This is a genomic window from Leeuwenhoekiella polynyae, assembly GCF_004104075.1.
Classification (GTDB): Bacteria; Bacteroidota; Bacteroidia; order Flavobacteriales; family Flavobacteriaceae; genus Leeuwenhoekiella; species Leeuwenhoekiella polynyae.
Genome location: NZ_QOVK01000028.1, coordinates 1 through 46,437 on the forward strand (window position 1 = coordinate 1; position 46,437 = coordinate 46,437).

The window sequence follows — 46,437 nt, forward strand, 5'->3', positions numbered from 1 at the left end:
CTAAGAAAAGGAGCTTTAAAGAACGAGTAACATTAATTTTATATATAATTGCAGTATCTTTTAAAGTGGCACTGTTTGACCGAAACAGCTGGCACCATTACTCCGAAATAGCCATAAGACGACTTAATGATGGATTTATAGTGATAAACCAACGTTTTTTGGATATAGATTTCGATAATAGTGAAACATTAGCATTTATAGGATTCATTAATCCGTCTCTTGAAGACTTCCTTAAGTACTATATAAATAAGAATTATTCGGAAATAGAACGGATTTTAATGAGCTCTAAACACATTAAGCAATGGTACTTTTTTTTTAAACCTTATGTTTCAAATAGGCAGAAAATAAGTATAAAATTGATTGATCATTTAAGAAAATTTGGTAACACACTTATTTCGAAAAAAGACTTTAATAATGATTACTATTTAACCTCAATATTTGATTTTTACTTTAATACTCAAAATGAAACCCCAATTGCCAATAGTTTTTTACTGAAAATTTCAAATTGGGAGTTCTTAAAAGGTAATGATAATTCTCATTTTTATTCTAAGAAATTTCTGAATGAAATTAAAAGTAATCAAAATCTAAACAAAATCATTTCTAATTTTAGCCCCGATTTTTTTATTTACTCACTGTTAAACGAAGGGAGTTTAGACGAGTTTTTAGATTTGTTCAAGCTATTTCTAAAACACTTCAATATCAACACGAAAATTTTAAAATCTAATAGTATTTTATTTGATCGCACAAAAAACCTATTTAATCAAAAAGTTAATGAAAGCTACTATTTTTTGGAAAAGGTTAATGTGGAAAAAGATTACCATATCGAATTAATACGACAATTAGAAGAAAGTAAGGAATATATTCAAAATTCCATTTACAGTTCTTTTAGTTTCGATATAGAGTATATTATAGATAAGAATTGGAATTACAATGCTTCAATAAATTTAATAGAACAAAGTAATCCATCAAAAACTACTCGAATTGAAGATTATGACTCATATGCTGATGAAATGATACCAACTTATGAGGATTTTTATTACCATGAAAATAGGAGTTTAGATGACATTATAAATGATGAACTTGAAAGAAGAAAAAAAACCTTAGATAACTTTAGTCACATTGAATCTGACGACGATGATGACCTTCCATTTTAATGGTCCACTGAGAAATCGCATCAGACAGTCAAGCATTATTTACAGGCGTATGTGACATCTCGACTGCACTTCGACAAAGCTCAGTGTGACACGCTCGATGCGACAAACTCGAAAAGATATTCTGAGCGATTCTAAAACCAGTTTAGGATGATCTAAGAACTAGTAATAGCTAATTTTTAGAATCTGCTGAGCTCTAAACTCATATTAACTTATTCACCATAGTATACGAAATCTCTTCATAAATCGTCGCAACACCCAACTTTTCAAAGAGTTTGTTACGGTGAAATTTCACCGTATTAGTACAATAATTAGTAGTACAGTTAAATAACCAACTTCCACCCCTTACTTAAGGAAGGAGTTCGGGAGATGGGCTGGGGTGAGGAGAATACTTCTAATGGCTCCCTTCTGACATACACAAAAGCCCTCATGCTACTTGAGGTACGGAACATTTTGTATTCAAAAAGCATAAATACTTGATAATCTAACGGTTATTCGGTTATTATTTTTTTATTACCGTCATTTTTTTTTCAAAAACGAATTGGATTATTATATATATTCGTCCGCAAATAGGACCTCCTAAACAGCGGTCACGTTTCTGTAAATCAATACCTTAACAACATCCTTTATGCGGTATGCTTTTCTATTTTTTAGTGTGGTAATTACATTCGGGATCACCGGGTGTAGTCCAAAACTGGCTTCCCACGTGTCTAATCCACTAACCTCTTTAACCCCTGATGAACCTGTAGCCTTTTTAGACGTGGAACACCAGCTGCCGGACGACCTTATTAAAGTCGGCAGCTTGCGCTTTCAGGATTCCGGTTTTTCTACAGATTGCAGTTTCAACAGCTTGTTGAACAAAGCACGGATCGAGGCTAGAAAAAACGGAGCCAACATCGTAAAAGTAACTGATACCAAAAAACCGGATCTATGGAGTTCGTGTTACCGACTCAAAATAGACCTCTACCGCTATAACGGCGATGTTGCTAAACTCAAACAGTACGAACTAAAACTAGATTGATTAAACCTTGAATACCCATTTAAAAACAGCAACCTTAGGCTTAGCCTTAGCGCTTAGCGGTTGCGCAACCATCATTTCCGGATCCAGACAGGATGTTCACATCAATTCGTATCCCAAAGAAGCCCGGGTAGCGATCAACGAGATTGATATGGGGCCCACACCCCTTCAACAAAAGCTGAAACGCAATCAGGAATACACGCTGCTTTTGGAGTTGGAAGGCTATGAGCCGTATATCACGACCCTAAAAAAGAAGTTCAACGCCTGGTATTTAGGAAACGTGTTGATCGGTGGTCTTATTGGTTTGGTGGTAGACCCGATTACCGGGGCAATGTATCAGCTAAAACCTGAAGAAATTGACGGACAATCTAAAGAAGGAACTTCCTATACGATGGATAACGGTACACTTTACCTTACCATCAGTATGGAAGTAGATCCCAACTGGGAACAGGTAGGGCAGCTGCAACGCAAACCTTAACCCGGGATCGTTTACTTGAAAAGGCTCCGCATCAAAACGGAGCCTTTTTGCTTAAAAAAAGTAAATAAAATAGAAGCCTATGTTCCCGCTTTGCCAGCTCCGTGAATATAGAATTTGCATCCGTTTGTGAATAAGAATTGGTACTCTTTTTGACGCGCGATTGTATCGCGTGTGCCAACAATAACATATACAACCAATACAGTATCAATAATTTAACCCAAGTATAAATCACATCTTCTCAAAAGTTTTGGCATTCCCATTGCTAAATTCCTAAAAATGCAGATAACGCATTTAATTTCAATGCATTACACTTGACTTTTGCCGTATTTGACTATATCTTAGTGCTTTAAAACAAAAGGTCATGGCAAAACCAATATCTAAATTAGGGGATTTTAAAGGAACGATTGACGGAATTACCTATTACACCCTCAATGGAAAATGGGTATGTAGAAAAGCGACGCCGCCCAACAAAGAACGTATCAACAACGACCCACGCTACAAGGCGGTTCGTAAAAACAATCAAGAATTCGGGGGGGCTTCTTCCTATGCCAAAGCCATCAGAAACGAACTGGCGCCGTACTTGGATAACTTTAAAGATGCGAGCTTTAACAACCGACTTACCAGCTGTTGCCTAAAAATGGCCAAAAAGGGCAGAGGAGTACCGGGACAACGCAGCATCAATGCCAGCAATCTTCCCGAAGCACTCATCGGCATCCAACTCCATAAAAAATATGAGTTTAACAAACAATTGAAGTATTCACCAAGATTACGACTGACCTCCAAAGGGATAGACATTGCTTTTTCAGGGATGCAATCCCATGACCTGGTGGGTACACCCAAATATGCGAATCAGTTTACGCTCATGGTTCTACAAATGACTCTCCCGGAATACATCTGGGATACAAACATGCAAAAATACACCCCGGTAAACCCAGGAGTTGCACCCGCAAATACCCACCTCACCACACCGCCCATAGCACTAACCGATATTCCCGAACCAATTGAGTTTTATATACCAATTCCCAAAAATAAACCCCATAAATCCTTACCATCCAACCCTGCGTCAGCTGCCCATGCTCCAAAAGCAACCCATATCCTCTGGCTGGGAATCCAGTATGGCAAACAGCATAACGGTCAATTTATAGCCCTAGAAACCGGCCGATCCATGCAATGCATCGCCGTATACTAAGACTTTCCTCAAAATCTTAACGCTTTCTAGAACCAGGTTGACCCATAGTTCACCCGAGGTTCACCCACGGTTCACCCGACCTTCACCCGGGGATACGCCCATGCAAAGCCCATGATACCTCCATGATACGTCCGGTATACCGCTCCCCAAATACACGAACCAAATGCTCCAAAACGCTATGTTTAGTTCGATAATACTCGATAATTCAATAGATATTAGTGTTTTGTATATATTTCAACCTTCTTTTTCTTCAGTATAGCAAAAAGGCCCCGTTAAAAATTTTCGAAGCCTTGGAGAAAATTTAGGGGACTTGTTGCGGTTTTGCCTTATCAGGCAAAAATACCTAAGAAAAAGGGTCTTTTCTTTTGGTTCGTTTTCTTTGGACAAGCAAAGAAAATGAACAGAACATGCTACTATAGATATAGGCACATTCAAGTAAACTTTATATCAGCTCCAAACTCATATCAACTTATTTCCCGTAGCATACGAAATCGCTTCATAAATGTTCGCCACGCCCAACTTTTCAAAGAGTTTTTTACGATGAAATTTAACCGTATTGGATGAAATATAAAGCTGTTCAGCAATCTCCGTAATCGCGTAACCTCTCATCGCGTAGTGCAGGATTTCCTGTTCCCGTTGAGTGAGTTTAATCTTTTGGACAGCCTTCCAGCAATCCGTCGCTAGATCATAGATTCGTTTTTCAGAACTGCCTTTTTGGGTAATCGTGATATTACCCGCCTCCTGTTGGGTAGACAGGGAGACAAAACAAATGGCTTTCCAGATTTTTCCGCTTTCGGTTAAAAAGAGGGGCGTGAGGTTTTGGTTGATCAATAGGGGTTTTCCGGCTTCCGTTTTTATATGAAAATCATACGAAATACTGTAGTCCTTCCGTTCTGCAACAGGCTTGGTTTCGTAAAAATCAAACCCAATGGTATTTATTTTTAAGAGCAGTTCGAGATCAACATCGGGCACATACTTAAAATAAAAATCATACCCCATTTTTTGGACTTCCGCAGCCGAATTTCCGCATAAAAACAACGGATTATCCGATACATACTCAAATCCTTTTTGTTCATAATCAATCACATAAACACTTTGATAGGTGGTTCTGGCAAAGGCCTCTACAACTTCGAGATAATTTTCGGTTTGCTGTTTATCGGTATCCGTTAGCGTGTTGATGCTGTTTTTAAGCGAGAAAAAAGAAGGAATGTCTGCCATACTAACAAATATACCTTTTCTACACACTACTCCTGAGGGTAGTTTTAACGATCTGAATATTTTTCTATGAAACCGGTTATTTTTAAAAACTACTCGTGCGGGTAGCATATTAACAAGTTGATAACCATAACTTTAACACATAATCGAGATTTAAATGCGGTCAGACTTGCTGAGGAATCAAAAGCGGTTTCCTTTTAATATCTTTTTGGGATTGCCCCTTGGCAATTTTATAACTCATTCATCAATCCAAATAACGATGGTTAAATTAATTCTTATACTACTCAATCTATTCCTGGCCCTTCAAGGGGTTGCACAAGAAAACGGAAATGCTACGCCGTGGCAGGAAGATCTTCGGTTTTTTCAAAATACCATTCACGAGGACTATCCCTTTCTGTTTGTAAAAACAAGCCCGGAGGCTTTTGACCGGGAAGAGGAAACACTCTACGCGGAAATCCCAAATTTAAAAAAACATAAAATTATTGTGGGAATTTTCCGATTGATTTCAGTATTCAATAGGGGGTACACACCTTAATTTTTGGAAAAAAGAAGTTCAATTTTCACAATTAACCTTCGATTTATATGCATTTAAGGGTGGACATTCTATTGAGTACCCATCAAAACTAACCGAAAACGTGGAGAGCCAAGGGACTGGCTGTAGCCCTCAAAATGCTTCGATTTAGATATGGTATATAAAGGGACTAAAACCCTATTTCAAAGCATATCAAGCATGTAAATTCAGATTCTTTTCGGGATTAAATAAATTAAAAATTTAAAAAAGGGTGTTTATCCCTGTTACACAAAATTTTTAAACACTTAATTTTAAGTGGGATAAAATATTTTAGTACTAATAATTAATTCTAAAAACTCATGACAGATCAAAATGTTGCAAATGGGAACTCTCTATTTACAGAAACCAATGCTAAATTTGGATTACAGGGTGATTTTAACAATTTTAGTTTAGACGGCTCCAGTAACGAATCTGTAGTTTTTTCTGGAGATCTAAGTATTTCATCTTTTTCTCCTTCGATACACAAGGTTAATCAAATCGGTGAACTAAAATATTTGATTGGTTCCGATCTAAGTTCAGACCAATTTGTTGTTTATCCTAAACCATTTACTAACACTTATCAAGAAATCCTTGATGCTATAAAGGAAGGGAAATCAATTACTGATTTATTGACTAAATCGGTTAAAGATAATTTAGACATAGCCTATGCGGCATATCTCAATGGAGATACAGCAAAGGTGAGTGACTATGTTGAACTTCTGGAAGCAATATATTTTCCTTTAAAACTAGCGTACTTTGCTACAAAAGATACTATGGTCGTTAGTCAAGATATCACGGTTTCTGGGGAAGACCCCGTTGTGCTTAACTGTAATGGAATTAAATTTTCTGGAACTAGCGGAATCTCCTCGGAGACTCAACTTACCGTGATTTCTGAAACCATGATAAAATAACTTAGCCCATTAACTAAAGACCAAATAAATGAACTTTAAAAAATTATCGTTAGAACGGCAAAAGAGATTTGCAGCAACAAACAAGAAGCTAGGATTGCCTGCAGAACAGGGTACACATACACCAGTAGATCATCCAAAAAACAAAACCATTATATATTCTTCAGATCCGGAGGAGTCAGATGTACCCCCTAAATTGGTTACGGTTAATTCTATAGCAGATTTAAGAAAAATGTTAGGTTTCGATGATGCTAGTCAAATGATTGCTAAAAAATCGGCAACTGTTTTAACAGCTAACTTGAAGGCATTAGAGAGCATTCATAAGATTAAAACAGCCAATTTATCTGATGGTAAGCCGCTTAAAGATCAATTATCTACTCAGCAGAAGGCAGAATTAAAAACTGCAAGTGTTCAACTCGTCACTACAGGCGCGCCAGAGTTAGAAAAATATGAATCTCTACTAAACGAAGTGCAATTCCCTATGAAGATGGCCGTGTTTTCTGATCCAGCACCAAAAGTGATAGATGGTACAGCGGTTATCAAATCTGGAAAAGATGGACTCCCCGTTACTTGGAACTATTCCGAGATAATTATGGGGCCAGAAGGTAAAATTCGCCAAGAAACCGATTTTATAATGGTAACGGATTCTTTAGAAAGTAGCAATGGGGCTACAGGAGATTTACCCATAAATAATACTCCCCCTGATTATTCTGAACATGCGCCGGAAGGAGGTACATCGGGACCCCCGGGGCAAGCAGGTGGAGGTACTGCAGGAGTAGCTAAAGCAAACAACAGTAAAAAAGGATGCCCAATTGAATGTTACACACCACCTGGAGATGGTAAGCCAGGAACACAAGGTGCAGATGGTGGCGATGGTTCACCAGGGCAAAAAGGTGGAGCTATGAGTAGTTTAACCATAACAATTAATGAAAAACTTACAGGTAAAATAATTATACAAGCCGGCGGAGGGAATGGCCAAGTGGGTGGAAAAGGTGGAAAAGGTGCAGATGGCGGCGAAGGTGGCCCTCCAGGATCTTGCCCTACACAATGTACTGCAGCAAATAAAGGACCTCAAGGTCCTGGAGGACAAGGAGGCATGGGCGGCAATGGTGGAGATGGCGGAGACGTTGGAGTGATCATTATAAAATTACCTTTTGATATGGCACAACCACCAGTAGATTTAACCCCAGTAGGTGGTAAAGGTGGTAATAATGGTAGCCCTGGTGAAGGAGGTTTACCTGGTGGTAAACCTGGAGATACTAATCCCCATACACCTAACCCAAGTCCTGCACCACAAGTGATTTTTCAACGTTTGCCACCAAATTAATATAAATAGTATGAAAGCTGATATAGAAATTTTAGGAATTTCTGGTGCTGACGGCATAAATCCGGGTAAAGCACCAAATGGAGAAAACACTAAAGAGAATAATATGGGTCAAGATGGGAGCAATACTAGCGACGATAGCCCTTCAATGTGGAGACGAGGGAATTGTAAGCAGGCTACAAATGGAGAAAATGGCGCTGCTGGATTACCTGGATTAGCCGGAGGTGATGGTCAAGACGGTGGCAAGTCCCCCTTGCTAATTTTAAAAATTGGATCCATTAATCCCAACTCCAATCAAATCATTGTTCAAAGTAATGGAGGAAAAGGGGGTAAAGGGGGTAAAGGCGGAGATGGTGGCGATGGTGCTAAAGGAGGCAATGCAGGAGTAAATAATTTAAAATGTATCTCCAAAAGATATACGCACTATTCAATGGGAGGAATAGGAGGAGACGGAGGCAAAGGAAATGATGGTGGTAAAGGCGGTGACGCTGGAAACGGTGGCGAAGTTTATGTGTATTCAGATCAGTCAAGTTTAAACACATTGCTAGTAACCTCTAGTAATGCTTCTACCCCAGGAGATGGTGGTGCCGGTGGAAACGGAGGGCAACCGGGTGAAGGAGGACTCGATGAGCCTCAAGATGGCCAACCGCCTAATCAACAAATAAAGGGTAACTTCTTAGGAGGAGGTTTGGGTAAATCATCTGGAGGACCTGGAGAACCAGGTACTGTAGCCTATAGAAGGTTAACAAACCCAGTAAGTTAAACTGGTTAATCAGAAATTTAAAAATATGGTTACCCAAACGGATTATCTTAAGATTCAGGACGCAAGTTTAATACTAAGCATAGCAGCTCAAGCCAATGAATATACAATTGCCAATTTAAGTCAAAATTTTCCGGCCAATTGGAATGTTATAAAAATTAGCGTATTGCCTGCAGGTGGTTCTGGTAATCCAATACCTGTACAATTATTATTGGCAAGGGAACCTATTGATCCCGCACAGCCAGACCAGAACACTAAACTTGTGTTAGCTTTTGGAATTAATTGGGGGAGGTATTTAGAAAAATATCAGGATATCAATAAGGCTAGGGTAACAATAGATGCTAGCTTATTATTAAATGCTTCTACGGCCAAACTAGATCCAGATTTTCAAACTACCTACTTAAGTGGTTTAAGAGATCAAGTCTGGAATCTTATTAAAAAACATTTAACGAATAAGGACACTCTCATTTTATGTGGTATGGGCTTAGCTACACCATTAGCACAGCTGGCCGCCTTAGACTTAATTCCTACTCATATTGTACATGGGTTAGATCGTTCTCCCTATTTAGACTATCAACCAGAATGTTTTGTTTTTTCGGCACTTAATTTTACAAATCAGGCTTTATCAGAATTATTTAATACTAAAGTTACAAATAAAGAAGGAAAAACGGCTTGCTACAGTTACAGCGTTAACAATAGAAATATGCCGTTATTAATTGATCATTTTCCCTTAAAACCGAACCAAGAAGAAGATTATTTTCCTTTAGGTAACGTAGAAGCAACTCCACAAGTAAAACTGCCAACAACCCCTTCTTGGCCTGGTCCATGGCTAGAACGTGGAAATGCCTATTATTTTGATATGTTTAATAGGACATTTATTACCGGGCCACGTATAGAAAATCAAGATATAAAGCGGGCCTCAGGATTTAGTCAAGTTTTTGCTCATAATTTAACCCAGCTTATTTCTTCTACCTATTTGTTTAGTCAGCATCCACAGGCGGGCCCTATACTACCAGGAGGTTATGAAGCACTGCCAACGGGAAAGATTGAATTTAATGGTACGCTTTGGGGCAGGATTTACACCAATGCTAATGGAGATGCTATTTTAACCTTACGGGGAACCACTACTTGGGAAGAGTTTAAATTGATAACCTCAAATTCGGAATTAGCTACTTATCAATTAGCTACAACAGAACATGTTCACAAAGGCCTCCAAAATTTATTTTATGGTACAGGCTCACTTTATCATGGAACTGGAGGTCTTAAGAATGCTATTATGAGCACCTTATCTAATAATAATATAACAAAGGTTACACTAACAGGTCACGACATTGGTGGAACGTTATTGAACTTTTTGGCTTTAGATTTAGCTTTTTCAGACGCTACGCTAAATGTACAATCTGTTTATACATTTGGGGCGATTCCAATAGGAGGAATGGGCTTTGCCGGTATATTTAATCACAAACTAAAAGATAAGGTATACTCCGTTCGCCGTATATATGATAGGATATCAATGAGTTTGATTTATGGTACCAATTACCATCCGGTTGGCAGCGCTATAATTTTTGAAGGCCAATTGGCACAAGAAGAGAACAGTTATCATGCAATTAATGGCTATGTACACTTGCTAGATCCTTCTTAACAACGGATTGAGAATAGACGAATTAAAATTAAACTACTAATCATTGAAGATCATGGCAGGCTCATTAAATACACCAAACACTAGTGCACTCATTGAGCGCAGATCTAATACTAATGAATTTGAGGTAGCGCAAGACAATAAAAACTATATTAAGTTCGAAGGTCTGGATCCTGTATTAGGTACCCTTGGTATTATGATTGGTTTGTTACTCAAGGAGGAATCTGCAGAAGACACCTATTTGCTAGACCCGGAATGGTTTACAGATCCCTATAATAAAACCAAAAAGGGGATCACTAAAAATGGACAGCAAATGGGCCCCTTAATTGGTCAATTATTGGGCAGTTTTGGTGGAAACGCATTAGGTATTCCTATAAAAGATCCTGCAATATTGGGAACTTGGTATCCTATACAATTAAAGAATAAAACCTCCGAAGCATTTGAACCTACTGGACTTTACGTGGTCAGTACAGATAATAAAGTTAAAGACGAAGTTGTTACTACAGCCATTGGGATTGGAGTATTAAAGAAATGGGAATTTAATAACGAAGATCAAGAAGTTACTGAAAGTAAAAAGGATACCAATAAAAAAGAAGACAAAAAAATAGATAAGGATGCCAATAGCGATAAGAAGGATCAAGGCATAAAAGTAGAGGTATGGGCTTCGTTACCTATTGTGGTTTTAGGAGCAGATGGAGTTAGCCTTACATTCATAGATGAAAATAATGTAAATCCAGTAACAATTGGGGTTGCCGCCGAAGGAGTAGATCCAGAGAATGCGCTAATAAAAATAAACGGGATTGAATTTAATGGGGTGAAATTTAGCTCTAATTTATTTATTGCTCCAGAACCTAAATTTGAAGTTAGTTTAGAAATTTTAGGCTTAAAACTCGCTAAAGATGATACCCCAAAAAACTATTCCTTAGCAGATTTAGAAGCAATTACTCCTTTAGAAATACTAGATACAGCAGTAAACTTATTTATTGGTGCTTTAAGCAAGCAATTCACAGATAAGGAAAAAGAACTTCAATATTTTGCTCCTTTATTCGGCTTTTCTAGTCACGTTCCAGACCACGATGAGATTCGTTTACCACTCATGCAGTGGATTGAGCTTACAGAAAATGCTATAAACCAAAAAGACGCTGCGATTCCTTTCTTCAATTGGTTTAACGCCTTGTGCAGCGATACAAATAATCTTAAAGCTTGGCTAAGTTGTTTCTCAGGTTTCTTAGGGATTACTGATCCATTAAAAGCTGTAATGGGAAAGGGTTCTAGATTGCAACCGTTCCAGTCCCCTTTGATTCAGGTTGACGGAATTGGACAGCTAAATTTTAACTTGGGAAGTGGCGTTACCGGAAATGGTGATAGATTCTTATATCCAGGATTGAGTTTTACAAGTAAGAGCCTGCAAATTGATACGTCTGATGCCTATTTTATGATGGAAGCCGACTTAGAGTTGGCGCATTTTAGGTTAAGCACAACGCCTAATACAACCACTAACAATGCTGCATTAGCATTAAACTTTATTACAAACTTTAATCTTACTGGGAAAGATGGTGATGTACTCTTAGATGATTATAAAGGTATAAGTCTAGGAAAGCTTTCGGGAGGGATCGCTATTGGAGCATTAACTGGAGCCGTAATTCCACACTTTGAACTTATTAATTTAACACTACCCGCACAGCGGGGTGGCAAAACACAAGACGATAACACTCCTAATAAATTTGGAGTAGTCAACTTACTGTCTCCAGACGAATTAGCCAATATAGGCGCAGTTGCACTTAGTGCTGCTCTACAAGAACTTATTTTAGGTAAAGAACCAGGTAGTTTTAGAAATGGAATCGCAGTATTATTAGGCCTAAAAGAACCTGTATCACCCATAGAGTGGCCAATCCCTCCGTTTTCCGAGGCTGGTATTTCCAATAGTATAAAAGACCCAATTCACGCGTGGGCTCAATATTACTTAACACTAATAGAAGATAAAACCCTTACCAATGGAGTGCGACCTTTTACCTATTTGTTAAAAGCCTTTGCACAAATGCTTGAAATAGGTGGAAGTTCATTAGATGTTACTGGTGGAGGTACACCAGATAATCCGTGGAAGGTAGGTTTAACAGTAAATGGGAGTGATATGCCTGTGCATTTAATTGCATACGAAGACACTTCAGATTCTAATGATACGGTAAGTTTAGTATTTGGCCTTAGTTTAATACCAGAACTACAACTGGATGGAATAAAAATTGTTCCTAACATTACCATTGAGACCATACAAATAGATCTTTTTAAAGATAAACCCGCTGCTGCAAGTTGGTTTCATAAAGCACAGGCCACAATATCACTCCCAGATGGATTTACTACTCCTAAGTTTGGCGACGCCACTATAGGGGTTACTAATGTTGCACTCTCTGGAGGATGGTATCAAACTACAGGCTGGTCTTGGTCTATGTTAATTGATAACCCCACGTTGAGTATAGGCTCCAATAAACCAATTGTAGGAGCATCTTTAAATTTTAGTGAACAAAGTAGTTGGAGTAATCTAGTTAAAGAAGGGGTAGAGGCGTTCGGCCCATTTTTTACAGGAGCATTAGGCTTGGCCATGATGCGCAGTAAAACACGTGTTGGATTATTAACAGCAGCATCTTTTGGGTTATTAACTGATTTTTCTGAGTATTCAATTTTTCAAGAAAGTGGATTAAAATGGGAAGGGTTTAAAGGATTAAAATTAGATGACTTTGGTGATCCTTTACAGCTTATTAGAAGTCAATTGGCCGGTAATTTAGAAACACCATCCCACGCACAGCGTTTTCTAAGTTTACTTTCATGGAGTTTAACCAATCAAGCTAAGGCACCTAAAATATTAGGTGTAGGTAGTTTCGCAGACCCTTACTTAACACCTTTACCTCTAGGGTTCGATCTGCCTATATCTTACAATGAAGCGACTCAAAGTATTGGATTAGGCTTGGCCAAAAACCTAACTTATGAGTACAATACCACCGATTTTAAGTTTAAGGTAGCGGTTTCTAACAGGTTAAATGGAATTGTTTATGGATTGGCAGATGGATCGTTTCCCAAAAACGATCAAACACCGTCTTTGGTAAATAGCGTACTCCTTACTAATGTAAATACAGCAGAACATTTAATAACCCTTCCAGACGATTTAGGTTATTTAGGCGCTTTGGAATTAGGCTTTAAAATAACACTTATAGATGACACACTAGATTTTGAACCTACGCTTGTATTAAAAAACACAAGATTGGAAGGTCAAAAAGCCGCTGCAGATATAGATTTAGCTACGTATTTAGCAGAATCAAAACACGTGCAATCGGCTTTTATGAGCATGCTCAATACCGGATTGCAAAAAGTGTTCAAAGTGGTATCAAATAAGGATCTTTTTAAAGATGTGTATTCGGTATTGTCCGAATTGGGCTTAACATTAGATTATAATTTCTCAGCAAAAAATAAGGTAGCTCCAGGAGTTCTAGGTATAAATATTGGAGGGTGGCAATCACTTTTAGCCAACCCAAAAACCTTTATGGAAACCCAGTTGATTGGGCTTATGGGAAAACCCGACTCCGGAAATCAATTGACAGAGTTAGTATCAACCTTAACAGGCTTTAAATTTCCAGATGTTCCTTTGCCAGCCTTGCAATTACTATCCGGTTTAGGTATTGTGGGTTCAGAAGAAGATAATTTCGTTTTTAACTTAAAAACACTCCTCAACATTGTAACCGATCCCGTTGAAGAATTAAAAAGAAGATTCGAGGAGCTATTTACAAATACAGCAAATAGACAGGCTCTTGCAAAGCAACTAACTAGAACTATACCGGAGACGGAAGTTGGATTTTTTGTATTCAGCGCGAATAATAACGGACTTGTAAGCTTTAAAATCCCCGAAGAAAAACCACTTAATTTTGGTGCAGTTACTGGAAGAGATGATAAAGAATATCCATTTGTCTCTTTATTTGGTGGTATTGACTTAAGTTTTGCTAACGATAGTTTAGAAGTTCAAATAAATTCAAGAGTTCCGCTGTTGAATCTCGCGCTCCAAAATAGCTTTACTATTTCCCTGCAGGGCAATCAAATTGTTTTGCCAACCCCGGCAATATCTATTAGTTGGGGAGATGGGAAAAAACCAGCTGCTCCTCCCTTTGTTATTTTGCCTATTGATAAAAATAAATCAACCTCAAGCTTTTATACAGATCAATTTACAACCTTAGCACCGGCGTACGCAATAAATACAATTTCTAATGCCGTGTTTGAATCCGCTCTGCTGGACAAATATCCACTAGTACAGCATATATTTAGCATGTTAGGTATTGCAAAACCAATATCAAATGATCCCCCCGAAGTCTTATTAGCTGAATCTGAAGCTACAGTGCCAATGACCATGCAATCTATTTTAGGTCTGCTTACAGACCCACTAGGTTGGTTGTTGTCTGACCAAGTATTGGGAACTAATGGTCGCTTTAATATTGCAAAATTAACTAATAAGTTAGCATTAATACCCGAAAAATCGTTTACTCCTGCAAGCGGAAATCCCATAACTATTGGACCTAATACGCATAAGACGGGAATGCTTCTTAAAGGGCTTCCCTATAACTTTAGTATTGAAATTTCCGGTTCAGTAACAGATATCAAGAAGGAGAACATACACAATACAGATTTAGCCTTATTTAAATTTGGATGTTCTGCCATAGACATTGCCGATTCGGCAAGTGTCAATGACTTGAGTTTTGCTGTACGGGTTACTCCAGATTTTCAAGCGGCCATAAGTGGAGGAGCTAAACTGGCAACTGGCGCAGCAGGCGGTTTATTTATTGATTTTGAGTACGATAATGATTTTAAATTTTCTTTTGCAGGCGGCACACCTAAAAACCCTAGCGGTGTAGTTCAACTTATACCTTTTACGGGCTGGGGAGCACTTGCCGGGCAAGCAGGGACTTTAGCTACTACAAAAGTGATAGAACAAGTAGTTCCTGTAATATTAGAAAAACTAAAACCAAAAGCACCAGATTTTGTAACTGCGCTTACTGATTTTGGAACAAATGTACCCGTTAAAAATTTAATTAATACCATAGCAAATTTGGTGTCTAACCCACCTGCTGAACAACTATTAGGTGAAGCGATAGAAGAGGCTGCCTTAAATTGGATAAAGGGTTTATTTATTGAGGATCAGTTAACTAAAACCATAGTGGCAATTCAAGGTATTTTCGCACAAGTACCTGAACAAATAGGTACTGTAACTGTAGATACTAAGGAGAAAGGGCTTTTGGTATTCTCTCCAGGAGTTAATTTACCTATTGAGTTGTTTTTTGGAGTAGATGGAGAGAATTTAGGGCTTTGGGTAGGACTAAATATTCCAAAAATCCCATATTTAAGTATGAATGTTCTACGAACTGGAATTGGAATAGACGTAGCCACATTATCTAAAGTAAGTATATCATTTGGTTCTCAAATTATTTTACCACTGGATCAGTCTTACGGACCAGGAATTAAATTAGAACGTAATAAGGACTCTGAATTTAGTCTTATTCTGGACCCTATGGCCAATAGTAAAGATCCAGATACCAATTCAGATATGGCTATCCAATTATTACCTGTATTCTTTGGTACAAAGGGAGAAGAGCCAGAAGACCTAGGAGAAACAATACAGGCATGGACGTTACAGGTCATTAAAAATGTACTTCCAAGATACGTATCTATTTTAGTACTAAACAACGAGTTTGTGAAAATGTGGTTGGAATACAATTTATTCACCAAAGTACCCCATACCGAAATAGAGCTTAGTGCTGCTCAAATTTTAGTAGCCACTACGTTAATATGCGATGGAGACAGTTGCAATTCAACTAAAAAAGAAGAAGAAATACGTTATGTCTTAAATACCATAGACAAAATTGCCGATATTACTCCACTTGGTTTTTTAAGTAATTTATTACAAGAATTACTATCTGAAACCGTAACGATTGTTAAAATTGGAGAACAGGGATCCATAAGTATTGGACCTAAGTCTGACCCTAATCCAGACAATCTCTATGGTATTAATATCCATATGCCAGATTTTAAAATTGAAAAAGCCCCAAATATGGTTCTACAATTCGGGGCTACTAATTCTGAATGGATAGACCAAACTTCCCAAATCACGATGGTGACGGGCTCAGAGAGTGGCAGTGCTACGGCAAAAGCAGAGTCTAAAACCAAGGGTAATATAGCCGTTAAAAAAGCAGATGATACTAAAAAATCACTTAAACCTGGTATTCAGTTTTATGTACCTATAACCATTAATAACAGTGTACCCGAAATTGATTTTGATCAGTTTAATATTGTATTGGGTAATATTGGTTTTGATGTGGTTGGAAAGAATGGCCAGCCTATAGTAGATTTATCTCGATTTAAGCTTGGAGGTGTACAACCTAGAGTACTTTTAGATTTTCAATTTAAAGGAAAAAATACCCCGGAGGTCACATTTGGAGGTAATTTAACCTTAGCAGATATGGGGCTTTCACTAGCACCCAATACCTTAAGTAGCGGGAACGATCAAGGCGAAAAGTCGAACACTAAGAATCCAATAGCCAGTAATTTATTAGGTTCAGGTAGTGAAGGAGATGATAGTAAAAATCAACCTTCAAATCCAACTTTTTCTATTCAGGCGGCTTACACCCAAAACTTTGCTTCAGATCAAGGCAATCTGTGGGTAAATCTGGCAAACCCAACAGGAGAAGGTAAACAAATAATTTTTCCAATACAACGTTCCTTTGGTCCATTATTTATAGACGATTTAGGAGTAGGTTGGAACGATAAAGAAAAAGACAGACCCCTTCTTGATGTATTGTTTTCAGGGAATGTAGATTTGGCTGGTTTAAAAATTGACCTAATTGGCTTAGATGTTGGAATTCCAGTAAAAACGCCAGCAGATTTTGGAGCCTACGAAATTTCTCTTCAAGGAATGGATGTAAGCTTTAACGGAGGAGCAGTTACAATTAACGGAGGGCTTTTAAAACAAGATTATGAAGACACTGTAATCTATAATGGAGCGGCAGTTATTAAAGCAGCTTCTTTCTCTCTCATGGCATTGGGTTCATACGCTCAAATAAAAAATACTAACAATAATAATGTGACTTCCCTATTTATTTTTGGGGCCATAGACATTCCGCTAGGAGGACCTCCAGCATTCTTTATAACGGGACTGGCAGCAGGTTTTGGTTTTAATCGTGACATTCAAATTCCACCTATTACCGAAGTGATGAACTTCCCACTTATAACAGGAATGTTGAATGGTGACTTGAGTAGCAGTGACAATCCAGAAAGTGCTTTGGCATATTTAGGAGATCTTGTAACTCCGCGAGTTGGTCAATATTGGTTAGCAGCGGGTATTAAGTTTAAATCTTTCGAATTAATAAATACCGCAGCATTATTATTTGTTCAGTTTGGGGTTAATTTTGAAATAAACATCCTAGGCTTAAGTTATGCTGCTTTACCTCCAGAAACAAAACAGGAGAACGCTCTGGCTTATTTTGAATTAGCCTTAAAGGTATCTATTAAACCAGATGCAGGTGTAATTAGTGTAGAAGCAATGCTAACACCAAATTCCTTTGTTCTTACCAAAGATTGTAAAGTTACTGGTGGATTTGCGTTTTATTTATGGTTTAAGAATACCACCCAGTTAGTAGATGGTAAAACTGTACTCGTGCCTAAAGGGCAGTTTGTAATTACTTTGGGGGGATATCATCCTAAATTTAAAGCACCCGTGTATTATCCCAAAGTACCAAGGCTTGGGTTAATGTGGAATATGGACTTTGACGTGGCAAGTTTAAGTATTAATGGAGGTGCTTATTTTACTATTTGTCCAACTGCTGTAATGGCTGGAGGGTATTTAGACGCCGTATTTAAAGCTGGTCCTTTAAAAGCTTGGTTTAGCGCTTATGCGAATTTCTTAATAGAATGGAAACCGTTCTATTTTGATGTGGGAATAGGGGTTACAGTAGGTGTCCTTTTTGGAGTTACCATTGCAGGTGTAGATATAACGCTATCTGTCCAAATGAGTGCTGTTTTAGAATTACAAGGACCGCCAGTAGGTGGTTTCATAAAAGTGGATTGGGTTGTAATTTCATTTACCATTCCATTTGGAGATAAAAAACCAGACACCAGTGATAATAACTTGGGCTCTTGGGACGCTTTTGCAGAAAGTTTCTTACCACAGTCCGAATCTGAAAAGGATATTAATAAACCGGTACAACCCTTGCTGAAAGCAGGAGCTAGGGATGCAAAAGCTGCTTATACAGATCCTAAGAAACAACAGGTGCTAAAGTGGAACTCTGGTGCAGGTTTATTAAACGCTAACGCCAAACAAATTCCAGATGATCAGACACCATGGACAGTAAACACTATGTTTTATTCGTTCAATATTAAGAGTGTAGTTCCTGTTAATGTTCTCAATGCACAACTAACAGAAGAACCTTCAGATCTATACAGTATAAACGGTGTTTCTAGCATAGGTGTGCGTCCAATGGGATTCACTAAAAATTTAAAATCTCCAGTATTAGTCACTGTAAAATATTTAGATGGAACTGTAGTTAACCTTAAGAAACGTCACTTATTGCCAGAGGCAAGTTTAGATGGTTCTCCAGCAGCATTGTGGTCTCAAATGAAATTGTCTAAAAGCGCACCACCTGGTGGTGATAATATGATTATCGTAGACACGTTAGTTGGAGCGACCATAACGGCCAATACGTTTATTATAAAGGATACCATCCCAGCGTTTGACTTAATTAATTTGAAATACACAAAAAACAGTCCTAGACTCTTACCTTTTGCCAAAACACCAGTGTATTCTGGTTTAAGTACTCCATTAAGTCAGACGTTACCATATACGCAAATTATGAACACCATTATGGCCGACGGCACTAATGAAACGTCTAATATTATTGAAAGGAGAAATAATATTTACAAATCGCTACAGCAAATACCTGCATATCCAATTCCAACAAGCTTTGGTCCTGATAAAACCAAGTTTAGCTCTCTTCAAGAAGCTTTATTAAAAACTAGAGCTATTGTAGGGATTAATGCGCCGTTATTTCCAGATTTATCTGTTATGGCACACGCAGCGAATCTAATATTCCAAGTGTTTCCCACTATGGCAACTGTGGGAATGTATCAAAATAAAGGACAAATTACTCCACCCAAACCATATCAGCCTGAAGAAATTGCCGTAAAAAGTTTTGACTCTATAGCTGATTATAAGCAACCTAAATTAGAGGGGGTTTTAAGAAGACATATATCAAATGAAGCACTTGGTGAACATATAATAAAGGGCTCAAGAATATTGTCTAAGTGGACAAATAAGGCACAATTAGATTTAAATCAAAGCCTACAAATGGCTAGGTTTGGTGAATCTAGAAAGAATAGTGTTGAAACAAAACGCTTGTACGAAGGGGGTGCCTACATATGGCGTTTGGATAGCCGGAAATCCCATAAAATTAAATTGGATGGAAATTTAGAGGCCATTGCATATTACTTTGACAACGCAGATAATTTAATTGGAAAACACCTTGTTTCGCCTAACAAACAATTCAAAATAGAGCAAGGAACCGCTCAAGTAGCCATTCTTGCACATGATTCTGGAATACATTCTTCGGTTGGTTGGCAACTAGATACTAAAGTTGCTAAGATAAACTCAAAATGGGCCATGACAGATGGAAGTTTAATATGTGTGCAAAATGCACAACGTGTCAAACTTTCAGAAGCAAGAAGTCTTACAGGGGTAATTAGGATGAACAGTATGCTTGCTCAAAATCAAGTGCTTGCACTAAACGATGAACTCGTACCCGGTTGGATTCAGACCAGCTGCTTCACCCAAGACAAATACATTGGGGTTTTACTAGATAGCGATCAGGATAATTCTATTCAAGTAAGTACAGCAACTAATAATTTACCAGAGATTTTAGGTAATGGAAAACGCGTTAAAATAATTCCTTGCAACGGTAAATTTGTTCATGTTTATAAGTTGCGAGAGCATAAAGATGAAAAGCAAATCTATGCTGGTATTATTGTAAAACCAACTGATAGCAGGACAACTGTGCACGCTATTTATAGTATGAAACCTAAAGACTTTACTCGTAAAAAATCTTTAGAGCAACAAAGTATAGTACAACAAGCATTGAATACTTGCGAGCGTGAGCATAAAACTTCTAATATATCAGTAACAGGTTAAATTTATTAATATGACAAATAAAAATACAACCAAAGGGAGCATAAAAAAGAGCACGTTACAAGCTGGCAAGATTAAGTTTATTGATGCTATCGAACCTCCTTTAAAAGCTGGAGAATATACATTAGAAGCAGTACAGGAAATTCAAGATATTTCTAACGACGGTAAACCACTACCTACTTATAATGCCACTAGAGAAATTAACGTAAGAGGACCGCAGTTCAGCATTAGCCAGTCATTAATTCATGCAACATATCCGGCGCCCTTATCCGTTGGAGGCTATGCTGCAGATTTGCCACATGTAGTATTAACAGATTTTGCATTACCATGGTCAAGACCTATTAACTATAAGACACCAAGTGAAGATTTAGAAACTCCTTGGATAGGTTTATTAACCCTTCATCCCAACGAAATAACAAAAAATACAAAACCAAAAATTGTTACTGTACAACAGCTGATCACACCAGAAGATAATATTCAAGGCCCAGTTTTGGATAAATCGGCATTAAGTGATCAGTTAAATGATCAAGTAACAGTGATAGACCTCAATTTTGAACTTTTTCAGAAGATTTCCCCAACAATAGGGGACTTAAAGTATTTGGCACACGGACGTGAAGTTAATACCGATGGTAAAGTCATGCTTGGAATGGACGCTGATGGTTTGTTTTCATTAGTTATAGGGAACCGATTACCGGCAGGAGATCCTGAAAATAAAGTTCCTGTAGAAAACCAGGTGTTCATGGTTTCTTATGAAGGACATGAGAATCACTTAAGGAATAGCTTAAAACCAACGGCCGATACTATACGACTGGTTGTACTGTATTCTTACAAGTTTTCTCAAATACCTGCTGCTTCAAGCTTTTTAGGAGAAATGCTGGCGCTTTGTGACCCAGGTAGTGGAGGGGTTAGGTTGCTCCAGATGCCAGGAGATATTAAGAATATAACAGACGATATGGCTCGTTTAGCAATAGATATTGGATATACAGCTTTGCAAAACGATATGCGTGCAGGAGAAGAAATGACTTCTTGGTATCGGGGACCAACTGTTCCAGCTCCAACTAAAAGACAGGAAGATTTAGCTTATGGTACATATTTATACAGTGATCACGCCATTCACTACGATCCGTCAACTGGAATTTTTGATCAATCCTATGCAAGTGCATGGCAACTGGGGCGTTTGCTAGCACTTTCTGATGGAGCATTTGCACGGACTTTGTTTAATTGGCGGAATGCATATGTATTAATTGCTATGCAAAAAGCCAAACAAAAAAATATAGATGATAATATTAAAAAATTAGCAGGAACCTTCGCTAATGACCCTAGAGCAATACAGGATTTGGATTCTAGTTTAAAATATAGTTTGGTGAAGTCTTTTACAAAACAAGCCTGGCCCATGGCGACATCACGAAAAGACAAAATGCTAGGAACACATTTACCGGGTGTGCTTTCGAAAGAAGAAAAATTAGAGATATATAACAACGGTCAGGATCCGCTCCTGGTACTTTTAAATAAAAAATAATATGAAATCTTGGGTAAATAAAAAGACATTTCATGAAAGATTGGCAAAGTCAATGTCAGATGATTCGACCCATTCAGATCTTCCCGATTTGCAACTTGATCCAGAAGTAGCGCAATGGTTGGGTAAACTGTCTTTGCTATACGGGGTTCCTCTGGAGTATTTGGTGCCAGACAGTCGTATGTTACCGCCAGAGAGTATTCGTTTTTTCTATTTGGATAAAAACTGGACAGATCGACTGTTAGACGGTGCTTTAAGTGTTGGTGTATTATCCACTAAAGAACAAATATTTAATAAAACATTTTTTAATAAAATATACCAGGCAACCGATTTAGCTCAACAAAATACTAGAGCATTAATTCGCAATAAAATACCAGAAGTTCCAACTCATATAGGAGGCACAATTACCGGCTTACTTATTAGATCTAGGGTGGTTTCTGATTATCCTGGTTTAGAGATTAAAGGAACTACAAATAGTGGTGAAAATGAGCTTAAAATCCTTAGAATGGATAGATTGTCTGATACCTTAATTATTTGTTTGTTCGACGGAAAGCCCGATAAGGTAGAATTTATTCAACCTTCCGAAGGCTTACACTTCGGGATTCCTCAATTCTTTATTAATGAACCCAATAGAAATGCAATACTACTCAGGGGTCTTGGATTTAATGGAATATCGGGCGGAGACCAGATAACAACTAACGATGGTAAAGACAATGTAAGCGTGCATGTACCTTTAACCGAAACAGCTAAAGGGGTTTTAGACATCACACAATTAGTTGAAAACATTACAGATAAATTTAAAAGTCTTCCTAAAAATCCAATGGGAGATTTATCTGAACTTGGTGCAGGTGGGTTTGCCATTCAAATGGTGGTAACACAACAAATTCAAGAATATATGTTAAAAACATCTGAAGGAGAAACTCCAGATGATTGTAATTAATTCATTATGGCAAATAAAATGAAAGTTTGGCCCGGGCCTAGAGTTCTTGTACCAATGGCAACAGATGTGTTGTTAATAGGAGAAAGAGATATTCCAATAAACAACGGCGGAATTCCTATGTCTTCAACTAAAACAAATTATTTTAATTTGTTTTTTACAGGTAACGCAGAATCGGAGCCTTTCAATAAATTATCAGTTAATTCTCAAAATGAATTTAAAGTTGGTGCGCACATGATGTGGACCTTGCCTTATAGTCTTAGACAAGGAAGTCAAGTTAAAGATGACAACGGAAGCACAACAACCGATTTTCCATTTACACCTAATCGCTGGTTAATAACACGCTTTGAATATTCAAATATTAAAAACGGGACAGCTCCTAAGGTAATCTCTAAAATAATTGCCAGTGATACTTTATCGCCCTCATCTTTCCCTCCAAAATTTAGCGAAAGCTTGTATCCAAAAAAAATAGAGGGTTCTCAGACCCCGGTAAGTCAAATTGGAGCGCATATGGACTTATCTGATTGGGATGGGAGTCCCGGGACAGAACAGAATACTGCCCAAATAAAAGCAGTAGGACCGGGAGTCGTATCGTGGTCTGTAGTATACGACAATATCCAAAATGTCTATTCGTTTGTAGATGATAGTTTGAGTCCCGAGGCCACAAGTGCGAACCCTTATAACTATACCTATTCTATAATGGGATGGTATCAGGATCCTAATCAAGATTTGGTACAAAAAATTAAAGGAGAAAATGCACTAGAATTTGCAACCAATTTAAAAAACAATTTAGGTTGGGATTTTGGCACAGACGAAGATAACTCTATAGAAACCGCTATTGAGGCCTGGAATATTTGGAAGGAAACGCACGGTCTTAACGGTGATTTTAATCCGGACAATCTTAAATTACCGCCACAAGTAAAAGCTGCAATAGTTGCATGGCATTCTTACTGGGAAGCCAATGGCGAAGCCACAGACCCTGGAAATCTAGCAAAGCAAATGTTGTGTCACTCTATGGTTGGAACCGTTAAATGGATAGGTCCCAAAACTGCTTACGAATCTGGAAATCCGCTTGCTTCAAAATTGGAAGTTCCTAAAATTACAGTAGGCAGTACTGCAATTGATGCGGTATCCACTTATATTGCCAAACAGATTCAAGAAAATTCTGAGAATGGAAACTCACTGGCAGATGTTCCAGTAATTTCTCGAGCATTATCTGCATTTCAAAAAGACTTATTAGAAGATTATACAGTAGATCCAATCCGGGTTGAGAATTTATTGCACGCCTCTTCTTTTTCCAGAAATTCAGCAGGAACACAGTGGATTGTAACACGACTTACCAGTGATACCAACAACCAAGATACAAAACCGCCAACAACCTTTGCTGGTAGACAAAGTATTCCATTGAACCAAGAACAAACCGCTGCTCTTACCCAACTAAATGGGAATCAAAAGAGCTTAAATGCGATTAATTTGAATTTAGAAACACAACGTGCAGAACTGTTTAGACTGTTATACAAACAAAACCTGATTGAAGGAATTGTGAATACTGTAAAAGTGAGCGATTCAACTAAGGGAGCTGTATTGGAAAGCATTCAGGCGTTAACAACTGTAATAAAAACAAATCATGATAAAGCAGGTCGATTAGTACAAACAATAACTCAAGAGAAAACAGCATTACAAAAAATGCTGGTTGATGAATCCATGATTCCTGAAGTTGACCTGCCAGGGTATGAGTTGAAGGAAGTTGATTTAACCGGGTATTCAGCACCTATAGACCCCATTATTGCCATTGCTGGGGCTCAACTGGATACTAAATTTTCTTCTGCGGTAGCGACCAATTCAAATGCTCCATTGGCCGTAAGATATACGGGTCAAGAAATATCTTCTTTTTTGGTTCCGGCTTTTTTAAACAAACCTTCGGTAACCATAACAGCAGCGGAGCTATTGTCAAAAATTCAAATGCCTGATTGGAATATTATTCCAAAAGAAGTTATGGGATTGTGGATAGAAAATGTCTTATTAGATTATTCTATGGCAGCTGTCATGGCCATTATTTTTTTCGAGAAAAATCAGGTCCCAGATTCGGTATACAATGCCAAATCTGGAACCGACCGCACCACTCCTTTAGAAGATTTAACTCAGCGCATTGGCTATAGGCAAACTTTGGTTTGGGAAAATGCAGATTCATTAGAACACACTACACAAGCATTAGTAAGTGCAGCTGGATTTAAAGGTATATTACCCGCTAAGGCCGGTGTAGCCTTTAGAACAAAACAACCTTGGACTCCAGTATTTATGGACTGGAAAGTTAGATGGTATCCTACATCAATAAATGCTGTGAATCCTTTTGACGGATGGAGCCTTGGCGAAATAGATTATGTTACTTCGAATACAAGTTTAGAGAAAGATGGAAGTATACTTCTATGGGGGAGAACTATTCTCAATCCTAATGTAGCTAAAAGCATTCAAAATAGATTAAAGCCCTTAGAAGACCAATCCTTAGATGAATTTCCTGATTGGATGCAAACGGGTTTAGAGTGGGCTTCAAGACAAGCTGGAAGCTTTGATTTATTGACACAATCATTAAGCGGGTTTAATGAACAACTCATTACTAAACTTAGTGCTGCAACATCTTTTATGAGCAGTGGAGCAGGACATAGTAAGGAACAAGATTTACTATTTCCCGCAATGAAAGCCCTAGCTACTGAATACGAAAGCTATATACCACAAGTTGGAACAACTTCCTGTAGCGATATCCCAGAAAATGAGCAACAATATGCACCTATAAGATCGGGTCATCTTGAGATTATAAACTTAAATGTAGTGGATGGCTTTGGGCAAGTAATGTTTGGAAAACTAGATCGCGATGGCGGTGATGATTCACCTATTGTAAATGTCCTATGGTCTGAAACTTTTTATTCAAGTTTAGACAAACAAATCAATTCTTTTGGGAATATTAATCCAAGAGTATTACAAAATACCAGGGTTAATATTGACCTGATAAGAGCAGATACGACTCAAATTGAGTATACCAATTCATCCGATTTGACCAGCCCTATTTGTGGATGGGTTATGGCGAATCATTTAGATAATTCTTTAATGGTTTTTACCAGTGAGGGAACTAATATAGGTGCTGTTATAAAAGTTCAATCGGAAGATGTAGAATCCAGAGGGAACTGGAGTATTCGCTGGGATAGTGCCCCAGGATTAGACAATCCGTTAGGTGCACCGCCAGATATTGAGAACGAATTTTTATCAGGTTTTATTAATGCCTTGTTGCAAACAGGTTTTGAAGGGTCGTTGGCCTTCGAAAACCTTATGCAAGCTATAGATAGTACGTTGTGGACAATGGGAACGTACGGACGTCAACAAACAGATAACCTGTCTTTACTAGTAGGACGTCCTATAGCCGTTGTTAGAGGAGAGGTAAGTGTAACCATTGCCGGCAATCCTATTTATAAGCAATACTGGTGTAATACAGGGGATTTTTATAATGAGAATGGAACCTATAAGCCACAGGACCCACCATACATGTCGATTTCATTTCCATTGCGTATTGGCGATGCCTTTTTGGCAAATAATGGAATATTGGGGTATTTTCCAAATAATAAATACGACGTATTTTATCCGGTATATGGGGCAGAAGGACAAACTCAGAATTTAATGGAACTGCTTCGTGCAGGCAAAGATTTCAGATTCAATCCTGAAATGGTAATCACCGGATTTAAATCAGACTATATTAAAGAAAAACCAGTTCAAATTACAACTCAATTAAACGGAACTCCAACGCCGTTAACCATGTTAGTAGACCCCAATGGGGTAATTCCGGTTTTTTCAGGGTGCTTGCCATGCGTAGAAACTAATTTGCCAAATGGTCCGGTGAGTAAAGCATTAGAAAGATTAACAGCATCTTTTCGTGTTGGACCTATATTGCTACCCCCAGAAAACGTTCAAATGCCAACACCAGACGAAGTCACAGGAAAATGGTCTTGGAAGCAACGTAAAGATACCGTAAGCTGGAGTCCAGACCAAGAGGTTCAAGATCGCGTGCATTTGGGTGATTTACATTCAAATCCACTCCGAATAAAAGAAGGGTGGCTCACACTTTCTAGAAAAGATAAAAACCAAGAATCCTAGTACTATGGCTACCCGTTTAAAATACTCAAGTAATCCTAATCATTCATTTGCTAAAAAGACTTTAGATCTTACTATAAATGCCGTAAATCAAAGTCCTAACGATATTGTTATTACTAACGACGATTCCATCACCATTACCCTTCCAAAGGATCTGGTTCTGGATTTTGATATTCAAATTACAACTCCTTCAGATAGTGGCTATTATGTTGAAAAGGGCAATAATCCAGGTGTATACATTGTAAAAAGTAACCCGTTTGTTCCAGGAGGTGTTACCATTAAACCTCAAGCCTTTTGGGAAATTAGATTCATCAATCTTGGATTGTCAGATAATACCGGAGCACATAATATTGAGGTCACAGAGGTACTTGAACAACAAACCAACCAAGAATCTATTGTTTTCAATATAGAAAAAGAGATGGAAAAAATAATTGCTTGGTTAGATCCTAAGTATGTTGGTGACCTACAAGAATCTACTTTACATTGGCAGGCACCTAAAGGAATAACGGCTATTACTATTTCTGGTTATCCTAACCAAGCAGACGTTCCTGTACCCAACGCGCCACAACAAGGAAATGTTAAAGTAACTATGCTGCCTGGGAATAATGGTACGAATCAAAGAAATTATACTGTTAATGGTCAGTTAGGTCAAAAATTGCTTCAATCTCCACCGCAAACCTTACAAAAAAATAGGCCCGTTATAAACGCTATGTCGGCTACCCTATATAATACTGACACAAGTGTCGAAGGGATTCCAATAATAGAAATTGCAGTAAATCAAGAAGTAGGACTTACTTGGCTTACACAGTATTCTAGTAATGTGATTCTTACGGGACCTTTAACTCCAAATGCATTAGTCTTTAAGCGAGATATAAATCTAAAAATAAGTCCGGGATTAGATGTAATTCGAGCCTATTACGGATTTATGGAACAATTTCCTGCTAAAGCAGAGTATTATCTCACGGCTAACGGGATGAATCAGCCAGTAACACAGAAAGTATCTTTAATCTTTAAGAACGTTGAGCTCCTGTATTTTAAATACACTGATGCAACCAAAAAATCTGTAAAACTAGTAACTAATCCACCAAATTGGATTGGCGCAAATCCAGAATTGGTAGATGGTAACAAATGGCAATGTACATTTTATCAGCCTGGGGGAGAGTCTACAATAATCTATCCCAATGGAATAATAGATGGTAGTGAATCCAATTAAAGCAACCAAAAGATTAAACTTTATGCCGCATACAACCTTAGTAGACCTTATTCTTAATTATCCTAAAGATCGTGCCCAAGAGGATGTTCTAATATTTTTAAATGCTAAGGGTAAAGTGAAGAATAACCTTACGTTTAAAGATCTTGAACAGCGGTGCATGAATTACGCTTTTAATATCTCTCAATTTGCCTCAAAGCATGAAATAGTACTAATTACTTTAGAAGATCAGGAAGATTTTGTAGTCAGCTTTTTTGGCTGTCTTTTGGCTGGGAAAATTCCAGCTCCAATTGCGCCATTACAGCATAAAAGAAACCAATCCTCTTGGGGTAAATTGGAAAATATATTAAAAAAACAATCTAATGCTTCTGTATTAGTAAGAGAATCAGAATATGATGATGTACTAGGTTTTTTACAAGAGAACGGACTCCTAAATACGCGTATTTATACTACAGAAGCTCTGGATAAACCAGATGCAATACCTGTTGAATTACCAAAAATACAGACGTCTCAGGTTGCTTATATTCAGTATACCTCAGGTTCTACTTCCAAACCAAAAGGGATTGTGTTAACGCATGAACAAATATTAAAAAATCTGGAAAAAATGTATCGGGTTTTTAATAGAGGACAAGTAGTTCGTGTGGCTGGATGGATTCCATTTTACCACGATATGGGATTGGTTGGTCACCTTTTTACAGTGCTTTACGAATCTGGTTTTGGTGTTTTTTTAAATCCGAGTACATTTTTAGCAAAACCAGAACTATGGTTAAAAGCTTTTAGTGAGTATCATGCCAATAGTGGTGCTGCACCTACTTTTGCTTTTAAGCATTGTGTGTCTAAAATTAAAAATTTTGATGGAATTGACTTATCCTCCTGGCAGCATGCCTATGTGGGTTCAGAAACAGTTACTATAGAGGTTCTAGAACGTTTTATAGACACATTTAAGCCTCAAGGCTTTAACCCCAATACGTTTAGACCGGTATACGGCTTGGCCGAAGTAACACTTTTAGCTGCAGGTGGCGCTCTGGGTTTTGAAGACTTGTTAAGCACAGTTGAAAAAAATTCCCTTTCTAATTCATCACGGCGTAAGCTAATTCCTTATACATTAGATAAGGAATGTACTACTGTTACAATTGTGAATCCAGATACGCTACAAGAGCTACCCGATGGACAAGAAGGTGATATTATTGTTAAAGCCAAACATAATTTTTCAGGCTACTTAAAATATGATTTAAATTTTGATAAACTCCAGGCCGTAACCGTTAATACCGGAGATGTTGGATATATTAAAGATGACAATCTATATATAACGGGAAGAAGAAAAGAAATCATTATTGTACGAGGTCGTAATTATTCAGCCGAAGATCTTGAGCATAGTGCAAGACAATTTATTACGAATTTACGACCAAATGACGCCACTGCTTGTCTGCAAGATTTAGAGGATCCATTAAATTCTGTAATTGTGCTTCAAGAAATTCACAGGCATTTAGATTCAGATAAACAGGAAGAAATAATAGCTCAAATCAAGGCTAACCTTAGTGATGGATTTGGCATTAAAGCCCAAGCTATTTTGTTGATTGCACAAGGTACTTTAGCTCGGACTCCCAACTATAAATTAGCGCGTGGAAAGTGTCTTGATCAGTTTAAATCAAATAAGCTCAGAATACTAAGTCAATCTGGCAAGACCTCAGGTTTAGCAACTACTCGTAATAAACAAAATGAAGAGGTTGTTATTGTTGGCATGGCCTGTAAATTCCCAGGAGGTGTTACCAGTTTAGATGATTTTTGGGAATTATTAGCCACGGGTACTGACGCTATTCAAGAGGTGCCTAAAAATCGCTGGAATAACGATTTGTTTTACGATAAAGACATAGCTGTTCCCGGCAAAGTAAATACAAAATGGGGTGGTTTTGTTGATGGAATAGATCAGTTTGATCCTGCTTTTTTTGGTGTTTCTAAATATGAAGCGGCAGAAATGGATCCACAACAACGTCTGGTTTTAGAGACTTCTTGGAGACTAATGGAACATACGGGCTGGACAAAACCACACGTAAAAAATTCCAATACAGGAGTGTATATAGGTATTTCTACAAATGATTACCTGTACATGAAAATTAAACTCACAACAGGATTAACAGGTTTTAACGCTTATTCTGGACTAGGCAATGCACATAGCATTGCTGCTAATAGACTGTCTTATTTCTACGATCTTAAGGGGCCAAGTATGGCTATAGATACTGCCTGTTCCTCTTCTTTAACAGCATTTCATCTTGGTGCACAAGCCATTTTAAATGGGGATTGCCAACAGGCCATTGTAGGTGGTGTTAATGCCATATTATCTCCCGGTTCAACAGTAACCCTGTCTCAATTTGGAATGATGGCTCCAGATGGTCGTTGTAAGGCATTCGATCAATCTGCTAACGGTTATGTGCGCTCTGAAGGTTGTGGATTGGTTATGCTTAAGTTAAAATCTGCGGCATTGCGAGACGGTGACAATATTTTAGCAAGCGTTGTATCTACCGCGGCTGCTCAAGATGGTATGAGCCCGGGTATAACGTATCCTAATGCTTCTGCTCAACACGCTATTATTGGTAAATGTTTGGCTAAAAGCGCTATATCCCCGTCTCAAGTGAGTTATGTAGAGGCGCATGGTACAGGTACAGCTTCAGGAGACCCTATAGAAATGGAGCAACTTGTTCACCATTACGGGGATTATGAAAATAATTCAACCTGTTTTGTCGGATCTGTTAAGGCAAATATTGGACATTTAGAGGCTAGTGCTGGTATTGCAAGTGTTATAAAAACGGTTCTCATGCTGCAAAAAAAGCAAATCCCTCCACAAATTCATGTGAACACGTTAAACCCTAAAATTCAACTTGAGAATACTAGAATTCAGATTGCTAAAAAACTAACTCCCTGGGAGTCTGATCAAAATAGGAATGTTGCGATTAGTTCCTTTGGGTTTGGTGGCTCTCTAGCACATGTAATTTTACAAGAGGCTTCTAATACTCTTGAACCTAAAACTGCCATTCCTACTGATCACTTTGTATATCCCTTTATTCTAAGTGGTCATTCTCAAACCAACTTAATACAACAAGCTACAGCTTGGGAGTCTTGGTTAACTTCTAATTCAGTTTTGCCATTTGCAGACCTTTGTTTTACTCAGGCAAAGCACAGAACCAATTTACAGTTTAGAAAGTACTTTTTGGCTTCTGATAAATTAGAATTGGCTAATCAGTTAGATTCTTTCATTACATCTAAAAAGCCAATACAAGCTGCACAAGAGAATTTAAAATTATGCTTTTTGTTTACGGGTCAAGGGGAGCATTATTATGACATGGGACGTTCTTTATATTTTAGATATCCCAGATACAAAACCTATTATGATCATTGTATTTCCCAACTAAATTTAGACGAACAGGCATTAGAAAAAATAAATAATGCACTTAATAAAGAGCATATTTTTAGAATCACCGAAGCTCATGCACAACCCTTACAGTTTGCACTACAATATGCATTAGCTAAATTTTTAATGGATTTGAATTTAAATCCAGATTATTTATTAGGATATAGTTTTGGTGAATATGTAGCAGCCTGTTTAGCAGGATGTTTCACCCTAAAAGAGGGTATGCTTATGGTACAAAAAAGAGGGCAACTTCTAGATGATTTAGAGGTTTATGGATCTATGGTTACCATATTTGAAAGTCCTGAGGTAGTCTTACCTGTAATCAATCCGGAAAAGGTAACTATAGCCGTACATAATAGTCCTAAAAAGACTGTGATTTCTGGTGATCAAATCGAGATAGAGCGCATTTGTAAACAATTCAGGTCCTTAAATGTTAAGCTCTATTATTTAAAAACAATAAAACCATATCACAGTCATTTTATCGAGCCTATTTTAGAGGAATATAAGCAGTTTTTAGAAACTGTGAATTTTAAAAAACCCATCAAAAAGTGGGTGTCTAGTGTTACTGGTAGTTTAATGGAAAAGTGCCCAGATACTATGCATTGGATTAATCAAACCCGCAACACTGTTTTGTTTTCAGAAGCGGCACATTCCTTAAACCAACTAGATAATGCTGTTAGTTTTATAGAAGTTGGACCAGGGGCCAGTACATTGTCGGCAATTTTTGAAAATATAAATCCAAGGTCTCAGGTACTTGTGCGAACGTTGATGCAAAATAAGCGTTTAAAACCAGAAGGAGACTATTTATTACACGCCTTGGGTAAACTTAATGACTTTGGGTTTAATATTAACTGGGAGAATTTCTATTCACATAAGACCTATCCTGGCAGTATTCCTGGCTTGGCTTTAAACAATAAAAGATTTTGGTTGCGAGGAATAGATGCTGCAAAACTGGCCACATTTGCGGCACAAGAGGATAACTCTAATTATAAGAAAGATATTCTAAACGCTACAAACGATGAGGGTCAAGAAATGGAAGATAATTTGCACTATACTTTAAAATGGATCCCCTATGATTCATTAAATATAGCATCTCTTCCAATTACCTTGGCCGACCCAATTAATTGGATTTTAATAGGAGAGTCCAGCCCATTACTTTTAGAAGTGTTGCAAGAACTAAAGGATCAGAATACATCTGTCTATTGGATGGGTTCAAAGCAAAAAGGAGCCGTAAAACCAGACATAGAAATAACACACGAAGCAACTAAGGAAGCTTTACATAAAAAGTTTGATCGTATTGTAAATTTAATCGCCAAAAGATCCATTAGAGATTATCGCATAGTATACATTACTCCGGAATTGAATCCCACCATAAATCTAGAAAATATTGATTCAACCGTTAATAAAACAGTAGTTTTTTACACTCGATTACTAAAAGCTATTAAACAGCTTGTATTTTCGCAACCTATTTGGGTAGTGACTCAAGGAATTCATTGCTTAGAAAATGAAAATGGAAACCAAGTAAACTTAGCACAATCCGTGTTATGGGGTTATGCAAAAACTGCATATTTAGAACATCCCGAATGGCGTGGTGGACTTATAGATGTCTCACAACACAAGAATCCTAATACTGCAAAACAGATCTTATATAAAATCCTAAAACCTGAGCAGGAACGTTGTGTTTTGTTAAGAGAAGGGGTACAGTATATTGAACAATTGTATGCAGCGCCCTGTAGTCCTACTAATACATTAAAACTACGAAACGATGGGGCGTATATAATCACGGGTGGATTAGGTGGATTAGGATTAAAATCTGCAGCTTGGTTAGTAAATAATGGCGTAAAACATATTATATTAATTTCTCGAAGGGAATTGCCTCAACAAGCACAATGGGAACAATTATCACAAGAAAATCCTGAATATAGTTTTTTAAAGGAATTGATTAGCTTAAAAAGTAAAGTTGATGTTTTAGAAATCATAGCTATGGATATTTCTGATGTCGAAAAATTGGAATCCTTTTTTAATACGCTAAACACAAAGAATACAGTAGTTCGTGGAATAGTCCACGCAGCTGGTGTTAACTGGTTTTCTAAACTAATAGATATAGACATTGCTAAGCTGCAGCAAACTTTAAAAATTAAAACAGCCGCATCCTGGCAACTGCATACACTTACAAAAAACATGGATTTAGATTGCTTCATTTTGTTTTCTTCGGTTTCTGCTGTTTGGGGTTCTGTTGAATTAAGCCATTATACAGCAGCTAATTATTTTATGGATCTTCTTGCACGTTATAGACAGACTTTAAAGTTGCCTGCATTGTCTGTAAATTGGGGGCCTTGGGCAGAAGTTGGTATGAGTTCCGGAACTAGAGAAGTAGAAGTTCTAGGTAAACTAGGATTTAATCTGATGCCTCCCAATACAGCCCTAAATGCCTTGAAGAATCAATTAAGTACCGGTAATGCAGTTGCTGTAATTGGCGATATCAATTGGGGAAAATTTAAGCCCTTTGTAGACTTTTCCTTAAGACCTTCTTTATTCACTCCAGTTATGCCAGAGGATTATGTGCAGCTTAAACCTGCTTCCGAAGGAGTTACAGAAATACTAAACAGCACGATGAAGCAGGCCCGCAAAAAAATAGAGGAAGTAGTACGGCTAGAATTACGTCGCGTAATGCTAGTAGATTCTATGGGGCCTATAGAGGCTACAGAACGTTTTAATATGTTGGGAATGGATTCTTTAATGGCTATTTCTTTTGTGGTAGAAATTGAACAATATTTTAATATTAACTTACCTAATACATTACCCTATAACTACCCACATATAAAAGCAGTTTCAGATTATTTGTTCCAAGAAATTTATGTTGCAAAACATCCAAGTGCAGCAAACTATCTTGACAAACTATTACAAGATGATAAGCACGATTCTAACCAAAATGATCAAGTTAATATAACAACACCTGTGTCTAAAATTTGGATTGATTTACGGGAAATTAAAAAAAGCCCAGAGTACACAGTTTTTTGTTTTCCAGCCATTGGATCTGGAGCTTCTGCTTTTAAACCATTAGCAAATGCGGCACCTGAATGGCTCTCCCTAATAGGGGTTCAAGCTCCGGGGCGAGAAGAACGCTCCAATCAAAATGCTCATTTAAATATGACTGAATTACTTGATGAGTTAATAAGTAGTTTTATAATACCAGACCATCCCTATTCGTTATATGGACATAGTTTTGGTGGTATTCTGGCTTATGAATTTATTTTAGTACTGCAGCAAAAAGGTTTACGCTTACCAGAAAACCTAATAGTTTCAGGAACCAATCCCGTTAACAAGCCTAGTCAGGGAAAAATCCATGAGTTACCAGATCAAGAAATGATTCAAACGGTATTAGAATCATATCCCAATAATCAAGATAATCAAACTAGAAAACAGGCAATACTAAATAGTAAAGACACAGTTAGGGCAGATTTGACCATTATGGAAACTCACATTTCTAACGGAACTCAAATACCTTGTAATATTCATGTTATTGTTGCCAAACAAGATAAAGTAGCACCGTTTAAAAACATGAAAGAATGGAAACATTTTAGCAAGGCTAATACTAGCTTTTTAAGAGTAGAGGGATCTCATGATATATTACGTGAAAACCAAGCTACAATTTTAGAAACGTTAATCACATTAAATAAAAAGTAGGCTGTTAAAAAGTAGCCGGTATAAGCAGAATCTATGAGTACCAGTACACAAACTTCTACAGAGACTAACAAAATAACACAACCATGGTATAGCGTATGGGGTGATCGATATAACGGGAACCAACCCCCATTTTATAATCGTGAAGACTTACCTTGGACTAAAGTGATGGAAGACAACTGGGAACTAATGCGCGATGAATTATTGCAATTAATAGAGGATAAACCAGACCGTTTACAACCTTATTTTATAAACAAAACAATGGCTTTTCCTCCCAGACAATGGAAAACCATGGGCTTATACTTCTGGAGATATAAAATACATAGAAATTGCCGGCGATGCCCAGAGACACTTAAAATAATTAAATCAATTAAACATATTTCTTCGTTTTCTATTAGCGTATTAGAAGCAGGATCTAATATAAATCCACATCAAGGAGATACAGACGCAATAATTCGATGTCATTTAGGACTCGTGGTGCCTGGAGAGCTTCCAGATTTAGGTTTTCAGGTAGGTAGCAAAATAAAAACTTGGGAAGTAGGGAAGTGTTTACCATTTTGTGATGCAATTACTCATACCGCATGGAATCATACTAAAAAAAGGAGAATTATAATAAATTTTGATGTGGTAAGACCAGAATTTATTCATAAAAAGAATCGTATATGCGCTCATGTTTTAGCCTCATCGGGAATTCAAATGTTATATCCCAAATTTCCATCATTAAAAAACAAATCCGGCTATTGGAGAAAGACAATTTACCATTTAATTCGAGTAATGACTTTAATTTTATTGCCAGTGCAACGCATTTCTGGTATAGGAAAATGAGTATAACTAAATTTTAAGTTATGAAATAATAAGGATATCATTATGTGAAATTACTAAGCAGAAATCTTTATTGTAGTGAATACTATAAAAAACAGTTATCTTCAATGGAGCGTTTAAGTCAAAATTAATGCGTTAACCTACGTGGAAAAGATATTCTAAGAAAGTTAGTATAGCTCTACCGATCAAGAAAAGAATTCAACTATATAGTCATCTTTTTTATCCTTTTAAGCAACCAATCTTCTTCATAGGCAATATTGCTATTCAATCGAATAACATGGGTTAGTAGTTGTATTGATCTAAAATTTTTAAAAGATAAGTTGCTGTGCTTTTTATAGTGCTTTAAATAAAAAAAAGTAAAAAGCAATGCACCATATTTACCAATCCATTGTTTTAGAATACTTTTCTTTTTGTAAGAAGTTGGTGATTGAATTAGCAAAATAGTACGAGCTACATCGTACAAAGGGGTTCCATTTGAGGCATCTGCCCAGTCAATAGCAATTAATTTCTTACTTCTTGCATTAACCAATATATTATCTGGTGAAAAGTCGCAATGGCAAAGACGAGCTACCTCTCCAATCAGACTATTCAGTAGCTGTTGCTTATTTATGTTTAGATTTGGGTAATTTCTAAGCGCATAATCTAAACTATTGCTTAAGGAATATTCTTGGGCAATTAAAGGTTTTGCTATTTGCGTGTGGATTTGTAGATGCAATTGAGCCGTTTTTTTTGCATATTTAAAAATAAGTAAAGGATTAGCTCTTAAAAAATCGGCCAAATTGTATCCTTGCTCATAGTTTAAAACAATTCCAAACCTACCTGCTTTCTGTATCTCTTTTAATGCTCTAGCTGCAGGAATCCCTCGGCTGTAAGCAAAGGTTGTTGCTTTAAATTCGTAGGCAACTTTAGAGGCCGGAACATTCTTAAAATAAAGCTTGGTGAACTCGCTCCTATCTCTATTTACAAATATATCTGCCCTTAAGGTTTTGGTTAGAAATATATCCAAGTACTGTTTTTAGGGTAGAAGATATGTGAATGTTGACTATTAGAAAAATTATTTACAAATAATCATCCAAAGAATCCTTTTAATTTCTAAAATATGATGATTGTGGTGATTAAAAATAGAGATAGTGATTCTGGAGTAAAGGCTTATCAAATAGGTACTGATTATATTTTGGTAAAATTGGAAATTGATGTGCTAAATATGCTTATGATTAATTTTAAAGCATTAAAAAACAAATGATTGCAAAAGCCTTAATTTCTTGTTTCTTTTTTTATAAAAAGAGAGTTATTTAAAACTAAATTCAAAATAGTATATGAAAAGTAAAAACCATATATAATTTGTGACACTAATTTATGGTATGAGATGCATACTTGCAACTATGAAGCCTATGATACGGCTACCTGAAGACTGGGGTAAAACTCCCCATACACAAACTAGAGGACACCCAGACAAAGCCCTAGGCTTATCCCATTAATTTTAAACCTTGAATAACGATACATTGCTAGTAATTTATTGACCGTAGCATACGAGATCGCTTCATAAAGCGTCGCAACACCCAACTATACTAACAAATATACCTTTTCTACACACTACTCCTGAGGGTAGTTTTAACGATCTAAATATTTTTCTATGAAACCGGTTATTTTTAAAAACTACTCGTGCGGGTAGCATATTAACAAATTGATAACCATAACTTTACCCCATAATCGAGATTTAAATGCGGTCAGACTTGCTGAGGAATCAAAAGCGGTTTCCTTTTAATATCTTTTTGGGATTGCCCCTTGGCAATTTTACTATTCATTCATCAATCCAAATAACGATGGTTAAATTAATTCTTATACTACTCAATCTATTCCTGGCCCTTCAAGGGGTTGCACAAGAAAACCGAAGGGCTACGCCGTGGCAGGAAGACCTGCGGTTTTTTCAGAATACCATTCACGAGGACTATCCCTTTCTGTTTGTAAAAACAAGCCCGGAGGCTTTTGACCGGGAAGTGGAAACCCTCTACGCGGAAATCCCAAATTTACAGGATCACGAAATCATCGTGGGCATCTCCCGATTGGTTGCATCCTTCAAATACGGACATACACACCTGAGTTTTTGGCAAAAACCGGTGGAATTTGCTCAATTTCCGTACAATTTATACGCATTTGAAGATGGAATCTATATGGAGGGTACCCACAAAGACTATCCGGAAGCCGTAGGAGCGAAGGTACTGGCCGTAGCAGGAACACCCATTGCCGAAGCCTTAAAAGCCATCGAACCCACAGTTCCGGCAGAAAACGCACAATATTTTAAAGCCTATGGAATCAACAACCTGCGCTATCCGGAAATTGTACACGCGCAACACCTAACCCAAAGCCTTCAAGATACCGTAACCCTCAAGCTGGAAAAAAACGGTAGGGTCTTCAACCAAACCTTTACAGCATTACCAAAAGGCAAAAGCATACCCACAGAGCGGGGTTTTGTCACTCCGGATACCAGTTGGTTATCGGCAAGAGATCAGGAAACCACACCCTTGTATTTACAGCATCTGGATAAGGTGTACTTTGAAGAATTTTTAACCGAAGAACAGGCAATGTACGTTAGGCACAGCAGAATTCAGGATGAACCTGGAGAATCTACTAAAGATTTTTACGCCCGTGTTTTAGAGGAAGTGGTAGCAAAGGATGCCCAAAAACTGATCATCGATTTGCGGCTAAACGGTGGCGGAAACAACTACCTGAATAAAGACATCATCAAAGAACTCCTTCAAACGGAACACATCAATCAGATAGGAAAGCTGTTTGTAATCATTGGCAAACGCACCTTTTCCGCCTGTCAAAATCTGGTAAACGAACTCGACAACTATACGAATGTTATTTTTGTGGGAGAGCCCACCGCAGAGAACCTCAATTTTTGGGGAGATAACCGTCCGGTAACCCTGCCCAATAGCGGTATCGAGATCGCAGTATCGTATTTATGGTGGCAGGACAAACCCGCTCTGGAAAATGCTGAATGGATGGCTCCGAGTCTTCCGGTTGCGATGACTTTTGAGGAGTACCGTACCAATCAGGATCCGGTATTAGAAGCCGCATTAGCCTTTGACGAACCCGATTTTAAACCCAGACCCATGGATTACGTAAAAGAACTGTATTTCTCAGGGCAAGCTCATAAACTGGCAGAAGAACTTCCTAGAATGATTCAGGACCCGTTGTATGCCTTTTGTGATTTTGAGAACGAACTCATCAAACAAGGAAACCTCTTGCTGCAAAGTGGACGCGGACCACAAGTTCAGGCAGCAATACAGGTATTTGCTACGGTTTTAAACCTATTTCCAGATTCCGCAAATGCGTACAAACACCTCGGCGAATCCTATATCGCCACCGGAAATACCCAGAAAGCAAAAGAAGCACTCCACAAGGCCATCACTTTAGATCCGGATGGAGTAGGGGTAGCGGCTCAAGAACTTTTAACGGAGATTTAATCAATTATCCTTAAACTCTAAAGATGCTTATTCAAACCCCAGTACCGGCATACCAGAAGGTTCTATTTAAATTTACGGCAGAGCCTTAAAGAATAGTCCTGTCTAAAAAAAGTAAACTACCTCGGGGCAAGCCTGTCTGCCGACAAAGGCAGGCCCACGAGGCATTCATTAGAAACAAATTTTCAATTTCGAGGCAAGCCTCGGGGTATTAAACCCTTTGGCGGCGCCAATAAAACATGAATTTAAGTGCAAACGGCCTCAGTAGACTTTGGTTAAAACTATAGGTAAAAGGAGCGTTTATATTCTGGAGTAGAAGTAGTAAGGCTTATGGGTTACATAAATTATTAAAACTTATTCAAAGCATTTTAAGGGGTAAGCCTCCTTTCCAGAATATAGCGAGTGAGCTCCAGCGCCACAGGCTCGCTACTCATTAAAAACATCTTCAAGACGTTTTCTTAACATTCGTCCGTTTCCAAAGTATACTGCAGCCTTGATCTTTTGGTTCTTTGGCATCAAGGCAAAAGAACAGAAACACAACTAGAAGTTCAAGTTTATTAAAACATCAGCACCGGCCTACTTTTTAGATCCGTAGTAAAACAAGCGAAGCCTGTAGCGCGGGGCAGTGGAGGATAGCTTAGCGCAGCGGTTTGCTATCCGCACGATAAAGGATTTGCGTAGTTTTCAAGGATGTAAAAATAAGCCTAGATTTTTTTGGTTCGTTTTTTCATCGATGGAAATCGCAGATTCACGAAGTCCCGTACACTATATGCGCCTGAGTAAAAAATGAACAGAAATATAAATAGAAGTTCAAGTTTCTATAGCATGTTCTGTACATTTTCTTTACTCGTCTAAGATCAAAATTCAAGGCAACTTAAAATACATTCTGAATCAAAAGAATTTGTAATCGGCTTTACTTATTTAAGTTTGAAGTTATCTATTCTAAAGAATACCTATTAAAATGTCAGCACCGGCCTACTTTTTAGATCCATAGTAATACAAGCGAAGCCTGAAGCGCGGGGCAGTGGAGGCTTGCATCCGACGAGTGGAACGAGAGGAATGCACAGGCGCAGCGGTTTGCTATCCGCACGATAAAGGATTTGCGTAGTTTTTAAGGATGTAAAAATAAGCCTAGATTTTCCTGCCCGGCTGACCAGACGGGTTGGTTCTTTAGCATCAAGGCAAAAGAACAGCATGATGCATCGAAGTTTTTCCTTTTACTTGCAGAACTAGTATTACGCAGAAGTACAGTGTACTAAAAGACGTTAATCCCAAAAATCTACAACCTATCAGCGATGACTAATCACACATAATCCTCATGGAATTTTCACCGTAACAAGCTGTTGAATAATTAGTTGGGCTGATAAAAACAAACACAGAAGGATAAAAAAGGGCTCTTTGTTTGTATAAGATTATGTTTATCAGTTAATTAGTATAGTGGTTTACACTCTGCAATTAGATAAGCCTGTAACCTATAATAATAGGAAAGTATTTTGTAGATTAATATTCTTAACATGTATTAGCGGGTAACACTAAGGCGATGTATTTCAGTATCAGACTAGTCTCCAAAAAAATCAGCAATGAATTGTACTCTTTTTAAAATTAATCCGATACCCTCATTAATTTTTGATATTCAAACCTTGGAAATACTAGAAGTGAATGGTGCTGCTGTGGATCACTATAAATATAAAAGGAATGAATTTCTTAAATTGACCTTAGAAGACATTACTGCTGCAGATGTATGCTACATGAGCAGTATACGCAAGGCTTTGAAAAAAAAAAAGGGTGATACCTACCTTGGTATTTTCGCAATGCAAACAAAAGAGGGAACGATACTTAAAATGGAAATCAACGGCCATAAGGTTGATTTTAAGGATCGGCAGTGTTTTCTTATGGTATGTCAGGAGGTAAAAAAGAATAGAGAAAAGGAAAGTACCCGCTCACAAAACGAACGACGTTTAAGTACATTGATGCAAGGATCATTTGATCTCGTGGGTGTCATAGATACTAAAGGGTTTTATACCTATATGAGTCCGTCAAGCGCTGCTATTACAGGTATTGCAGCTGAAGATTTTATTGGTAAAGATGCCTTTGGTTATATACATCCCGATGATATTCAACATACTTTAGACAGCCTCAAAGAGGTTCTCACCCAAGAACGGGTTGTCGTAGCCCCTTATCGCGCTAAAAATCACAATGACGAATGGTGTTGGGTGGAGACCGTTCTGAAAAATATGCTAGACGATCCGGCGATAAACGGTATTGTTGTAAATTCCAGAGATATAACAGAAAGCTTTAAAGCAAAAGAGCATTTAATCGAGATATCAGAACGCCTATATCTGGCAACGACATCTGCAAAAATGGGTATTTGGGACTGGGATGTGATCAACGATAATTTGACCTGGGACAATAAGATGTACGCCTTGTACGGTTTAAAGGAGGAAGACTTTACAGGTGCAGTTAGTGCCTGGCAACATGGGCTACATCCTGAAGATGCTGCTAGATCCACTCAGGAATTGAAAGATTCATTAAAAGGAGCACGCGAATTCAATACGGAGTTTAGGGTCATTTGGCCAGATAGGACAGTTCGCTACTTAGAGGCTCACGCAGTTGTTACCAGAGATAAAGAGGGCAGGGCTGTGCGAATGATAGGAAGCAATGTAGATGTTACTGATAGAAAAAAAGCAGAAGAGAATATTTTAAAGGCAAACGAACGCTTTGAAAAAGTAACGCAAGCCACCAAAGATGCCATTTGGGACTGGGATATTGCCAATGACACCTTTTACCGGTCTGATGCATTCAAAACCTTTTTAGGTGAAGATACAAGTAGATTATTTTCTCCTACAGCTTTTGGTGGAGACCATTTATATGTGCACGATAGAGAAATGATTATACAGAGTATTGACAAAGCACTTGCAGATCCGCTAGCTACAAAATGGATAAACGACTATAGTGTCTCAGACAAACATGGAAAAATTCATTATCTTAATGATCGGGGGATAATTATAAGAGACAAAGACGGAAAAGCCCTGCGTATGGTTGGCGCGATGTCAAATATAACCGGACAAAAACAATCAGAGCAGGAAAACAAGTTTAAAGCCAACTTATTAAAAACAGTTAGTGAGGCTGCTATAGCAACAGATTTAGATGGCGTCGTAAACTACTGGAACAAAGCAGCTGAAACTATATTTGGATGGACTGCCGAAGAAGCAATAGGTAAATATGTGAATCAGCTAACGCTTAGCGATGTAATTAAGGAGCAGGGAGAACAAATCATGGCAAAACTTAGAAGAGGGGAGACATGGTTTGGGGAGTTTGAAGCATTGAGAAAAGATGGTTCTACCGTTCTTGTTCGGGTTTCAAATGCACCGGTTTATGACGACACAAACAACCTGGTAGGGATGGTAGGTATTTCATCAGATATAACTCAGGAGGCAAAAAATAAAAAGTTGCTCAAACAGTATACGCATCAACTGGAACGTACCAATAAAAAATTGAAGGAAATAGCATGGACACAATCTCATGAAGTACGGGCTCCACTTTCAAGAATTATGGGAATCATCAACCTTATTGAACTAGAAGGTGGAGCGATTGACCAATTGGATTTTTGGTTGGAGCAACTCAAAATTTCAACTCAGGAAATGGATGCAATAGTGCGGAATATCGTGGATGAAGCCCAGCTCCTCGATTCCTAATACTATACGATTAATGAAGGTCTTTCTAATTGACGATGATATAATTTACAGGAGAATAGCTTCTAAAATGTGGGAGCTAATCGATTCATCGGTGGAAACGATAGCGTGTGAAAATGGAGCGATAGGCCTACTTGACCTTGAATGTGAGCGTGACTCAAATCAACCGATAAGTGTGCTTTTAGATATAAATATGCCCGTTTTAAACGGTTGGGATTTTTTAAGAGAACTAGAAAAAAAGAATTTTTATCAACTACCTGATTTGCATATTTATTTGGTGTCATCCTCTACCGATGAGCGCGATATTTTGAAGTCGAGGGAATTCCCGTTTATAAAAGCTTTTATTCATAAACCCCTGACTAAAGAAAATATTGAGATGATTATCAACCATGTTCAGGATCATCCCGATAAACAATCCTAAGGGCTACAAGGTATTTTATTAGGCCCAGGTAAAACCCGTTCTACACCGCTCATCCTCTTTTTTACCTACCTTTACACTTTTTAAAATTTAAAAAATGAACAACGAACACTTTATGCAGGAAGCCGTAAACGCCGCTTTAAAAGGCATGCAAAACAACGAAGGCGGACCTTTTGGCTGTGTGATCGTTAAGGACGGAAAAATAATCGGCAAAGGCAATAATAAAGTAACATCGACCAATGATCCCACGGCGCACGCCGAAGTTACTGCCATACGCGATGCCTGTAAAAATCTCGATTCGTTTCAATTAACCGGCTGTACGATCTACACCTCTTGCGAACCCTGCCCGATGTGTTTAGGAGCCATCTACTGGGCGAGACCCGATAAAGTATACTACGGAAGCAACCAGACTGATGCCGCTAACATAGGTTTTGACGATGCGTTTATCTATAAAGAAATTCCGTTGCCGTATAGTGAACGCAGCATCCCCTTTGAACAACTCGCTCCCGAAATCGCCATCAAAGCTTTTAACGAATGGACGGAAAAGGAGGATAGGACGGAGTATTAGAATAAATGAAAAAAGCTTCTACTGTATCTTAAATGATGATGATTACATTAAAAAATATAACTACGTTTTTAAAGCAATTAAATTGGACTAAAAAATTTGCTATTCTTATTTGTATTCTTTTTTTCTTCAGCATCTTATTAGATGTATCAACAGAAGGTTTTAGATCAAACCAAAACCTAAGGTGGATTTATCAATATGGCCAGGTTTTATCTATTATTTTATATTGTGGAGCATTTGTATGGTCTTTACTAAATTCGGTGTTAATAGCCGGTAAGGAAACCAACTGGAAAAAAAATCTGCTTTGGACGACGATCAGTTTACTCCCAATTATTTTCTTAATACTGTCGTTTGTAGCTTGGTACTTTGAGATATAACACGATTTAACAATGCCCCATGTGTCTGAGCGCGATCTACTGGGCGCGTCCCCATAAGGTCTATTACGGCAGTACGCAAACCGATGCGGCAAACATAGGCTTTGACGATGCCTTTATTTACGAGGAATTAGAATTACCTTATAACCAGCGTAGTATTCCCTTTGAACAACTCGCTCCCGAAATCGCCATCAAAGCTTTTAACGAATGGACGGAAAAGGAGGATCGAATGGAGTATTAAGTCTGAAATAATATCTAAGAAATTATGTCTAATTATGATTTTTCAACATTAAGTCCATTTGATTTCGAGGAGTTAGCTTGTGATCTCTTGAACGCTCATTACGAAAAAGAAAATTTTGAGGGAAATTTCAGAACGTTTGGACCTGGGAGAGATAAGGGGATAGATTTATTGCTATCAACACCAAACACTAACTTTGAAATAATTGGTCAAGTTAAGCATTATGTAAAATCTTCCTTTTCTAAATTATTGCGAGATTTAAAAAATATAGAGAAGGATAAAGTATTTCTTCTAAATCCTAAAAGATATGTCATTGTAACTTCCCAAGAACTTAGCCCAGATAATAAAATTGAAATTAAAGCTGCTTTTGAACCATATATAACTACTTTGGGTGACATATTTGGTCGTCAAGATTTAAATAAAATACTTAGACAAAATAAATATATTGAAGAAAAGCATTTTAAGCTTTGGTTTTCTAGTACTCTAATTTTAGATAAAATACTCAATTATAAATTTGAAGGTAGACGAAAAGAATTCACTGATACAGTACTAAAAAGAAAATTTAGATTATTTGTCGAGACAAATAATTTTCTTAAAGCAAAGTCTATATTAAATGAAAACAAGTTTATTATAATCACAGGAGAGCCAGGAGTTGGAAAAAGTACACTTTCTGATATGATGATATATGATTTTATCAAAGATGATTATCAAATTAACATCATCTATGATGATATTAAAGAAGTTGAAATTAATCTTCGCGATGATAAATCCAAACAGGTTTTTTATTTCGACGACTTTTTGGGTCACACTCAGGCAGAAATTAATAAATCAAAATCCGCGGAAAATTCTTTGTTAAGAATTATAAGTAGAATCGAGAATTTAGATCATAAGTTCTTGATTTTAAATACTAGGAAATTTATTCTCACATCCTTTTTAGATGAGTCTGAAAGATTCAGGAATTTCAATCCTTTAAGGTCTGAGGCAAAAATTGAATTGCAATCATATTCATATGATGTAAAAAAAAGGATGATTGAAAATCATATACAGGAATCTACTCTTAGTCCTACACAAATAGATGTTATAAATAAATAATCTAGCTCCGAGATTATGCTCTCATAATAATTTTACGCCGCGTATTATAGAATTTTTTACGGGAACAAAAGTTATGAACTTAAACGCTACTGAATATGAAAAATTCATCATTGATAACATTGAAAACCCTAAAGAAATTTGGAATCACGCGTATTCTTTCCAAATAAATGATTATGAACGATTTTTACTTAATACATTATATTCAAGAGAGAGTGAAATGGTAAAAGAAGAATTGGAATCTGCTTACGACCATCGTCTGAACTTTGAGGTATCAACTAACAATTTTATTAAACCTATTAATTCTTTTAATGATAGCCTAAGATGGATAACTCGGATCAAATTGTGCCACTGATTTCGGTCGGTTAGTGCCAGGCATTTCGGTTTGAATTGTGCCACTTTTGGGTTTTTAGTTAAGCCTGTATCGGTTCGATTTGTGCCAGTTG

At 37.5% G+C, this 46,437-nt stretch carries 24 protein-coding genes; 22 read left to right on the top strand and 2 right to left on the bottom strand.

Annotated elements, in window-relative coordinates:
* The 4 genes from DSM02_RS18585 to DSM02_RS18600 form a co-directional block, all read left to right on the top strand.
* On the top strand, positions 1-1,154 hold a 1,154-nt coding region (locus DSM02_RS18585; protein ID WP_205875176.1), incomplete at its 5' end, for a hypothetical protein.
* A gap of 625 nt (positions 1,155-1,779) precedes the next feature.
* Positions 1,780-2,172: a hypothetical protein gene (locus tag DSM02_RS18590; protein WP_128766993.1), complete on the top strand. Its 393-nt coding sequence runs from the start codon at positions 1,780-1,782 to the stop codon at positions 2,170-2,172.
* 7 nt (positions 2,173-2,179) lie between these two features.
* Complete coding sequence (locus tag DSM02_RS18595) at positions 2,180-2,647, top strand: PEGA domain-containing protein (protein WP_128766994.1); 468 nt, start codon at positions 2,180-2,182, stop codon at positions 2,645-2,647.
* Positions 2,648-3,008: 361 nt separating this feature from the next.
* Positions 3,009-3,836 carry a hypothetical protein gene (locus tag DSM02_RS18600; protein WP_128766995.1) on the top strand — a complete coding sequence of 276 codons (828 nt, stop codon included), beginning with the start codon at positions 3,009-3,011 and terminating at the stop codon, positions 3,834-3,836.
* 459 nt (positions 3,837-4,295) lie between these two features.
* Here DSM02_RS18600 and DSM02_RS18605 read toward each other — a convergent pair whose 3' ends face one another.
* Positions 4,296-5,054 (bottom strand): response regulator transcription factor, encoded by a 759-nt coding sequence (locus tag DSM02_RS18605; RefSeq protein WP_128766996.1) that lies wholly within the window; start codon positions 5,052-5,054, stop codon positions 4,296-4,298.
* 256 nt (positions 5,055-5,310) lie between these two features.
* On the opposite strand from DSM02_RS18605, the gene DSM02_RS18610 reads away from it, so the two are divergent.
* The 12 genes from DSM02_RS18610 to DSM02_RS18665 all read left to right on the top strand — a co-directional run bounded on the left by DSM02_RS18610 (position 5,311) and on the right by DSM02_RS18665 (position 36,151).
* Positions 5,311-5,586 (top strand): hypothetical protein, encoded by a 276-nt coding sequence (locus tag DSM02_RS18610; RefSeq protein ID WP_128766997.1) that lies wholly within the window; start codon positions 5,311-5,313, stop codon positions 5,584-5,586.
* A 335-nt stretch (positions 5,587-5,921) separates the two neighbouring features.
* A complete protein-coding gene (locus tag DSM02_RS18615; RefSeq protein WP_128766998.1) occupies positions 5,922-6,512 on the top strand; it encodes a hypothetical protein in 591 nt (196 codons plus the stop codon).
* A 28-nt stretch (positions 6,513-6,540) separates the two neighbouring features.
* A complete protein-coding gene (locus DSM02_RS20705) occupies positions 6,541-7,836 on the top strand; it encodes a hypothetical protein (RefSeq protein WP_128766999.1) in 1,296 nt (431 codons plus the stop codon).
* Positions 7,837-7,846: 10 nt separating this feature from the next.
* Positions 7,847-8,596 carry a hypothetical protein gene (locus DSM02_RS18625; RefSeq protein WP_128767000.1) on the top strand — a complete coding sequence of 250 codons (750 nt, stop codon included), beginning with the start codon at positions 7,847-7,849 and terminating at the stop codon, positions 8,594-8,596.
* Positions 8,597-8,621: 25 nt separating this feature from the next.
* Positions 8,622-10,235 carry a lipase family protein gene (locus DSM02_RS18630; RefSeq protein ID WP_128767001.1) on the top strand — a complete coding sequence of 538 codons (1,614 nt, stop codon included), beginning with the start codon at positions 8,622-8,624 and terminating at the stop codon, positions 10,233-10,235.
* 52 nt (positions 10,236-10,287) lie between these two features.
* Positions 10,288-20,439 carry a DUF6603 domain-containing protein gene (locus tag DSM02_RS18635; protein ID WP_128767002.1) on the top strand — a complete coding sequence of 3,384 codons (10,152 nt, stop codon included), beginning with the start codon at positions 10,288-10,290 and terminating at the stop codon, positions 20,437-20,439.
* Between the two features lie 10 nt (positions 20,440-20,449).
* Positions 20,450-21,955, top strand: a complete 1,506-nt coding sequence (locus tag DSM02_RS18640; RefSeq protein ID WP_128767003.1) for a hypothetical protein — start codon at positions 20,450-20,452, stop codon at positions 21,953-21,955.
* A gap of 52 nt (positions 21,956-22,007) precedes the next feature.
* On the top strand, positions 22,008-22,892 hold the full coding sequence (locus DSM02_RS18645) for a hypothetical protein (RefSeq protein ID WP_128767004.1): 885 nt from the start codon (positions 22,008-22,010) through the stop codon (positions 22,890-22,892).
* A 6-nt stretch (positions 22,893-22,898) separates the two neighbouring features.
* Positions 22,899-27,029, top strand: coding sequence for a hypothetical protein (locus tag DSM02_RS18650; protein ID WP_128767005.1), 4,131 nt, complete (start codon positions 22,899-22,901; stop codon positions 27,027-27,029).
* A gap of 4 nt (positions 27,030-27,033) precedes the next feature.
* Entirely contained in the window at positions 27,034-28,239 is a 1,206-nt protein-coding gene (locus DSM02_RS18655; protein ID WP_128767006.1) for a hypothetical protein, read from the top strand.
* A gap of 22 nt (positions 28,240-28,261) precedes the next feature.
* Positions 28,262-35,329: a type I polyketide synthase gene (locus tag DSM02_RS18660; RefSeq protein ID WP_164918340.1), complete on the top strand. Its 7,068-nt coding sequence runs from the start codon at positions 28,262-28,264 to the stop codon at positions 35,327-35,329.
* 33 nt (positions 35,330-35,362) lie between these two features.
* The gene (locus DSM02_RS18665; protein WP_128767008.1) at positions 35,363-36,151 is read left to right on the top strand and encodes an aspartyl/asparaginyl beta-hydroxylase domain-containing protein; all 789 of its coding nucleotides are present in this window, start codon (positions 35,363-35,365) and stop codon (positions 36,149-36,151) included.
* Between the two features lie 199 nt (positions 36,152-36,350).
* On the opposite strand, the gene DSM02_RS18670 is transcribed toward DSM02_RS18665, so the two are convergent.
* Complete coding sequence (locus tag DSM02_RS18670) at positions 36,351-37,154, bottom strand: aminoglycoside phosphotransferase family protein (protein WP_128767009.1); 804 nt, start codon at positions 37,152-37,154, stop codon at positions 36,351-36,353.
* Between the two features lie 817 nt (positions 37,155-37,971).
* Between DSM02_RS18670 and DSM02_RS18675 the strand changes: the two genes are divergently transcribed.
* The 6 genes from DSM02_RS18675 (at position 37,972) to DSM02_RS18700 (ending at position 45,994) form a co-directional block, all read left to right on the top strand.
* Positions 37,972-39,618, top strand: coding sequence for a S41 family peptidase (locus tag DSM02_RS18675; protein WP_128767010.1), 1,647 nt, complete (start codon positions 37,972-37,974; stop codon positions 39,616-39,618).
* 1,577 nt (positions 39,619-41,195) lie between these two features.
* Positions 41,196-43,310: a PAS domain-containing protein gene (locus DSM02_RS18680; protein ID WP_128767011.1), complete on the top strand. Its 2,115-nt coding sequence runs from the start codon at positions 41,196-41,198 to the stop codon at positions 43,308-43,310.
* A gap of 13 nt (positions 43,311-43,323) precedes the next feature.
* Positions 43,324-43,728, top strand: a complete 405-nt coding sequence (locus DSM02_RS18685) for a response regulator (RefSeq protein WP_164918341.1) — start codon at positions 43,324-43,326, stop codon at positions 43,726-43,728.
* 94 nt (positions 43,729-43,822) lie between these two features.
* Positions 43,823-44,293: a nucleoside deaminase gene (locus tag DSM02_RS18690; protein ID WP_128767013.1), complete on the top strand. Its 471-nt coding sequence runs from the start codon at positions 43,823-43,825 to the stop codon at positions 44,291-44,293.
* 393 nt (positions 44,294-44,686) lie between these two features.
* A complete protein-coding gene (locus DSM02_RS18695; protein WP_317128265.1) occupies positions 44,687-44,905 on the top strand; it encodes a tRNA-specific adenosine deaminase in 219 nt (72 codons plus the stop codon).
* 24 nt (positions 44,906-44,929) lie between these two features.
* Positions 44,930-45,994: an nSTAND3 domain-containing NTPase gene (locus DSM02_RS18700; protein WP_128767014.1), complete on the top strand. Its 1,065-nt coding sequence runs from the start codon at positions 44,930-44,932 to the stop codon at positions 45,992-45,994.
* The last annotated feature ends 443 nt before the right edge of the window (positions 45,995-46,437 follow it).

Excerpts from the sequence above, each read along its gene's own strand:
- DSM02_RS18655 (WP_128767006.1), top strand. The coding sequence starts at position 27,034 with ATGGCTACCCGTTTAAAATACTCAAGTAATCCTAATCATTCATTTGCT.
- DSM02_RS18675 (WP_128767010.1), top strand. The coding sequence starts at position 37,972 with ATGGTTAAATTAATTCTTATACTACTCAATCTATTCCTGGCCCTTCAA.
- DSM02_RS18625 (WP_128767000.1), top strand. The coding sequence starts at position 7,847 with ATGAAAGCTGATATAGAAATTTTAGGAATTTCTGGTGCTGACGGCATA.
- DSM02_RS18635 (WP_128767002.1), top strand. The coding sequence starts at position 10,288 with ATGGCAGGCTCATTAAATACACCAAACACTAGTGCACTCATTGAGCGC.
- DSM02_RS18680 (WP_128767011.1), top strand. The coding sequence starts at position 41,196 with ATGAATTGTACTCTTTTTAAAATTAATCCGATACCCTCATTAATTTTT.
- DSM02_RS18615 (WP_128766998.1), top strand. The coding sequence starts at position 5,922 with ATGACAGATCAAAATGTTGCAAATGGGAACTCTCTATTTACAGAAACC.
- DSM02_RS18665 (WP_128767008.1), top strand. The coding sequence starts at position 35,363 with ATGAGTACCAGTACACAAACTTCTACAGAGACTAACAAAATAACACAA.
- DSM02_RS18600 (WP_128766995.1), top strand. The coding sequence starts at position 3,009 with ATGGCAAAACCAATATCTAAATTAGGGGATTTTAAAGGAACGATTGAC.
- DSM02_RS18640 (WP_128767003.1), top strand. The coding sequence starts at position 20,450 with ATGACAAATAAAAATACAACCAAAGGGAGCATAAAAAAGAGCACGTTA.
- DSM02_RS18610 (WP_128766997.1), top strand. The coding sequence starts at position 5,311 with ATGGTTAAATTAATTCTTATACTACTCAATCTATTCCTGGCCCTTCAA.
- DSM02_RS18685 (WP_164918341.1), top strand. The coding sequence starts at position 43,324 with ATGAAGGTCTTTCTAATTGACGATGATATAATTTACAGGAGAATAGCT.
- DSM02_RS18690 (WP_128767013.1), top strand. The coding sequence starts at position 43,823 with ATGAACAACGAACACTTTATGCAGGAAGCCGTAAACGCCGCTTTAAAA.
- DSM02_RS20705 (WP_128766999.1), top strand. The coding sequence starts at position 6,541 with ATGAACTTTAAAAAATTATCGTTAGAACGGCAAAAGAGATTTGCAGCA.
- DSM02_RS18650 (WP_128767005.1), top strand. The coding sequence starts at position 22,899 with ATGGCAAATAAAATGAAAGTTTGGCCCGGGCCTAGAGTTCTTGTACCA.
- DSM02_RS18630 (WP_128767001.1), top strand. The coding sequence starts at position 8,622 with ATGGTTACCCAAACGGATTATCTTAAGATTCAGGACGCAAGTTTAATA.
- DSM02_RS18605 (WP_128766996.1), bottom strand. The coding sequence starts at position 5,054 with ATGGCAGACATTCCTTCTTTTTTCTCGCTTAAAAACAGCATCAACACG.
- DSM02_RS18645 (WP_128767004.1), top strand. The coding sequence starts at position 22,008 with ATGTCAGATGATTCGACCCATTCAGATCTTCCCGATTTGCAACTTGAT.
- DSM02_RS18590 (WP_128766993.1), top strand. The coding sequence starts at position 1,780 with ATGCGGTATGCTTTTCTATTTTTTAGTGTGGTAATTACATTCGGGATC.
- DSM02_RS18660 (WP_164918340.1), top strand. The coding sequence starts at position 28,262 with ATGCCGCATACAACCTTAGTAGACCTTATTCTTAATTATCCTAAAGAT.
- DSM02_RS18700 (WP_128767014.1), top strand. The coding sequence starts at position 44,930 with ATGTCTAATTATGATTTTTCAACATTAAGTCCATTTGATTTCGAGGAG.
- DSM02_RS18695 (WP_317128265.1), top strand. The coding sequence starts at position 44,687 with ATGTGTCTGAGCGCGATCTACTGGGCGCGTCCCCATAAGGTCTATTAC.